The sequence below is a fragment of the Burkholderia sp. Ac-20349 genome, assembly GCF_017104865.1.
Taxonomy (GTDB): domain Bacteria; phylum Pseudomonadota; class Gammaproteobacteria; order Burkholderiales; family Burkholderiaceae; genus Burkholderia; species Burkholderia aenigmatica.
In genome coordinates this window covers 1-54,538 of the sequence record NZ_JAAGPM010000022.1, presented here as the reverse complement: position 1 = coordinate 54,538, position 54,538 = coordinate 1, and the positions used below count along the sequence as shown (strand labels likewise).

The 54,538-nt window shown below is 62.4% G+C and carries 69 protein-coding genes and 1 tRNA gene; 9 read left to right on the top strand and 61 right to left on the bottom strand.

The genetic code is table 11. The features are described 5' to 3' along the window. Positions 1–361 precede the first annotated feature (361 nt). The 3 genes from tssJ to icmH all read left to right on the top strand — a co-directional run bounded on the left by tssJ (position 362) and on the right by icmH (position 3,202). The gene (gene tssJ / locus G3N61_RS11090; protein WP_043191653.1) at positions 362–973 is read left to right on the top strand and encodes a type VI secretion system lipoprotein TssJ; all 612 of its coding nucleotides are present in this window, start codon (positions 362–364) and stop codon (positions 971–973) included. A 103-nt stretch (positions 974–1,076) separates the two neighbouring features. Then, complete coding sequence (gene tssK / locus G3N61_RS11085) at positions 1,077–2,423, top strand: type VI secretion system baseplate subunit TssK (protein WP_089449804.1); 1,347 nt, start codon at positions 1,077–1,079, stop codon at positions 2,421–2,423. Next, positions 2,420–3,202 carry a type IVB secretion system protein IcmH/DotU gene (gene icmH / locus G3N61_RS11080; RefSeq protein WP_043191659.1) on the top strand — a complete coding sequence of 261 codons (783 nt, stop codon included), beginning with the start codon at positions 2,420–2,422 and terminating at the stop codon, positions 3,200–3,202. Before tssK ends, icmH begins: the two co-directional genes overlap by 4 nt. 78 nt (positions 3,203–3,280) lie before the next feature. Here the strand turns inward: icmH and G3N61_RS39530 are convergent, their stop codons facing one another. The 22 genes from G3N61_RS39530 to G3N61_RS10970 all read right to left on the bottom strand — a co-directional run bounded on the left by G3N61_RS39530 (position 3,281) and on the right by G3N61_RS10970 (position 16,390). Further along, positions 3,281–3,988: a hypothetical protein gene (locus G3N61_RS39530; protein WP_241017689.1), complete on the bottom strand. Its 708-nt coding sequence runs from the start codon at positions 3,986–3,988 to the stop codon at positions 3,281–3,283. Beyond that, positions 3,985–4,344, bottom strand: a complete 360-nt coding sequence (locus G3N61_RS11070) for a hypothetical protein (RefSeq protein ID WP_205822395.1) — start codon at positions 4,342–4,344, stop codon at positions 3,985–3,987. The genes G3N61_RS39530 and G3N61_RS11070 overlap by 4 nt, the downstream gene beginning before the upstream one ends. Then, positions 4,341–4,754 (bottom strand): SMI1/KNR4 family protein, encoded by a 414-nt coding sequence (locus tag G3N61_RS11065; protein ID WP_205822394.1) that lies wholly within the window; start codon positions 4,752–4,754, stop codon positions 4,341–4,343. Before G3N61_RS11065 ends, G3N61_RS11070 begins: the two co-directional genes overlap by 4 nt. Before the next feature lie 75 nt (positions 4,755–4,829). Continuing rightward, positions 4,830–5,234, bottom strand: a complete 405-nt coding sequence (locus G3N61_RS11060) for an Imm1 family immunity protein (RefSeq protein ID WP_205822393.1) — start codon at positions 5,232–5,234, stop codon at positions 4,830–4,832. Positions 5,235–5,315: 81 nt separating this feature from the next. Beyond that, a complete protein-coding gene (locus tag G3N61_RS11055) occupies positions 5,316–5,630 on the bottom strand; it encodes a hypothetical protein (RefSeq protein WP_205822392.1) in 315 nt (104 codons plus the stop codon). Positions 5,631–5,896: 266 nt separating this feature from the next. Then, positions 5,897–6,565 (bottom strand): hypothetical protein, encoded by a 669-nt coding sequence (locus tag G3N61_RS11050; protein ID WP_205822391.1) that lies wholly within the window; start codon positions 6,563–6,565, stop codon positions 5,897–5,899. A gap of 37 nt (positions 6,566–6,602) precedes the next feature. Then, positions 6,603–7,211 (bottom strand): ankyrin repeat domain-containing protein, encoded by a 609-nt coding sequence (locus G3N61_RS11045; RefSeq protein ID WP_205822390.1) that lies wholly within the window; start codon positions 7,209–7,211, stop codon positions 6,603–6,605. Between the two features lie 124 nt (positions 7,212–7,335). Next, entirely contained in the window at positions 7,336–7,836 is a 501-nt protein-coding gene (locus tag G3N61_RS11040) for a hypothetical protein (protein ID WP_205822389.1), read from the bottom strand. Between the two features lie 29 nt (positions 7,837–7,865). Then, the gene (locus G3N61_RS11035; RefSeq protein WP_205822403.1) at positions 7,866–8,183 is read right to left on the bottom strand and encodes a hypothetical protein; all 318 of its coding nucleotides are present in this window, start codon (positions 8,181–8,183) and stop codon (positions 7,866–7,868) included. 270 nt (positions 8,184–8,453) lie between these two features. Next, complete coding sequence (locus tag G3N61_RS11030) at positions 8,454–8,798, bottom strand: hypothetical protein (protein WP_205822388.1); 345 nt, start codon at positions 8,796–8,798, stop codon at positions 8,454–8,456. 6 nt (positions 8,799–8,804) lie between these two features. Then, entirely contained in the window at positions 8,805–9,389 is a 585-nt protein-coding gene (locus G3N61_RS11025; protein WP_205822387.1) for a hypothetical protein, read from the bottom strand. 74 nt (positions 9,390–9,463) lie between these two features. Next, positions 9,464–10,006, bottom strand: a complete 543-nt coding sequence (locus tag G3N61_RS11020) for an SMI1/KNR4 family protein (RefSeq protein WP_089449794.1) — start codon at positions 10,004–10,006, stop codon at positions 9,464–9,466. 217 nt (positions 10,007–10,223) lie between these two features. Further along, a complete protein-coding gene (locus tag G3N61_RS11015; RefSeq protein ID WP_089449793.1) occupies positions 10,224–10,694 on the bottom strand; it encodes a DUF4304 domain-containing protein in 471 nt (156 codons plus the stop codon). Beyond that, positions 10,681–10,971 carry a hypothetical protein gene (locus G3N61_RS11010; RefSeq protein WP_143330956.1) on the bottom strand — a complete coding sequence of 97 codons (291 nt, stop codon included), beginning with the start codon at positions 10,969–10,971 and terminating at the stop codon, positions 10,681–10,683. Before G3N61_RS11010 ends, G3N61_RS11015 begins: the two co-directional genes overlap by 14 nt. 51 nt (positions 10,972–11,022) lie before the next feature. Beyond that, positions 11,023–11,313 carry a hypothetical protein gene (locus G3N61_RS11005; protein WP_205822386.1) on the bottom strand — a complete coding sequence of 97 codons (291 nt, stop codon included), beginning with the start codon at positions 11,311–11,313 and terminating at the stop codon, positions 11,023–11,025. 62 nt (positions 11,314–11,375) lie between these two features. Next, positions 11,376–11,705: a hypothetical protein gene (locus G3N61_RS11000; protein ID WP_205822385.1), complete on the bottom strand. Its 330-nt coding sequence runs from the start codon at positions 11,703–11,705 to the stop codon at positions 11,376–11,378. Between the two features lie 193 nt (positions 11,706–11,898). After that, on the bottom strand, positions 11,899–12,285 hold the full coding sequence (locus G3N61_RS10995; protein WP_205822384.1) for a hypothetical protein: 387 nt from the start codon (positions 12,283–12,285) through the stop codon (positions 11,899–11,901). A 258-nt stretch (positions 12,286–12,543) separates the two neighbouring features. Then, complete coding sequence (locus G3N61_RS10990; RefSeq protein WP_205822383.1) at positions 12,544–13,047, bottom strand: hypothetical protein; 504 nt, start codon at positions 13,045–13,047, stop codon at positions 12,544–12,546. A gap of 487 nt (positions 13,048–13,534) precedes the next feature. Beyond that, a complete protein-coding gene (locus tag G3N61_RS10985; protein ID WP_205822382.1) occupies positions 13,535–13,879 on the bottom strand; it encodes a hypothetical protein in 345 nt (114 codons plus the stop codon). A 340-nt stretch (positions 13,880–14,219) separates the two neighbouring features. Further along, positions 14,220–14,555 (bottom strand): hypothetical protein, encoded by a 336-nt coding sequence (locus G3N61_RS10980; RefSeq protein ID WP_155292087.1) that lies wholly within the window; start codon positions 14,553–14,555, stop codon positions 14,220–14,222. A gap of 327 nt (positions 14,556–14,882) precedes the next feature. Then, positions 14,883–15,464, bottom strand: coding sequence for a hypothetical protein (locus G3N61_RS10975; protein WP_205822381.1), 582 nt, complete (start codon positions 15,462–15,464; stop codon positions 14,883–14,885). Between the two features lie 563 nt (positions 15,465–16,027). After that, complete coding sequence (locus G3N61_RS10970) at positions 16,028–16,390, bottom strand: hypothetical protein (RefSeq protein WP_205822380.1); 363 nt, start codon at positions 16,388–16,390, stop codon at positions 16,028–16,030. 260 nt (positions 16,391–16,650) lie between these two features. On the opposite strand from G3N61_RS10970, the gene G3N61_RS10965 reads away from it, so the two are divergent. After that, complete coding sequence (locus G3N61_RS10965) at positions 16,651–17,451, top strand: transporter substrate-binding domain-containing protein (protein WP_089449787.1); 801 nt, start codon at positions 16,651–16,653, stop codon at positions 17,449–17,451. Positions 17,452–17,510: 59 nt separating this feature from the next. On the opposite strand, the gene G3N61_RS10960 is transcribed toward G3N61_RS10965, so the two are convergent. Further along, a complete protein-coding gene (locus G3N61_RS10960) occupies positions 17,511–17,714 on the bottom strand; it encodes a hypothetical protein (protein ID WP_011350748.1) in 204 nt (67 codons plus the stop codon). Positions 17,715–18,070: 356 nt separating this feature from the next. Next, the gene (locus G3N61_RS10955) at positions 18,071–18,613 is read right to left on the bottom strand and encodes a hypothetical protein (RefSeq protein WP_089449786.1); all 543 of its coding nucleotides are present in this window, start codon (positions 18,611–18,613) and stop codon (positions 18,071–18,073) included. A 419-nt stretch (positions 18,614–19,032) separates the two neighbouring features. On the opposite strand from G3N61_RS10955, the gene G3N61_RS10950 reads away from it, so the two are divergent. The 4 genes from G3N61_RS10950 (at position 19,033) to G3N61_RS10935 (ending at position 22,327) form a co-directional block, all read left to right on the top strand. Beyond that, positions 19,033–20,118, top strand: coding sequence for a histidine kinase (locus G3N61_RS10950; RefSeq protein WP_089449785.1), 1,086 nt, complete (start codon positions 19,033–19,035; stop codon positions 20,116–20,118). Position 20,119: 1 nt separating this feature from the next. Next, a complete protein-coding gene (locus tag G3N61_RS10945) occupies positions 20,120–20,854 on the top strand; it encodes a LytTR family DNA-binding domain-containing protein (protein ID WP_089449784.1) in 735 nt (244 codons plus the stop codon). A 187-nt stretch (positions 20,855–21,041) separates the two neighbouring features. Continuing rightward, positions 21,042–21,608: a hypothetical protein gene (locus G3N61_RS10940; protein WP_205822379.1), complete on the top strand. Its 567-nt coding sequence runs from the start codon at positions 21,042–21,044 to the stop codon at positions 21,606–21,608. Positions 21,609–21,892: 284 nt separating this feature from the next. Continuing rightward, positions 21,893–22,327 (top strand): hypothetical protein, encoded by a 435-nt coding sequence (locus G3N61_RS10935; RefSeq protein ID WP_143330950.1) that lies wholly within the window; start codon positions 21,893–21,895, stop codon positions 22,325–22,327. A 155-nt stretch (positions 22,328–22,482) separates the two neighbouring features. On the opposite strand, the gene G3N61_RS10930 is transcribed toward G3N61_RS10935, so the two are convergent. From G3N61_RS10930 to G3N61_RS10880, 11 genes are all read right to left on the bottom strand, one after another. Further along, on the bottom strand, positions 22,483–23,940 hold the full coding sequence (locus tag G3N61_RS10930; RefSeq protein WP_241017687.1) for a virulence factor: 1,458 nt from the start codon (positions 23,938–23,940) through the stop codon (positions 22,483–22,485). A gap of 146 nt (positions 23,941–24,086) precedes the next feature. Further along, a complete protein-coding gene (locus tag G3N61_RS10925) occupies positions 24,087–25,442 on the bottom strand; it encodes a virulence factor (protein WP_241017694.1) in 1,356 nt (451 codons plus the stop codon). A gap of 233 nt (positions 25,443–25,675) precedes the next feature. After that, positions 25,676–27,052: a virulence factor gene (locus G3N61_RS10920; RefSeq protein ID WP_241017693.1), complete on the bottom strand. Its 1,377-nt coding sequence runs from the start codon at positions 27,050–27,052 to the stop codon at positions 25,676–25,678. Positions 27,053–27,660: 608 nt separating this feature from the next. Next, entirely contained in the window at positions 27,661–28,788 is a 1,128-nt protein-coding gene (locus G3N61_RS10915; RefSeq protein WP_301768793.1) for an acyltransferase, read from the bottom strand. 208 nt (positions 28,789–28,996) lie between these two features. After that, positions 28,997–29,072 (bottom strand) — tRNA-Thr (locus G3N61_RS10910). 18 nt (positions 29,073–29,090) lie between these two features. Beyond that, positions 29,091–29,612 (bottom strand): ClpXP protease specificity-enhancing factor, encoded by a 522-nt coding sequence (locus tag G3N61_RS10905; protein ID WP_043191742.1) that lies wholly within the window; start codon positions 29,610–29,612, stop codon positions 29,091–29,093. A 66-nt stretch (positions 29,613–29,678) separates the two neighbouring features. Beyond that, a complete protein-coding gene (locus tag G3N61_RS10900; protein ID WP_006400565.1) occupies positions 29,679–30,290 on the bottom strand; it encodes a glutathione S-transferase N-terminal domain-containing protein in 612 nt (203 codons plus the stop codon). Between the two features lie 92 nt (positions 30,291–30,382). Further along, entirely contained in the window at positions 30,383–31,141 is a 759-nt protein-coding gene (locus tag G3N61_RS10895) for a cytochrome c1 (protein ID WP_043191744.1), read from the bottom strand. A gap of 21 nt (positions 31,142–31,162) precedes the next feature. Beyond that, a complete protein-coding gene (locus tag G3N61_RS10890) occupies positions 31,163–32,545 on the bottom strand; it encodes a cytochrome bc complex cytochrome b subunit (RefSeq protein WP_205822377.1) in 1,383 nt (460 codons plus the stop codon). Next, complete coding sequence (gene petA, locus G3N61_RS10885) at positions 32,542–33,162, bottom strand: ubiquinol-cytochrome c reductase iron-sulfur subunit (protein WP_011350741.1); 621 nt, start codon at positions 33,160–33,162, stop codon at positions 32,542–32,544. Before petA ends, G3N61_RS10890 begins: the two co-directional genes overlap by 4 nt. Positions 33,163–33,380: 218 nt before the next feature. Beyond that, positions 33,381–34,127: a Nif3-like dinuclear metal center hexameric protein gene (locus G3N61_RS10880; protein ID WP_089449776.1), complete on the bottom strand. Its 747-nt coding sequence runs from the start codon at positions 34,125–34,127 to the stop codon at positions 33,381–33,383. Positions 34,128–34,148: 21 nt separating this feature from the next. On the opposite strand from G3N61_RS10880, the gene G3N61_RS10875 reads away from it, so the two are divergent. Next, positions 34,149–35,354, top strand: a complete 1,206-nt coding sequence (locus tag G3N61_RS10875; protein WP_043191754.1) for a Do family serine endopeptidase — start codon at positions 34,149–34,151, stop codon at positions 35,352–35,354. A 208-nt stretch (positions 35,355–35,562) separates the two neighbouring features. Here the strand turns inward: G3N61_RS10875 and tatC are convergent, their stop codons facing one another. From tatC to thiE, 26 genes are all read right to left on the bottom strand, one after another. Further along, positions 35,563–36,351: a twin-arginine translocase subunit TatC gene (gene tatC, locus G3N61_RS10870; protein WP_043191757.1), complete on the bottom strand. Its 789-nt coding sequence runs from the start codon at positions 36,349–36,351 to the stop codon at positions 35,563–35,565. 41 nt (positions 36,352–36,392) lie between these two features. Beyond that, positions 36,393–36,923, bottom strand: coding sequence for a Sec-independent protein translocase protein TatB (tatB, locus tag G3N61_RS10865; protein ID WP_089449774.1), 531 nt, complete (start codon positions 36,921–36,923; stop codon positions 36,393–36,395). 26 nt (positions 36,924–36,949) lie between these two features. Continuing rightward, positions 36,950–37,180 carry a Sec-independent protein translocase subunit TatA gene (tatA, locus tag G3N61_RS10860; protein WP_011350736.1) on the bottom strand — a complete coding sequence of 77 codons (231 nt, stop codon included), beginning with the start codon at positions 37,178–37,180 and terminating at the stop codon, positions 36,950–36,952. Positions 37,181–37,273: 93 nt separating this feature from the next. Then, complete coding sequence (locus G3N61_RS10855) at positions 37,274–37,639, bottom strand: histidine triad nucleotide-binding protein (RefSeq protein ID WP_043191762.1); 366 nt, start codon at positions 37,637–37,639, stop codon at positions 37,274–37,276. A 31-nt stretch (positions 37,640–37,670) separates the two neighbouring features. Continuing rightward, positions 37,671–38,063 (bottom strand): membrane protein, encoded by a 393-nt coding sequence (locus G3N61_RS10850; RefSeq protein ID WP_043191763.1) that lies wholly within the window; start codon positions 38,061–38,063, stop codon positions 37,671–37,673. A gap of 71 nt (positions 38,064–38,134) precedes the next feature. Continuing rightward, entirely contained in the window at positions 38,135–38,500 is a 366-nt protein-coding gene (locus G3N61_RS10845) for a phosphoribosyl-ATP diphosphatase (protein WP_006485344.1), read from the bottom strand. Beyond that, positions 38,497–38,913 (bottom strand): phosphoribosyl-AMP cyclohydrolase, encoded by a 417-nt coding sequence (gene hisI / locus G3N61_RS10840; RefSeq protein ID WP_039366640.1) that lies wholly within the window; start codon positions 38,911–38,913, stop codon positions 38,497–38,499. The genes G3N61_RS10845 and hisI overlap by 4 nt, the downstream gene beginning before the upstream one ends. Continuing rightward, complete coding sequence (gene hisF, locus G3N61_RS10835; protein ID WP_011350732.1) at positions 38,913–39,686, bottom strand: imidazole glycerol phosphate synthase subunit HisF; 774 nt, start codon at positions 39,684–39,686, stop codon at positions 38,913–38,915. The genes hisI and hisF overlap by 1 nt, the downstream gene beginning before the upstream one ends. Before the next feature lie 107 nt (positions 39,687–39,793). Further along, entirely contained in the window at positions 39,794–40,549 is a 756-nt protein-coding gene (gene hisA, locus G3N61_RS10830) for a 1-(5-phosphoribosyl)-5-[(5-phosphoribosylamino)methylideneamino]imidazole-4-carboxamide isomerase (RefSeq protein WP_043191766.1), read from the bottom strand. A 163-nt stretch (positions 40,550–40,712) separates the two neighbouring features. Further along, positions 40,713–41,354 (bottom strand): imidazole glycerol phosphate synthase subunit HisH, encoded by a 642-nt coding sequence (gene hisH / locus G3N61_RS10825; RefSeq protein ID WP_011350730.1) that lies wholly within the window; start codon positions 41,352–41,354, stop codon positions 40,713–40,715. Beyond that, on the bottom strand, positions 41,351–41,971 hold the full coding sequence (locus G3N61_RS10820; protein WP_011350729.1) for a YchE family NAAT transporter: 621 nt from the start codon (positions 41,969–41,971) through the stop codon (positions 41,351–41,353). The genes hisH and G3N61_RS10820 overlap by 4 nt, the downstream gene beginning before the upstream one ends. Before the next feature lie 62 nt (positions 41,972–42,033). After that, positions 42,034–42,621: an imidazoleglycerol-phosphate dehydratase HisB gene (gene hisB, locus G3N61_RS10815; RefSeq protein WP_011350728.1), complete on the bottom strand. Its 588-nt coding sequence runs from the start codon at positions 42,619–42,621 to the stop codon at positions 42,034–42,036. Between the two features lie 65 nt (positions 42,622–42,686). After that, positions 42,687–43,760: a histidinol-phosphate transaminase gene (gene hisC, locus G3N61_RS10810; RefSeq protein ID WP_205822376.1), complete on the bottom strand. Its 1,074-nt coding sequence runs from the start codon at positions 43,758–43,760 to the stop codon at positions 42,687–42,689. 144 nt (positions 43,761–43,904) lie between these two features. Then, the gene (hisD, locus tag G3N61_RS10805; RefSeq protein ID WP_205822375.1) at positions 43,905–45,221 is read right to left on the bottom strand and encodes a histidinol dehydrogenase; all 1,317 of its coding nucleotides are present in this window, start codon (positions 45,219–45,221) and stop codon (positions 43,905–43,907) included. Positions 45,222–45,245: 24 nt separating this feature from the next. Continuing rightward, complete coding sequence (gene hisG, locus G3N61_RS10800) at positions 45,246–45,899, bottom strand: ATP phosphoribosyltransferase (RefSeq protein WP_011350725.1); 654 nt, start codon at positions 45,897–45,899, stop codon at positions 45,246–45,248. Continuing rightward, positions 45,896–47,245, bottom strand: a complete 1,350-nt coding sequence (murA, locus tag G3N61_RS10795) for a UDP-N-acetylglucosamine 1-carboxyvinyltransferase (protein WP_174918451.1) — start codon at positions 47,243–47,245, stop codon at positions 45,896–45,898. Before murA ends, hisG begins: the two co-directional genes overlap by 4 nt. Positions 47,246–47,259: 14 nt before the next feature. Beyond that, positions 47,260–47,499: a BolA family protein gene (locus G3N61_RS10790; protein ID WP_006477131.1), complete on the bottom strand. Its 240-nt coding sequence runs from the start codon at positions 47,497–47,499 to the stop codon at positions 47,260–47,262. Between the two features lie 56 nt (positions 47,500–47,555). Next, a complete protein-coding gene (locus G3N61_RS10785) occupies positions 47,556–48,311 on the bottom strand; it encodes an ABC transporter permease (RefSeq protein WP_011350723.1) in 756 nt (251 codons plus the stop codon). Continuing rightward, positions 48,308–49,234, bottom strand: a complete 927-nt coding sequence (locus tag G3N61_RS10780; RefSeq protein WP_011350722.1) for an ABC transporter ATP-binding protein — start codon at positions 49,232–49,234, stop codon at positions 48,308–48,310. Before G3N61_RS10780 ends, G3N61_RS10785 begins: the two co-directional genes overlap by 4 nt. Positions 49,235–49,426: 192 nt before the next feature. Further along, the gene (locus G3N61_RS10775; RefSeq protein WP_043191779.1) at positions 49,427–49,702 is read right to left on the bottom strand and encodes an STAS domain-containing protein; all 276 of its coding nucleotides are present in this window, start codon (positions 49,700–49,702) and stop codon (positions 49,427–49,429) included. After that, the gene (locus G3N61_RS10770) at positions 49,699–50,328 is read right to left on the bottom strand and encodes an ABC transporter substrate-binding protein (RefSeq protein ID WP_043191921.1); all 630 of its coding nucleotides are present in this window, start codon (positions 50,326–50,328) and stop codon (positions 49,699–49,701) included. The genes G3N61_RS10775 and G3N61_RS10770 overlap by 4 nt, the downstream gene beginning before the upstream one ends. A 109-nt stretch (positions 50,329–50,437) precedes the next feature. Next, positions 50,438–51,382, bottom strand: coding sequence for a VacJ family lipoprotein (locus G3N61_RS10765; protein ID WP_089449840.1), 945 nt, complete (start codon positions 51,380–51,382; stop codon positions 50,438–50,440). A gap of 30 nt (positions 51,383–51,412) precedes the next feature. Then, the gene (mlaD, locus tag G3N61_RS10760) at positions 51,413–51,973 is read right to left on the bottom strand and encodes an outer membrane lipid asymmetry maintenance protein MlaD (protein WP_043191782.1); all 561 of its coding nucleotides are present in this window, start codon (positions 51,971–51,973) and stop codon (positions 51,413–51,415) included. 24 nt (positions 51,974–51,997) lie between these two features. Then, positions 51,998–52,765 carry a lipid asymmetry maintenance ABC transporter permease subunit MlaE gene (gene mlaE, locus G3N61_RS10755; protein ID WP_006477137.1) on the bottom strand — a complete coding sequence of 256 codons (768 nt, stop codon included), beginning with the start codon at positions 52,763–52,765 and terminating at the stop codon, positions 51,998–52,000. Beyond that, positions 52,762–53,583 carry an ABC transporter ATP-binding protein gene (locus G3N61_RS10750; protein WP_006477138.1) on the bottom strand — a complete coding sequence of 274 codons (822 nt, stop codon included), beginning with the start codon at positions 53,581–53,583 and terminating at the stop codon, positions 52,762–52,764. The genes mlaE and G3N61_RS10750 overlap by 4 nt, the downstream gene beginning before the upstream one ends. 84 nt (positions 53,584–53,667) lie before the next feature. Then, positions 53,668–54,538: thiamine phosphate synthase (thiE, locus tag G3N61_RS10745; RefSeq protein ID WP_241017684.1), on the bottom strand; the 871-nt coding region annotated here is incomplete at its 5' end.

Here is a 54,538-nt window from a genome sequence, read left to right as displayed (position 1 = left end):
GGCGCGTGAGTTTTAAATCGTTGAGAATCTGGTTCTTTTGCTTTGCAAGAAGCGCGCGGGTATAGTACCGATCAATTTTTCATAATTCAATCGTCGTGTGAAGAGTAATTCCTTTTAAAACCGGGCGCTACCCCCTCCAATGGCCTCCCGCTGCGGGCTCGCAGCGATTTTGCTATCGGTCGGAATGGGCAAGTTTTACTGATTGCGCGACGCACCGCCCGAATGGCGGAAAAATTTTCCGGACGCTTGCCACGACGCGGGCGTGCTTAATAGTTGAATGGTGCAATGTCGGGGATACGCAGCGAACGCGGCAATACCCGGCAGATTTGACAGGGATAAAAGGCGGCACGCCGGAAATACGATGAGATCGCTGATGATTCGCTATGCGCTGCCACTGCTTGCCTGCGCGCTTCTGGCCGGATGCGCGGCCGCCCCGCTGCTCGGCTCGGCCGCGAGCGCCGTGATGTCCGCAGCCGGCATCGGCAAGCCCGAGGTACCCGACGCGCAGAAGCCGCCGCGCAACCTCGGCATCACGCTCGCCGCAGCGCCGAACCTGAATGCCGCGACCGACAACAAGCCGCTCGCACTCGTCGTGCGGCTCTATACGCTGAAGGATCCGACCTCGTTCCAGCAGGCGCCGTTCGACGCATTTACCGACCCGACCAAGGAAAAGGCCGCGCTGGGCGCCGACCTGCTGAACGTGCGTGAAATCACGCTGATTCCGGGCCAGCGCTACACGGCGACCGAGAAGGTTTCGCGCGAAGCGCAGGCATTCGGCATCGTCGCGCTGTTCCGCGATCCCGCACTACAACGATGGAAACTGACGTTCGATCCGGTGAAGTCGGAGAAATCCGGCATAATCATCGGCCTGCATAATTGCGCGATGACGGTCACCGACGGCACTGTCATCGCACCGCAACAGGGTGCGCCTTCGCAACCGCTGAATTTGCTTTCTTCGGTCTCCTGCGGTTAAACAATGACGCACGAATGTCAATTAACAAGAGTTAACAATTGGCGATTTAATTCGGGCACGAACAAATCGATTACATCGCAACGCGACATTAACCGGATTTGACATGAGTTATTCGGCCAAGGTGCTGTGGGGGGAAGGGCTGTTCCTCCGGCCTCAACACTTTCAGCGACAGGACGCGTACCACGAAGCGCGCCTGTTCGAATCGATCCAGGCGATCCAGCCGTACAACTGGGGCGTGCGCTCGGTGCGCATCGACCGCGATGCGCTCGGCAGCAACGTGCTGCGGGTGGCCGAGCTCGCGCTCGTGTTCCCGGACGGCGCACTGTATGCCGCGCCGCAGGCCGACGACCTGCCGCCGCCGATCGCGCTGGACACGCTGCCTGACGGCATCAACGAATTCGTGTTCTATCTCGCGCTGCACCCGCTGCGCGAGAACGCCACCAACTACAGCGACGATCCGGCCGCCGGCTTCATGACGCGTTTCGTCAGCGAGCAGACGAGCGTCGCCGACAACTTCACCGACGCGGCCGAAGCCGACATCACGTTCCTGAAGACGCAGGTCAAGCTGATCGCGCACAGCGAACCGCGTGACCAGCTGCTGTCGGTACCGCTCGTGCGCGTGCGCCGCACCGCGACGTCCGGTTTCGAGATCGACGACAGCTTCGTGCCGCCGTGCCTCGCGATCGACGCGTCGCCGATCCTGCACCAGCGGCTGCGCCAGCTCGTCGACGCGCTGCAGGCGAAGGTGAACGCGCTGTACGGCTTCCACCGCGAGCCGTCGAAGAACATCATCGAGTTCCGCTCGGGCGACATCGCGTCGTTCTGGCTGCTGCACACCGCCAACGCCGCGTTCGCGACGCTCGCGCACCTGCACCAGCATGCGGCGCTGCATCCGGAGCGGCTGTTCCAGGAGCTGCTGCGCCTCGCGGGCCAGCTGATGACGTTCTCGAAGGGCTATACGCTCGCCGACCTGCCGGTGTACCGCCACGACGATCCGGGCCCGAGCTTTGCGCGTCTCGACCTGATGCTGCGCGAACTGCTCGACACCGTGATCTCGACGCGCTACTTCGCGATCACGCTCGACGAAGTGCGCCCGTCGTTCCACCTCGGCCGCCTCGATTCGGGCAAGATCGACGACAAGACCGAGTTCTACCTCGCGGTGTCCGCGGACATGCCGAGCGTCGAGCTCGTCGATGCGGTGCCGGCCCGCTTCAAGGTCGGCGCACCCGACGACGTCGACAAGCTCGTGCTGTCGGCCATGCCCGGCGTGCGGCTCTCGTACACGCCGCAGGTGCCGCCCGCGATTCCGGTGCGCCCCGGCGCCTGCTACTTCGCGCTCGATTCGCGCGGCGCGCTGTACGAGCGGATGTTGCAGGCCCAGTCCGCGATGATCTACGCGCCGACTGGCATCAATGACCTGAAATTCGAACTGATCGCGGTCACATCATGAGCTACGCGCCTTCCCTGTTCGGCGACAACGCGCCGGCCCCCCTGCATAGCCCGGCGTCGACGGACGCGTCGTTCCAGGCCCGTTCGCTGCTCGACCTGCTGTACGACGGCTTCTTCATGCTGTTCCTGCTCAAGAACGGGCGGGAGCCGGAGAGCGCGGGCGAGTTCAGCACGCGGATCCAGGAATTCCTGTCGGACTTCGAGCGCGGGGCGAAGAAGCTGAATATCGCGGCTGAAGATGTGTACAGCTCGAAGTTCGCGTTCTGCGCGGCCATCGACGAGATGGTGCTGTCGTCGCAGTTCAAGATCCGCACGGACTGGGAACGCCGGCCGCTGCAGCTCGTGCTGTTCGGCGAGCAGCTCGCGGGCGAGAAGTTCTTCCAGTATCTCGAGGAATGCCGCGCACAGGGCGCGGCGCGGCTGCAATCGCTCGAGGTGTTTCACATGTGCCTGCTGCTCGGGTTCCAGGGCAAGTATCTGCTCGAAGGGCCGGAGAAGCTGGCCTACCTCACGGCGCGGCTGGGGGACGAGATCGCGCATATGAAGGGCAAGCGGGCGCCGTTCGCACCGCATTGGCCGCTGCCGGACCAGATCGCGCACCGGTTGAAGCGCGAGGTGCCGGTTTGGGCGATCGGCGCGGTGTTCGCGCTGGTTGCGCTGCTCGGCTATCTCGGGCTCAACACGTATCTGAAGGACAAGACGCTGCAAGCGCTGGCGCCTTATTCGCAAGTGATCAAGGTCGGGCCGGAATCGGCGAATCTGACGATTTCGCTGCCTTGAGGGCGCGTTCTCTGCGCGTCGCTTCACGATAAAAAAGGACCGCCGAGCGGTCCTTTTTTATTGCGGCGCTCCGTTCCGTCATGCTCGCGACTGCATGCCGTTCGGGCCCAGATCGAGGAAATCGTCGTGGCGATCGAAATGGTTGAGGCAACGGACGACGTCCTCGATCGATGCGTCCGGTTTCTGGCGATAGGCGAGATCGACGACGTCCTGAAAGTGCTCGCACGAGTACTGGAATACGTAACCCAGTTCGGCGACCCTTTCAGGGTAGATCTCGCGATCCTCGTCGTCGACCTGGACCGTATCGCCGATGTAAATCGTCTGTTGCGGATGCAGCGCTGCGTCGCCGTCCTTTCCGTAAACGTCGTATAGCCAAGCGGGATCGTAGCGCTCCCGCCGTTCGGCCTTCGCGCGAACGACGGCGATGAACTCGGCAAGCGTGAAGGTTCGGTGCTTGAAATCTTCCGGGCCGCGAATCTGCAATCCGATGCGCTCGCATTCGATACGCGCCAGCCATTGTTCGGCCTTGCCACGCTCGACCGCCAGCAGGCCGGCATCCGTGTCGCTTGCCGCCGCAAGCGCCCGCTCCAGGAACGGCCGTGCCGATACGCCGCGTGAGGTTTCACACAACAGTTCCCCGAGTGCAACGAGCGACTGCACGAGCGCCACGCGATCGCCCTCCTGCTCGGCCTCGGTCAGCGCGAGACACAGTGCGGCTTCGCCACGATCCGTCATGCCACGATCGAGCAGCATCAATGCCTTGCGGAAGGTTTGCCGCGCACTCACGCTGACGCCTCGTTGTCAGGCAGATCCATCCAGATGTCCTCGTAACCGGTGTCGTCGATGATGAAACGCGTGCCGGCCGGCAGCATCAGATAAGGCAGGACCAGCGGCAGGAACGTGGACAGATGCGCGACGTGCAACGGCTGATAAAAATCGTCCGCATCCGAGTATTCGCCGCAATGAAAAAACCAGCTTACGTTGCGACCTTCGGACAGCATCACGCGCGTGCCGTAGACAGGCGCCTTCCCGAGCGTCGACATCGCGACGGCAACCATGTCCTCGGGTTCGGCTGCTCGCAGACCGTATCGCGCACACACCGCCTTCTGGCGTTCACGCATCGCAACAGGATCATCGGTCACGTTCGATTCGCTCCTTCGCCCGCCTGGCCCCGCATCGACAGAAAGGTGGCGAAATCGTCGGCCACGTGTGCCGTCTCGCCCGTCTCGTGCGACCAGAGGACGATCGCCGGCTCCAACGACGCACCGACCCGGTCGTAATCGAAGCAATAGTAGTCACCCGTCCCGAACTCGGCAAACGGCAACAGGTTCGAGAAATCGGCATCCGTGTGGTCGAAGTTGTCTCGCCACTCGCGCCAACCCTCGTTGTAGTGCCGAACGATCGAATTCCACGTCTTGCGCGGATTGCGCGCATCGAAGACGGGGAACACCGGCATTCCGCCGAGCGACCGGCCATTGTTGAGCAGCAGCCATGCCGCGAACGCGTGCGGCAACGCGCGGCCGAGCGCTGCTTCGGCCGCTTCGATTTCCACCGTGGTCGTACCGATGGGTGCTGTCCGGATCATCGATCGGTCTCCGTCAATGCGCGCCGCGTTTGTATCGGCGTATCAGCCGGGTTGCCAACATAGCGCGGGATCGGCGCCGCCGCGCGAGACGAAATAAATCGCTGCCTGCACGGCCGTCGCGCGATCCACGCAGTCTCGCGCCCGATAGCTGCCGCGCTGGCCACCCGCGACCAGTTCGATCGTTTCGCCAGCCGGCGCAGTGGGTGCCGTCAGATTCAGCAACGCGGCGTCGACGTGCGAGGCAATGAACAGGACATACCGATCGTCACTACCGCCGCCTATCGTCATCACCATCCCGTCGCTCGTCTCGAATGCGACAGTCGAGCGATCGCGCCCGTTCAGCCGTTCGACTGCCGCGCTGGCTTGCGCAACGCTGTCGCATTGCGCTTCCGTCACGTGCGAGCGGTTGCCGGTATACGTTTCTTCGATCACCTTCGTGGTTCGCATTCGATGTCCTTCGACGCTGAATCAAACGGACGGGTTACGTTGTCCGAGCGAAGTTCGGCGCTTCACGCTCGACCGGATCCGTTACTCAATACTCGTCACCCAATAGAAATCGGAAGCGGCCAAACCGAACCGCGTCGTCACAACCTCTACCGCCTGCGCCGTTTTCACCTTCGAATCGACGCTGACGACCACGCCTTTTATCGGGGCGTTGATGTAATACATGAACCGCATCGGCCCGACCGTGTCGTCGAGCAGCATGCCTGCATAGTATTCGTCCAGATCGTCGACACCCTTCTCGAATGGAATCCCGGTCAGCGCCGAGCATTCAGAATGGTCGAATCCGAGCATGCAGACAGGCCTGTCATTGCCACTGGGCCAAACACGGGTCTCGTTCATTGTCGGCAGACCTTCGTTACTGTGGTTCGCTACACCCCGGCTCTTGAATCCTGCGCAAGCGTCGGCACGGTATCGATAGCTTGTGGTCACTTCCGGCGGGCAGTACGCGCGGTATGGCTTCACGACCGGTCGAGCCACCCGGAGAGCAGGTCGTCGTCGTGCACGTCATGCTCGTCGCGTGTGGGACCGGGTTCCGGTCAACAGCGGGTGTCTGCCAGGCCATCCGTGTCGTGACCGTCCAGCCTCATGACACGACTCGCCCGCACTCACCCATCGACCATCTCCATGAACACCGCCGCTTCCGCATCCGGCAGCGCGTCGCTTATCCGCGACCGGACCTCCGCCACGAATGCCGGCCGGATTTCATCCGTGTCGTCGAAGATATCGCGCGCATGCTTTCCGACGTACAGATCGCACCAGATCCACAACGCGTGCGCGAAATGCGTGAGGGATGGCGCGACGCGCAATGGTGTCCAGGCGCCCGCGCCGTGGCGATCGAACAGCACGTCTCCTTCCGGCACGACGATAACAGGATCGCCGCCCATCTGACCCAACACGATCCAGTCGTCGTGCCATCCGGACAGCCGCCGGCCCGATGCGTCGACGCGATAGCCGGTCTGGCCGATCACGAGGCTCGCCGGGTTGCCGTATAACTCGAGGTTGTCAGCGGTCCAGGGGATCGACAGATCGACGTTGTCGAGCGCGTTGAACCACGCGGCAATGTCCGCGCTGACCGAGACGGATCTCGCGTGTGCGGGATGAGCGGGAGCACGCGCGCCGATGCTTGCGCGTGTGTCCACCGTGCAGCGAATCCGGACGATGAACGGATTCAGATCCCGATTGGGCATATCGTGCCTCCCGTCGACATTGCGCGTTGCCGAATCGCTTGTGAACGATGCCGGCGGTGCGTCCTTCTGTGTGCCGCCTGCCAACACCTGAGTAAATCGTCGATCCCGGAGATCGACAATGCCATCAGTCGAATTTCAGGTGTCCATCGAGCCACTTCCCGACCGCGTTCCTGCCGAGATCGGACGCGAATTGCTTCAAACGAAGCGCCTCGTCGCGGCTCACCTCAACCCCTCTTCGCAACAACACATTCAGCCCCGCTATCGCGGCGTCTTCCCCGTCAAGGCAATAGAGCGCCTGCCGGATCGGCGTGAGACCGTTTGCCGCCACCGTCGACATGTTGGCACCGGCATCGATCAGTTTCTCCGCTCGCGCGATCAATCCGAATTTCAACGCCGCCGATAGCGCCGTGATACCGCTGCGGTTCGGCTCGTCAAGCAGGCGCCGTGTCGCATACCATGCCACCGCTTGCTCGAAGAGCGCCGCATCGCGATCCAGCGTCGCGCAATGCAGAAACGTATCTCCGGTGCGTTCGTTCCTCTGCAGGAAATTCACGTGGTTGCCGTCCAGAAAATCGAAGATCGCTCGACTTCTTGCGACATGGAACAGGATGGGCATGCCCTCAAGCACATCCTGTCTTGCAATGTTGGGCAGCAGCCGCTGAATCGGAGCCAGGTCACCTTCCGAGAACGCACCGGCCGCCTCGAAAATATCAACAAGGAATTCTGCATTCATACTCGGTCCCCCTCTGGTTCTCGACCCGCGTCGCGTCGTGCTCCAACCGATGGCGGGTGTCGGCGGGGTCTCACGCGTACTGCACCGCATGGCTGCATCCGGTCGCTGGCGCCTTCCGCACCAGCTAGACATTCGAAAAGACGACCAACCTGCCCGCGGGATGCCGGCCATCCCAGCCACACGGGAAACCACCGTCGAGATAGGCATGCAGGATACTGTCCCAAATCGGCGGGAAGCAATCGTTGGCGTAGCACTGAAACAGAATGCCGATATCCCGGATCATCAGCTCGATCAGCGGACACGACACCGCATTCGTCCACTTGAGATCCGCGCCGTTGAAGTGCTTGCCTTCGATGCCCCAGTGCTGATTCTTCATCAACCGGGATGCAATCTGGCGGCTCCATTCGAAGCCAGCGGGGAACACCGCCTCAGCGTCACTGACCGACTCCCATTCGTCGAAGTCGTCGAACGAATCATCGGTCGCGAAGCGACGTGCGATCGCCGCGTCCCGGACAACGTGATGTGCCACTGGATCGCCGCGATAGGCGGCACCAAAAAATGCGTCCTGCTCGAGAAATCGTACGAGCGGATCGGCTGCAATCAGCACGTCATGCCAGGATTTCATGGCGACTCGCGGCGGATCATGGCGTCAGGTCAGAACAGGATGAACGCGTCGTTCTCGACGTAAAAAACGAACGCATCGAGCAACTGAAGCACGCTCGGTTCGTCGACCTGATCGTGGGCGTTGGTCACGATGTCCTCGATCGTCGCGCTGTCCAACGTGATCCGCCAGCCGGGTTGATTCGCGGCAGCAGGGACAGCGTCGTCCTCCGCATCCTGGGTGTCTTCAAAGAACACGCCTTCGGTATCGAGCGTCCATGGCATGGGCGGCAAGTAGAGCCATCCTGCGAAGTCGCCCGGGCGCTCGAGGATCTGTTTCAGCGATGCTTCAGTCACGGAAGTGGTCAACATGGGTGGTGCGGTTGTAGCTGGGGCAAATGCGTCGGGGGCTGGATCGAGGTGGCGAATCGCCTCCTTCTCCGCCACCTGTTACGTAACGGCCGAACGCGCGTGGTTACTGTCTGTCGCGCTCGTGCTGCGAGCCGTAATTATGCCAATTTCGTACCCGCGAGATCACGCTGGCCGCTGTTGCCGGTTGAGTTGCTCGCGGTCGAATGCCGTGCTTGACGAAGCCTGCGGCGATGGTCATGCGACGGACCGCATGCCTCGACCCAAGGAGGCTTATATCGGCTCCCCGAAATACACGAAGTCAAAGACCTCAATCCAGTGCGCGAACTCGGCCGGCACCGCGTCACGCCAATGCCGTACGGAATCGATGCGCCTGTCGGACGCAAACAAGACTGCATCTCCCTTCGAGGCAGCGTGAATCGTCAACACGATCAGACCGCCGCCTTCCGCCGCAAAGGCCGCACGTCGACAGGCTCCGGGATCCTCGACGTCGTCGAAAAACACGACGCCGGATCGGGTCAGGTCCGCTTCCCGGCAGCGGATGTACCCCCAATCCGCGATCCTGACCGGGTGTGCCTGAAACGCGGCGTCGAGAGAGGAATAGTGGATCGTCGCCAATGTCGATCAGGGTTCGTAGCGGATCGTTTCGTAGATCCTGGCCATGCCTTGCTTTGCAGCGCTTTCGTTTGCAGCCAATCCGGACGAGAGGATTACGCAGGTCCACCCGTTACCGCAGACCTTGCTTGTCACGAGATCGAGACGATGCGCGTAGAGCTCGTCTTGTTTGAAGATCGTGTGCGTATAGCGTGAAGCGAGCGCCGGATATTTGTTATCCAACATGAATGGCGCCAAGTTCGGCTTCGTGTACTGGGCAGCGTTGTCGTCCACCTGACTCTTGTACAGATACTGCGCAGTACCTTCGAAAGACTGCGCGACCTTGGTTCGCAGCACCTGAACAACAACGTCCAGATTCAGTACTTCGAATGCGGATTTGTCAGCTTCGATACCGACTCCCCGACCTTCGGTGTCCTCGAGCGGATCGTTTGCCGTGATCCGCCAGTCCGCCGGGAGCTGGAAGCTCAAACCGTTGGAATTGAAGCGCTTCGGATGAGCCAGATCAGGGGCTGCTGCCGGTCTCGGCCGGAAATCGTCGGCGTATGACGTCGACACCACCATCAGGAGCACAAAAGGTACGGCAACGATTCGCATGGACGGCCCTATCAGTCGATTTTTTTTGTTTTACACACACAAGCCTCCGCCCGGATCAGAGGTGCAGATCAAACTCAGTCATGAAGCATATCAAAGAAATGACTCAACGAATCAGACACTTGCTCAATATTGCCCCAATACTCGTCCCCATTCGACTCCGACTCAAAACTGTGACTCCAGTAATAAACCCCACCAACCTTATCTCCCTTGATCGACAGCAAGATTAGATCCCCACCTCCCGCAGATCCAATGCAAATCAATTCCTTCGGAAACCGCGCTCCATAAGTCTCCATATTTTTCTCAATAGAGAAAATGGAGCCGCGTGGCACTGTCGATGAAAATAAGTAATTAACCACCCTCTCCCGATCGCCACTCCAAAGCAAGTTCCCGGACGGCTCCCCTCCGTTGACCTTCTCAAGAAACCGCCGGTACTCAAGTGGCAAACTAGCACCAACTTGATGCTCGAGTTGGTCAAGTTCGGCCCCGGATGGAAGCGGCGCGTTATAGACGGAAATCATCTCCATCCTTCGAGACGCCTTGAATTTACGTTTCGAATCGCGTTCCTCCCGATCAATCTCGGCTTCACTCATACCGAGACGCTTAAACTGAACACTCATTTATCCCTCCTTGCCGCATGGACTGCTTCTCCGCATTTTCATTGACGGCTACCAGACTTACCAACTCGAAATTTCGTGCCGCCACAGATTCCCACCTCGGCATCAACGAACTGGCCCGCAGCTAATACAATGAATCCGGTTGTAGTTGACGCGGTAGCGACGAGAAAATGTAGAGAAATCAAAATTACTTCGCGAGAACTCGGGCGCCACCTCGCAACTACACATCCTTCAGCACCATCGCAGCCAGCTTCTTCTCGTTCACGAGCCGCCTTATTGATTTTCGATCACCATTTTTCTCAACAAACTCCGCAAGCCCTGAAAAAGCGTCGAACAAAATCCCCTCCAACCTCGGTGCATCACGCTCTGCAACGCACTTGTCCACCTCAGCCTGGAAATCCCCTCGAACGCCTGGACAACCCTCCAGTCTAAAATCAACGTGCGGCCAAACCGAGGCACCCTTTTTGAATACCATTTTCATTTCAGGCTCGCGAAAACCACCCGCCAACAGCTCCTTATAAAATATCCCGACATTCACATAAAACAATTTACTGTAGGATGACTTTTGGTGATTGATCACGAGCCAGAGATCCGTCAACTCGATAAAACGAGTCACCCCAGTCCCATGAAATCCGGCAGCCACAGCCGCTTGCCCGAACACCTTTCCCGTTGAAAATTCAGCCTCTTTCATTGCATGCTCTTGCAAAGATACTGCGCAGCATCTGAACAACGACCTCCGGGTTCAGTCCTTCGAACGCGGATTTGTCAGTCTTGATACTGACGCCTCGACCATCGGTGCCGTCGAGCGGATCGTCTGCCGTGATCCGCCGCTGGAAGCTCAGGCCGTTGGATTGGAAGCGCTTCGGATGAGCCAAATCGGGGGTGGCTCCGGCTCTCGGTCGGAAATCACCGGCATATGAGGTTGCTGCGAGCGAGAAAAGACGGACGGGCACGAGTACGGTTCGCATAGAGCACACTCCTGAACACCGCGTGAAATCTGCCTCTCACACAGACGCCAACTATCCTTCATATCGCGCAAAAATCCACCCCTTATATGATCGCAGCTTTCCGATCGGCTCACTGCTCTTTGAAATCTCTATCTTCTGCCGATTGAATTGCGGGCAGGATGCCATGATTTCCGCAATCGCCGCATCCACGATCTCACCATCCTCTTCATCAGGCTCTCTAGCCAGATAGACATAGATTTCGATCAGATCCGAATCGAAGTCGTATGCAATCGCTCGCACTCCGTCACGCACCGATCCGACGAAGGAAGAGAAGACGACCCACTTTACGTCAACCTCACTCACCTTACCCTCCAATATGCGATTCTCGCGCTGTGCGTCTCGCACGCAAGCGAGGGGCTTCCTATCTAACTCACCACCCTTGAGACCTGAACGTCAACGGCGACTACGGTCAATAGCGGCTCGTCGGTCCAGGCCGAGACAAAGCTGAACTCTCTGAACCCATCGGCCAGTTCCTCCGCGGCTTCACATATAGCAAAAAGATAAGCCCCCTCCTTGCTCTCGGCCAAATGCGACAAATCTTGCCCCTCCGGGGAAAGAGCCTTCATGCCAAGGACCCTGTGGAAAACAACCTTAAATAGTCCGCCGTCGGCCCGGACAAGTACTGCCAGCCCCCCATCTTGATAAGTGAAGGATTGGATCTGCGCATCCGCGATGAAAATCTCACCCCTTTTCATTTCTCAACTCGCTGAAGTGAATCCCGTACCGCTGCCCGACGTATAGCTGCCCGGCAACAATTACGTACCGGTGCATACGATCCGTGATTGTCGCATTTGCGCTGCCAGCAACAATCTCGGCAGCACGCTCTCGCCAAGAACGACGGACCCAGAAGCGCGAAATTTCCATTTCGATCGCAATATCTCACCCACCCTACAACGTCCGAACACCATAGACGCGAATGCCACTCCCTTCAACCCGCTTATATGCGTATACAACAAGAGTCAGATCACTCTCAACGCCATCTATTATCAAATCAAGCTGAATTCTCTTACTGAAATCCGATGGTGCCTCAGGGTTTATTTCATATAAATTAGCGCGCTCAATGATGTATTCGCGATCAGGAATGCCAACCCTTTTTAGCGCACGTTCATCCAGAACGTCCCCACACAGATACTCCAAAATCCCTCGCTTGATGCCCTCCGATGCCTTGATGTCGAGATTTCCATCGGAAATCAATTTCTCGAAATTATTTTCCGAGAAACATTTACATATTTTGGATATCTCGAGCAGCATGTCTTCCGCAACCCACTTACTCACGCCAGCACCTCCTAGTTGAACACTTGGCTCGACGCTTCGCTGCATATGCGCCACCTACACACCCCTGACGCTGCAACTGTGTTGCAACATGGCGCTCCGTCCCAATTTCGTGACATGGCCCCGTCAATCGCACAGAGAGCGCGGCGCTCGCGGACCATCCAAATAGTCTCCCGCCAGCCCATCGTTCCGTTCAATTCTCAACTCAATTTTTCGAAAATGACCGGCTACCTCAAGTGCTCACGAAAGACGCCACATCTTCTAGCGTTGTATCCAGGATGGCTCATCCCCGTAACAATAAATAATCGAATAGGCGCTCGAATACTGACCACCGAAAGCAAACCTCTTATTCAACACGTCAACAGGGGTGAAGATCATGCCAACCCGCCTCATATGCCGTATCAACGGGCTCATGGAATTGATTACCGGAGAATCAATATTTGGTGACCTTTGACTTCCATCCGGTGACAATGACGACAAGTAATAGTACGGGCCAACAAGCGACACCCGCAATACGAAATCATCGGCATCACCCGTCAACAAATACCCATAACTCACGTCGGAGTTGGGTTCCGTATCTTCCGAGAAATCGTAGTTCCCCTCAAGAAACCGAATCACGTCAGGGTATTTTTCTGCCGAAAAATGCAATTTTACGAAAGAGTAGTCCGGCGACTCGAAACTCCCATACGAATCGATCACGAAGCGTGAAAACCTCTCCCAGTCAAAATGTGAATCATGGGGGCTCCTTGTCTTCGGGGTGTCCATTTATTCTTTCTCCATTTTCGTGATGGACGTGCACTGAGGCCTGGCCTGGAAGCTGCATCTGCAAATCACAGCGGCATGAGATCGGCTTGCCGCACTATCCCATCCCGAAGAGCGAATCGACAACATTCTTGATCCACTTCGCCACATCGCTCCCGGCAACTTTCCTCCGCCCCGCAATTCTTCTCAGAAGAATGATCGACCACACGACAGCAAAGCCAATGGCGACACATATGCTTAAGAACGAAAATGCACTCATGACAATGAAGGAGTTCCAATTTCTTCGCGACGCACGCACGCACGCACGCACGCACGCACGCACGCACGCACGCACGCACGCACGCACGCACGCGAAACGAGTGTGCACGAGACTTGTGGGTTTGTGGCCTGGCACCTTGGCACGGACGTATCGCACGACCTCGTGAGACCGATCATCTCGCCCCCTTCATTTCGCATAACGCCGATCGGCCGCGCATTCGTGACCCGTAGTTCAATCAGCGCGAAACAGATGTCGCAGGCAGTTTTTCAGTTCTCGTCCGCCGACACTCGCCCCATCCAAGGCAATTTCGACCCTGTGCTCGGCTTGCGCTCGCACGAATGCTTCCGGTGGAGTCACCTCAAGAACAAGCAGGTTTTCCGAGTAATTGAATCTAATTGACTCAAATTCAGCACCATTAGCTTGATCGAAAAGCTCGCAATAAATCTTGCCTCCACTCTCCTCTCGCGCAAGATCGATATATTGACCGGCAGGTCCCCACTTGATGAACAAGGACGAACGTCCTTCATCATCGCTGAGACTCGTCTCAACAAATTGCGCTTTGACCATGATCGTCATTCGAGCCCCCATCACCTATTAGTTACAGTCGCGGTTCAGCGTCGTAGTCGATGCGTCACCTGATTGCCGGTGCAGTCCTTGACGAAGGCGAGACAAAAACATGGGCATGTCGTTCGTACGCTTCGAGCAGCGTATGTCCGCACATCAAGTCACGGTAGCGCGTGACCCTCGGGCGGGTCATCATGCGTGCTTCCCGCACTCGGCAGCGGATACTCGAGACTTCGCCCGTTGCATCGTGATAAACGAGCTTCGCTCCGTCGATATCAAAGCGCCCGCCTTACAAGGTTGGCTTATCACTACCGCAGAATGAACCAAGGGCGGCAAATTCAGCCCATTTCCACTAACGCATGTAGACCGTCTTGAGAAGCGCCTCACCTTCGATCGCGTAAATATACGTTACACCACGTCCATTCCGATACATTCCCTGGTCCGCAACCTCAAATGGCACCCCATCGACTTCATATGCCGGAAGAGGGGTAAATGTGACCGAGACCAAACTCTCACCGCCTCCAATATCGACCGAAACTTTGTAGCAGCTTAAAGGCCACTGATCCTTCGACAACTTCTTAAATTCAGCCAAAGCCAGACCAAATATCTTGAAGCAATCACCTCTGAACGAGTAGTCACTTGGATACCTGGTCACCAACTCCAGAATATCATCTTGGCTATAGCTCACACGCACCTCCCATGACTGTATAAACCTTGATCTTGCCGCTTGGTGTACCTGGATATGAACGATAGCACTTGCTTTTGAGCACCGCTCAAGAAGCAAATCTACGCCATCGTGGCGACTCCTGAATCGATTAGCAGTTTGATTCTCAATTTCCCGGCATCACCTTCCTTCGGGCCCCGGAAGGTACGGAGGACTCAGACTGCGAACGAAGCACGGAGCGTGAGCGCTACCGATAGTCAGTGTCGACGTTCTGAAAATCCCATATCGCGAGATTGCGGACTATGCGAATAGCGCTGGCGAAACGAGCCTCCATACTTCACGTCAGCACAATCAGCTGAAGTAGAGATGGACCAATTTCCCGTACTCGGGAGAATATTTCCTGAAACTACCCAACGGCTTCTCATCGAGCCGATCCATTGTGGCCGCTATACCCCGCGTTATCAATTTTTCGTTTCCAACGGACGCATAATCCACCCCCAGGACCGCATACCCCGACCTTACGTTTCTTCGACCGAACCGGATAACTGAATACTTACCCAACACAATTGCGCCATCTTTTCTGTCATCAGAGAAATAGAGATGAGCATCATCCCTCAGCGAACTGAATTTACGCCCACCCGAAATTTTCTTGAGCAAAGCCATCAACCCTACACCCGGGCCAAAATCGACCGAACCTCCAACACAATCCGCCCCGAGGTAATATAACTTATACAGCGAATTAATTTCCCTATTCCCATGATTAACATGTATATGTTTTTCATACGCATGAAAATCAGAACCTTCCCCCACAACATCGAAGCCCCCACCCTCGAGCCGCAGCTTGCTTTCATCCTCACCGCGGATCAACCTACCTGGATCACCACCATTAAACTGCAGCAGCGCATCAATAATTTCAGAAAACTGGATCACCATCGCTGTTTAATTAGAAATATGAGTCGCACCAGATTCACCACGATTGCCGAGAATCTCTGCAACCTTTTAGAGTTCTGATGCTCGATTTGCATTTGGATATGCATCCACACCGGCCAGCGCAGCCTTGGCCACCGTCTACACGTTCAACGTCACCACATCCAGCTACACGGTGGCCATCGCGTGCACCCATAGAGGCGCCGTACCTGATGCAACAGTTTCTGCAGCCTTCAGCAAACCCGTAGCCTTCGGAAAGGCATCCCTCATCTGTTGAACTGCATCAGGAACAACAACCAGGCAGGACGGAAATCCTGGGTGGATTGACCTTTTTGCTGGCTCTTTCAAACGGTGGTTATCAATCGAGTTACCCCCAGCGGCCCCGGGGAAGAAGCTGACCATTCAGCCCAAGCGGATCGATCCACTGCACCGGATTGGGTGCGTACTGGAAGACGTTGCCCCCTCGCGAGTCCGATCGGATCCTTCGACACGTAGCGCCACGACGCCGGATCATCGTACCGGTGTCAGTTATCGCGCAGCCCTGTCTATTTCGCTCTCCAGAGCCCGCGTCACGGCACCAGTATGTCGTACAGATACAGCGTCGGCTGTGCCGCGTTGTCCTTCTTCACTCGAAGGATCATGAACGCGTCCGAACGCCCCCCTTCCGAGAAGATGGGTACCTCGATGGATAGCCCGTCCGATTGGTGTCCGCCAATTTCGAATACATACCCATTCATCAGCGCCTCATCCGGGATCGGACGGACCGCCTCCCCACACAAGCAGGATCTCAGCGCAGCTCGGTACTCCGATGCCGTGCCTGGTGCGGCGAGTCCCTGGCGCACCAGTTCCTCAAAGTGGTCATGGATCAATGCGTCGTAGATTTGCCTCACTAACGGGGCATGCATCGGATAGTCCACCAATTTACGTTCCACGCTACCTCCTATCCCCGATTCTTTTCGGTTCGCATTGGCGTCTTTCCATTGAACCCGATGTTTTCGAAATAGGGAACGTAGGGTGGGCAGCAGCCACGCCAGCCGTCCGCCACATCCATGAAATCGATCTCAATCAGGGCCAATTCGACTTCCGGCGCGGCGCGGTTGCGAGTAGTGTCTACGTGCCCGTATTGCGGCCCGCCGCGCCCGACCGGTGCCCGGCGCTTACCCCACTCCCCGCTGACCACTGGAGATCTGCGATGAAACGTTCGAAGTTCCTGCTATCGGGCCTGCTGCTTGCGTCGGCCCTCGGCTTCACGGCGGTCGCCGCGCACGCGGACGACCTGCTCGACTCGGTCAAGAAAGCCGGCGTGCTCCGGGTCGGCCTCGAAGGCACCTATCCGCCGTTCAACTCGCGCGGCACGTCGGGCCAGCTCGAGGGCTTCGACGTCGACGTCGCGAACGCCGTCGCCGGCAAGCTCGGCGTGAAGACGCAGTTCGTCCCGACCGAATGGAGCGGCATCATCGCCGGCCTGCAGGCCGGCAAGTTCGACGTGATCGTCAACCAGGTCACGATCACGCCGCAGCGCAAGGAAGCGCTCGACTTCAGCCAGCCGTACACGTACTCGGCCGCGCAGCTGATCCAGCGCAAGGACGACACGCGCAACTTCAAGTCGCTCGACGACTTCAAGGGCAAGAAGCTCGGTGTGACGCTCGGTACCAACTATGACCAGATGGCACGCACCGTGCCGGGCATCGAGGTGCAGACGTATCCGGGCGCGCCGGAGAAGCTGCGCGACCTCGCCGCGGGCCGGATCGAGGCGACGCTCGACGACCGCCTGATGCTGCCGTACATGATCAAGACGTCGAACCTGCCGCTGCGCGCGGGCGCGGTGCTGAACGGCGGCAAGCAGGAAATGGCGATCCCGTTCCGCAAGGGCAACCCGAAGTTCGAGAAGGCGATCAACGACGCGCTCGATTCGCTGCGCAAGGACGGCACGCTGAAGAAGATCTCGATGCACTGGTTCGGCAGCGATGTGACCGTGCCGGTCGCGCAGTAAGCGGCCCGGCACTGCAACGCGTCACGCCCTTCGTCTCGATGAAGGCGTGACGCGCCGCCTCAGGCCGCTTCGTCGAAGCGCGCCAGCAGCATCTGGCCGATCGGTGTCAGCGCCGGGCGCGCGGCCACGGCATTCATGCGCACCTGCGTATCGTCGACCAGCCGCTTCTCGACCAGCACGGCGAAGGCCGGATTCGACGGATCGACGCTGTCCGGCGCACGCGCGACGCGCAACAGCATCGAGAATTCATGCGGACTCAGCATGGTCCCTGTCTCCTGATCGTCCGCGGTCCGGTTCGAGCCGGCGTCGATCGTATTTTCGAATGAAATGGCGCGATGCATGACCGCTGCGCCGCCGGGAGCGAGATCCCGATCGGCCCCCGACTGCGACGCGGGCACGTCGTCGCGAGCGGGTTGCGCACGTTCCCGGTCCGGCGGTGCCGCCGCGACGGGAACGTGCAACGTTATGGGCGCACCATGACGCGACCGTGACAGGAAAACGGGGCGCAAATCGATGCGCGTCATACGCCGTTCCGGTTCGATGCCCCTACGATTGACGAAGACGAGCCGCATCGCTTGTCAGGCCGTCAGTTGCCCGCTCGCGGGCCGTTTCGCGCCCTTCATCGCGGATCGACCGAATACGGGAAACCCCCACGCCCCGATCCGTTCGCATGGCGCATGCAGCGCACGACCACGTTCACCGCGCGCCCAAGCGTCATCCCGATGAGCACGCCCCATACCGCGAACGACAGCATCACGAAGCCGCTCGTCGCCGCCCACGGTGCATGCACGGCGACCGCGTAATGGATGCCCGTTTCGGCGACGAACGTCAGCATCAGCGTGACGAGCAGGCTCGCGTCGCCGGGCAGGCGCACGCGCAGGCCCGACGACGCCGGACGGTACTCGAGCCGCCACCGGCCCGCGTGCAGCCAGCCCAGCGCCGCTCCCCCCAGGACGGTTGCCAGTGCGATCGCGTTCGCGTCGATGCCGGCATGCGGGAAGAGTCCGTTCAGGCTGACGATCCCGAGCATGCCGAAAGCGACCGGCGAGATCAGCGGTCGTGCAGCCGGCACCTCGCGCGGGAAACAGCGCTTGATGCCGATATAGAGCAGCACGCAGAACATGACGTACACGTAAGGCTTCAGGTGAAGGAGCGTGGACATGGTCGGAGTCGCCTGATAGAAGTGGACACGGCAACACCGTACTGCCCGGCCCCGACAGGCGGTACGGTTTGCGACGGGAGGCAGGAATTCGCAGACGAGTTGCGCGTCGCGGCGACGATCGTTCAGCGGATCGGGACGACCGATGCGCGCACGCATCCGGCAACCGGCGTCGTTCGGACGGACCCAAAGGTCCGCCTTCGCCGGGACAGTCGGCGCGTCGTGCCCGACGCGAAACCGGCAACATCCCGTGTCCTTCCGCAGCCCCTTCCACTACACTCGTGACGGAAACGGGCCAACCGTCGGCGGCCGAAGCACTTCGTCGAAGCCGCGCGCCGTTCGTCGCAATACGCACGCGGTCGGCCCGACCGGCAGTAAGGTCAGGCCATCCGCGCATCGCGCGCCTTCCCTCACCCGACACCATGCGAGCCACATCCGACCCATCGCCGATTCCGCAGCCACCCGCCGGCGCCGCGCCGCGGCTGCTGCGCGATCCCGCCGCGCTGCTCGCGTTTGCGTGCTTCAACTCGGTCGTCGGGCTGGGGTTCTGGGCCATCCATTTCAACGAACCGCTGCTGCCCTACCTCGTCGTCGCCAACGCGATCGGTTTCTGCGCGCTGCTGTTCAGCTATGCCGCCGACCGGCTGCTGCCGCGCAAGCCGGGGCTCGCACTGAAGACCGTCGTGATCGCGCCGGCCAGCGTACTTATCGGTTTCGAGATCTCGGCAACGATCGTCGGCGGGAACGTGCCGCACGTGTTCGGGCGCGCCCGCATCGGAACGTGGGACAACTACGGGCCGTCGTTGCTCATCTCGGCGATCCTGTTCGTGTGCGTGTCGCTGTTCCTGCAGTCCATGCGCATGCGTGCGACGCTCGAGACCGAGCGCCGCGAAGCCGCCGAAGCGCGCCAGGCCGAGACGGCCGCGCGCCTGGCGCTGTTGCAGGCGCAGATCGAGCCGCACTTTCTGTTCAATACGCTCGCGAACGTGCAGAGCCTGATCGAGCGCGATCCGGCTCGCGCATCGACGATGCTCGACAGCCTGAACCGCTACCTCCGTGCGAGCCTGCGACGCACGCGCGATGCGACGTCGACGCTCGGCGAGGAGCTCGAACTCGTCGAGGCGTTGCTGAAGATCGCGTCGATCCGGCTCGGCGAGCGGCTTTCGTATGCGATCGACGTGCCGGCGGATCTGCACGCGCTGCCGTTCTCGCCGCTGCTGCTGCAACCGCTCGTCGAAAATGCGCTGCTGCACGGAATCGAGCCGTCGATCGACGGCGGCGTGATCGTGATTCGCGGCCGGATGCGCGGCGACCGGCTCGAACTGAACGTGATCGATACGGGTGTCGGCCTCGGCAACGGCGACACGCGCCTGCATGGCGGCGTCGGGCTGGCCAACGTGATGGCGCGCATCCGGACGCTGCACGGCGAGCGCGGCCGCGTCTCCGTCGAGACCAACGCCGCCGCCGCGCATGGCGTCACCGCGACCCTGCTGATTCCGATCGACTGACATGCCGACCGCCCTCATCGCCGATGACGAACCGAACCTGTCCGCGTCGCTCGCGCAGCGGCTGGGCACGCTCTGGCCCGAACTGGACATCGTCGCGATGCCGCGCAACGGCATCGAAACGCTGGCCGCGCTGAACGCGTCGCCACGCCCGGACATCGCGTTTCTCGACATCCGCATGCCCGGCATCGACGGGCTGAAGCTCGCTGCGCTCGTACCCGACGTGCATGTCGTGTTCGTCACGGCCTACGACGAATATGCGGTCGATGCGTTCGATCGTGCCGCGGTCGACTACCTGCTGAAGCCGGTGACGGACGAGCGGCTGCTGCGCTGTATCGCGAAGCTGCAGCGCGGCGGGCCGGCGCTCGCGCAAACCGATGCGCTCACGCAGGCGGCGCAAGCGAGAGACGCGGCGCCGATCCGCTGGCTGACCGTGGGCGTGAAGGATGCGACGCGGCTCGTATCGGTCGATGACGTGCTGTATTTCCAGGCATCGGAGAAATACACGGAAGTGGTCACGGCCGGCGAACGGCTCGTGATCCGCACGCCGTTGAAGGAACTGATGCAGCGGCTCGATCCGGAGCGGTTCGCGCAGGTGCATCGCGGCGTGATCGTTGCGTATGCAGCGATCGATCGTGTCGAGCGCGATCTGTTGGGAAGGTTGCGGATTCGCGTGCACGGGCAGCGGGAGATGCTGCCGGTCAGTCGGGCGTATGCGGGGTTGTTCAGGCAGATGTGATGGGAGTCGGCTGGCGGCCGGGGCGACAGGATTACGTTCTGACAGATCGTGGACGACGCGTTGGCAAACCGTGCCGCATCCAACACAATCACGCGAACATCCCGCATTCGGCGGCGTGGCATCGCCCAAGCACGACGCCCCATCCGGCTGACCCGTCATGAAAACACTACGTGGAATGACAACGTGCGTGGTCGCAGCGCTCGTGAGCGGCTGCGTGACCACGCCGAATCTCGTCGACGAGAGCGTGGCCGGCATCACGCCGACGCACGCGAGCGGGATCCTGATCGTCGTGGACGGCAAGATCTTCGATTCGCCGTCATTCGGCAGCGAGGGCCGCGCCTATCTGGCAGGACTCGGCGAAGGCATCCAGGGCACGCTGACGGACATCCCGACGCAGCTCGTCGAGCTCGACGTGATGAAGTTCGTCGATCCGATACCGCATGCGCTGGACGCGATGCATCCGAGTCACGTGGTTCGCCTGTACACGGCGTCCGACTTGCGCCGCAACGACACGCCCGTGAGTGCGACGTGGCAGATGACCGTATCCGACGTCAAGATGACGCCGGTCGCGCCGACCGGCGAAAAGCCGGCGGGGACGCGCTACACGTTCAAGCCGATCTACAAGGCGCGCGCCGATGGCGACACGTGCGTCGATTCCGACAGTCTCGCGAAGCAATGCGGGGCGGCGATGGGAAAGGTACTCGGCGAGGCGCTGCGCGCCGCGCATGTGATGCAGATCGGCGCAGGGACGTAGGCGAAATGGCTTTCGCTGCTGACGATCACCTTGTCAACCCGGAAGACCGGGCTCCGAGCAGCGTCCAACCCTCAAGTTTCTTTAAAAGAATCCGATAGTAAGGCGATTGTTTGGTGAATATCGGGGCCACCGGGCGCGGCAGCTTGCCCAGGTTCGGCGCGGCGTAGGTATTGCCTCGGCCCAACATTCACGACACCCACGATCGAATGCCCGACAACATCCGATAACCAATCGGATTGGGGCCCGTATTTTTTAAAGAAACCTCGGCTATTTTGGGAGACGATATGAGGAAAATTCTGCTGGCGGCCTTGATCTTTACAGCCGCTCAATCGGCGATGGCTCAATGCTCGATTACAAGCAATCGAAGCGATACCGTCGGGAAATTGCTTCAAAGTCGAGGCTGGAATTTCCGAAATTTCGATGTCGTTTGCGAGAAACTGAAGCGCGCCAATGCTGTCATCAATATTAGCGGCGACGCCTCCGTTCTTGCCGGCATGTCGTATGGCTGGGCGCTTTTGACCGTCGCCGACAGGAAAACCGGATTGGGTATCAACGACTATACCGCCGGACATACCATAATGAACACTTATGCCAGCCAAGACAAAGCCTATGATTTGCTATACGAAGCAATCAACGAGGCCGCCAATAATTGGGACGGCCTGGATAACGCGCTGGCTACGTTGAATGAGAAGCGGAAGAAGTTTGGCGCTTCAAATTAGTTTCGACACCATGTAACGGGCACGTACAGCGGTCACCGACACGTGCACGCGCACGGCCCATGGCGTCGCCGTTTGACGCCTCCGTCTCGCCATAGCCACGGTGACTGTGGACGTCGCCCACTCGAATGATTCCTCGCATGGTGGTTATCCGGTCGTCAGTAGGAATAGCCCTGCATGCCGTAGTTGGTGTCGTGGCGACGTCCCCACCACGGCAGATACGCATTGTTCTCGCCCCGCGCGCGGAACCAGTCCTTGTCCGGATCGATCGGCGTGATTCTCGATGGCGGAACCACCACCACCGCCGTCGGGTGCTGCGCATCCGTCGTCCCCGCCACCAGCACCTTCTCGTCCAGGTGATTCGCTCGACCGATTGCAAGCACCACGTCCGTTAATGCCGTACCAGCGCCCATCGGGCCTAGAAGCGCCGGCGTATTGAATGTCTGCTCGCGAAAGTTGTAGTCCGGCAGCACTTCCGTCAGTGTCTGCGACAACGCGCCGATCCGTTCCGACGATGCTTCGCCGCCGCCCGCGTCATGCACCACGAAGTTCAACGATGGCACCGTCACGCCCGCGTTGCGCGCCGCACTGTCGATCGTGGCCTTCCACGCCTGTACCGTACGCGTGGCGCCGGCCTTTGCCTCGTAGTCCTTGACGTTGCTCGTCGCCGCTCGACCGATCCACGCCAGCGGCTCACGCTCCGTCTTGAAGTTCGGCCCGACGAGAAACAGCACCACCATGTTCTCGTTGATCTGCGCGTCTTTCGGCGGGAAGCTCGGCGCGTCCCAGTTCATCACCCAGGCGCTCTTGTCCGGGTTCGCCTGCAGGTACTCCAGTGCGCGGTTCAGCGACGTGAAGCCGGCGTTTGCACCGCCCTGGTTGACGTGGACGTCGGGGGGCGTGTTCTTGCTCCAGAGATCCAGGAAATATTTATTCCCGATGTTGAATTCACTGACGATGCTCTGTTGCAGATAGGCCTGAGCCTCGCCAGCATTCAATCTATCCGGCACGGCAAACTCCACACGGATACCGGCCAACTCGCGCCAGTCATCCTTATTCCTGGACTTGACCGTGTAGAAATACTTGGCGTTCATCACATAGCGATCACCGAACAGTCCGAGCACTTTACCGACGTATTTGTGATAGAAGCCGTTGAATGTTTCCTCTCCGTGGTTGCCGTATACCAGCGCACCAATTGACTGGAGCTTCGAAAATTTCTGCGGCATCGTCCGAACCATATCGTCGTTCTTGTTCGGCTGGACAAGACCCATTGTCCAGAGAACCTGCCATTCCGTCGGATAGTCACGACGCTGCAACGGATTCAACCACTGCAGCCCTACAACCTGCGCTACGAACGGCGTCGCACTATCGCCCGCATTCGCAACCGTTGTGTCTTTTTGCGCCGGAGTAGCCGCCTGTACTGGCGCAGCCATCATGATCGTCGACACCACAAACGTCAGAATCCCAACCATCGATGGCACTATCAACACTCGCTTCATCCAATCTCCCATGCTCAATTCGCCATGAGGCTTATGCCCAGCGAAAGCACCCAAGCTGTCGTTGTGCCATTCCGGGTAACCCTCCGGCACATCGCTCGTGCCGTCTTCGCCCTTCATGTTGCCTCCGTCGCCCACCTACGCCGGGCGACCGTCACGGCGCGCGCGCATTCGCAGGATCGCGTGATCTTCATAACATTGAGACGCGTCGCTAGCGCGATCACCTCTGGCTACATCGTCAGTCGAATCCGACTGGCAGGATCCGATCAGTAGGAATAGCCTTGCATGCCGTAGTTGGTGTCATTGCGACGTCCCCACCACGGCAGATACGCATTGTTCTCGCCCCGCGCGCGGAACCAGTCCTTGTCCGGATCGATCGGCGTGATTTTCGATGGCGGAACCACCACCACCGCCGTCGGATGCTGCTCATCCGTCGTCCCCGCCACCAGCACCTTCTCGTCCAGGTGATTCGCTCGACCGATTGCAAGCACCACGTCCGTCAATGCCGTACCGGCTCCCATCGGACCCAGCAGTGCCGGCGTATTGAACGTCTGCTTGCTGAAGCTGTAGTCCGGCAGCACTTCCGTCAACGTCTGCGACAACGCGCCGATCCGCTCCGACGCCGCCTCGCCTCCGCGGCCTGCATCGTGCACCACGAAGTTCAGCGACGGCACCGTCACGCCCGCGTTGCGCGCCGCACTGTCGATCGTGGCCTTCCACGCCTGTACCGTACGCGTGGCGCCGGCCTTTGCCTCGTAGTCCTTGACGTTGCTCGTCGCCGCTCGACCGATCCACGCCAGCGGCTCACGCTCCGTCTTGAAGTTCGGCCCGACGAGAAACAGCACCACCATGTTCTCGTTGATCTGCGCGTCTTTCGGCGGGAAGCTCGGCGCGTCCCAGTTCATCACCCAGGCGCTCTTGTCCGGGTTCGCCTGCAGGTACTCCAGTGCGCGGTTCAGCGACGTGAAGCCGGCGTTTGCACCGCCCTGGTTGACGTGGACGTCGGGGGGCGTGTTCTTGCTCCAGAGATCCAGGAAATATTTATTCCCGATGTTGAATTCACTGACGATGCTCTGTTGCAGATAGGCCTGAGCCTCGCCAGCATTCAATCTATCCGGCACGGCAAACTCCACACGGATACCGGCCAACTCGCGCCAGTCATCCTTATTCCTGGACTTGACCGTGTAGAAATACTTGGCGTTCATCACATAGCGATCACCGAACAACCCGAGAAGCTTACTAACGTATTTGTGGTAAAAACCTTGGAACGTTTCAGTGCCTTGATTGCCATACGCCACCCCGGCGACCGACTGTAGCGTCGTAAACGACTTCGGATCCGTCCGAACCATGTCGTCGTTTTTATTGGGTTTAGCGAGCCCCATGGTCCACAAAACCTGCCATTCAGTTGGATAGTCACGCCGCTGCAGTGGGTTCAGCCACTCGAGCCCGACGACTTGCGCAATGAACGGCGAAGCGCTTTCGCTCGCAACCAATACTTCGGCATCTTTCTGCGTCACAGTCGCCGCTTGCGCAGGCGTTGCCGTCATGATGGTCGATACCACAAACGTCAGAATCGCCGCCAAGGACGGCACTATCAACATTCGCTTCATCCAATCTCCCATGCTCAATTCGCCATGAGGCTTATGTCCAGCGAAAGCACTCGAGCTGTCGTTGTGCCATTCCGGGTAACCCTCCGGCACATCGCTCGTGCCGTCTTCGCCCTTCATGTTGCCTTCGCGACCGTCACGTCATGCGCGCATTCGCAGGATTTCGCGATCTTCGTAACGTTGCGCCGCTTCGCTAGCTCAATCACCGCTGGCTACATCGTCAGTCGAATCCGACTGGCAGGATCCGGTCAGTAGGAATAGCCCTGCATGCCGTAGTCGGTGTCGTGGCGACGCCCCCACCACGGCAGATACGCATTGTTCTCGCCCCGTGCGCGGAACCAGTCCTTGTCCGGATCGATCGCCGTGATTTTCGACGGCGGCACCACCACCACCGCCGTCGGATGCTGCGCATCCGTCGTCCCTACCACCAGCACCTTCTCACCAAGGTGATTCGCTCGCCCGATCGCCAGCACCACGTCCGTCAATGCCGTACCGGCTCCCATCGGACCCAGCAGTGCCGGCGTATTGAACGTCTGCTTGCTGAAGTTGTAGTCCGGCAGCACTTCCGTCAACGTCTGCGACAACGCGCCGATCCGCTCCGACGCCGCCTCGCCTCCGCGGCCTGCATCGTGCACCACGAAGTTCAGCGACGGCACCGTCACGCCCGCGTTGCGCGCCGCGCTGTCGATCGTGGCCTTCCACGCCTGCACCGCACGCGTAGTGCCGGCCCTCGCCTCGTAGTCCCTGACGTCGCCCGTCGCCGCTCGACCGATCCACGCCAGCGGCTCACGCTCCGTCTTGAAGTTCGGCCCGACGAGAAACAGCACCACCATGTTCTCGTTGATCTGCGCGTCTTTCGGCGGGAAGCTCGGTGCGTCCCAGTTCATCACCCACGCGCTCTTGTCCGGGTTCGCCTGCAGGTAATCCAGTGCACGGTTCAGCGACGTGAAACCCGCGTTTGCACCACCCTGGTTGACGTGGACGTCCGGCGGGGTATCCCGACTCCAGAGATCTTTGGCTGACGGATTTCCAATCTCATAGTTGTCGATGAATTCGCTTTGGAGGAACGTCTTTGCCTCTACCGGATCGAGCCGCTGCGGGATGGCTAACTCGATACGCATTCCCGCCAACTCACGCCAGTCATCTTTATTCCTGGACTTGACCGTGTAGAAATACTTGGCGTTCATCACATAGCGATCACCGAACAACCCAAGCAGCTTACTGACGTATTTGTGATAAAAGCCTTTGAACGTTTCCTCTCCGTGGTTGCCGTATACCAGCGCACCAATTGACTGGAGCTTCGAAAACTTCTGCGGCATCGTCCGAACCATATCGTCGTTCTTGTTCGGCTGGACAAGCCCCATTGTCCAGAGAACCTGCCATTCCGTCGGATAGTCGCGTCGCTGCAATGGATTCAACCACTCGAGTCCGACAACTTGCGCTACAAACCGCGCAACACCTTCGTTCGTATTCGACACTGCGGCATCTTTCTGCATTACGGTATCCGCACGCGCAGGCGTCACCGTCACGATGATCGACACAACAAACGCCAGAACGGCTTCCAGGGTTGGCACTATCAACAGTCGCTTCATCCATTCTCCCGCGCTCAATTCGCCTCGAGGCATATGTGCTGCGAAAACACTCCAGCTGCACATGATACCCATCGTGACAATCCACCTGCAGGACAAGATAAATATCGATCTTGATTCATCCACCCGATTTTTATAAATATCTCAGCAGTACCAAGCAACGATTTTAAAAAATGAGCGCCCGAAAAAACGTCGACACGAATATTCACGCGGGCTACCGAACACGTCCCTAGCAAAGGAAACTTGAATACGGCAAAGGGCCATGCAAACATTGCGTCGCCCTATGTTTCGGAATATTGCGCGTGAATACAGTCGAATCTCGCGGATCCGGCAACATTCGAGCACGAGCGCGCCGCGCCGCCATACGCAATCAGCCGCCCCAAGGTCCGTCGACAGATCCTTCAACCCCGAATCGCAGATCACCGCGGCAATCGTCTCGCCACGCACCTCGTCGGCCAACCGGTGTTGGCTTGCGACCGGGGCAACAGGATCACGTTCCGACAGAACATGGACGGCGCATTTGCAAAGCCGCGCCACATCCAGCACGTTCGCGCGAACACGCTGTATCTACCGCTCCGCAGATCAGCCGCCAGAAGCGCCTGACGACACCCGTCAAGCCACCGACACCCGGGCAAGGCGGTGCGCTAAGTGCGAGGCGCTTGCCCCGGAAGATCGTCACGCCGATCGTCGTTGCTCCGCGGCCGACGTCCTGGCAGCACCGGCAAGCAGCGTTGCAACGCGTCGAACACGTGCAGCAGCCCACGTTTGAGCGGGCCCGCAATGGGCTTCTCGACGACCACGTGCACCAACAGCGCGGCCACGATCGCCGCTGCGACCACGACCCAAAACATCGCGACCTGATCGACAGCCGTGCCCACTCGATTGAACAGCATGTAGCCGACGTGCTGATGAATCAGGTACAGCGGGTAGCTGACCGCGCCGAACCAGACCCACCGCGGGCTCGCGAGCATCGGCGTGCGACGCAACGCGAGCACGAGCATCACGACGAAGAACGCGGTCATCACGATCGCCACGATTGCCGGATTCAGCGGATGCTTGAGGTGCTCGCTGAAATACGGCAGGAGTCGGGATTCGTGGTAAAGCGACAGCACCCAGGCCGCACCGACGAGCAGGATGCGCGAGGGCGACAGGCCACGCTCGCGGATCAGGAAGATGGCGGCACCCGCGATGAAGAAGCCCGCATAATCCGTGACCAGGAACGCCTGGAGCTTGACGATCTGGTGCCACTCGACCCACACCGTCGCAATCAGCCACGCGAACAGCCAGCGCTCGGCGCGACGGATCTGGCCAATGAGGAGCAGGATCCCGACCAGCCGGTAGAACCGCAGCTCCGCCCCCAGGGACCAATACGCGCCGTCGATCGAGTCGGTGCCGAATCCGCCGCCGAGCATCACCATGTTCACGAGGTATTGCGGCCACGTCGCAACGAAACGATCGCCCCCGATCGCGAGCGTCACGAGAAAGGTGATCGTGCAGCAGGCCCAGAAAGCCGGCAGCAGGCGGGAGGCGCGCGACGCGATGAACCGCTTGATGCTTCCGTCACCCGCCGTCATCAGGATCACGAAACCGCTGATCATGAAAAACAGGTGCACGCCGAGGTAGCCGTACTTCGCGACCGGCTCGAGTGCCGGATAGTGCATGGTGGTCATGTCGTCGGCCGCGTATCCCCGGAACGCGTAGTGAAAGAACACGACGGCCACTGCGGCAACGAAGCGAAACAGGTCAAGCTCGGGAATTCGAGAGGACTTCACGGTCGATTCCTGTCGGAATTGTCGTTGCGGATTGCGCCGGCCCGGCGGCGGCTGGTCTTCGCACCGCAGCCCATTCGTACCCGTTCGTGCCCGTTCGTAATCGCGAACGAGCGGGCCTGCGAGCACCGCCGCGCCGTGCTGGACAGGCGAGCGATGTTCCGGAAACGCGAAGGGGCTACGCAAACATCGCGTAACCCCTTGTCAGATATGGTGCCGGCTGCAGGACTCGAACCCGCCACCTGATGATTACAAATCAACTGCTCTACCAGATGAGCTAAGCCGGCGTAGCGCGAGATTCTACCTCATTTCACGATCTTGAGGCGAGGTCTGCTGCCACCTTTCGAGCCGTCGCCGTCGGTTTTCGGCGGTTCGTCTGCACCTTCGGACGGTTCCTCGTTCGCGCCGCGCTCGGCAACCGGCGTCAGCGTCGACGAAGACTCGTCACGCTGCACGTCGTCGGCCTGCGCAGCTTCGTCGTCGAACGCGCCAGAATCCTCGCCTTCGCCCGCGACCGCATCGACCTGGAACGCCATGCCCTGCCCGTTCTCGCGCGCATAGATCGCGAGCACGTTGGCAACCGGAATCTCGATCTTGTGCGCTTTCCCGGAGAACCGGGCCGTGAATTCGATCCACTCGTTGCCCATCTGCAACTGGCTCGTCGCCTCGAAGCTGATGTTGAGCACGATCTCGCCGTCACGCACGAACTGACGCGGCACGCGCGTCGAGTTGTCGACCCTCACCGCGATATGCGGCGTGTAACCGTTATCGGTGCACCACTCGTACAGCGCGCGCAGCAGATAAGGCTTCGTTGAAATCTCTTGCATCACAATCCTCGAACCCGGAGCGGGGGCGCGGCACGCCGCACCGCCCTCTCCGTCATGCCAGCAACATTAACGACGCATGACCTTTTCGGACGGCGTCAGTGCTTCGATATACGCCGGACGGCTGAAGATCCGTTCCGCGTACTTCATCAGCGGCGCGGCGTTCTTCGACAGCTCGATGCCGTAGTGATCCAGGCGCCACAGCAGCGGTGCGATCGCGACGTCGAGCATCGAGAACTCTTCGCCGAGCATGTACTTGTTCTTCACGAAGATCGGCGCGAGCTGCGTCAGGCGATCGCGGATCGCGAGGCGTGCCTTCTCGTGGTTCTTCTCCGCTGCCTTGCCCTTCTCGTTCTCGAGCGTGCTGACGTGGACGAACAGTTCCTTCTCGAAGTTGAGCAGGAACAGGCGTGCACGTGCGCGCTGCACGGGGTCGGCCGGCATCAGTTGCGGATGCGGGAAGCGCTCGTCGATGTACTCGTTGATGATGTTCGATTCGTACAGGATCAGGTCGCGCTCGACCAGGATCGGCACCTGACCGTACGGGTTCATCACCGAAATGTCTTCCGGCTTGTTGAACAGGTCGACGTCACGGATTTCGAAGTCCATGCCCTTCTCGAACAGCACCAGCCGGCAACGCTGGGAGAACGGGCAAGTTGTGCCGGAATACAGAACCATCATGTTTGCGTTTCCTCAAAAAAGCCGAGGGCCGGCACGCGGCGAACCCCTTCCGGGGTTCCACCTTGCGCCGGCCCCACGCCGGTCAGGCGTGATTACTTGATATCTTTCCAGTATGCGGCATTGAGCCGCCAGGCCAGGAAAGTCAGGACACCGAGAAAGATCAGCACCCATACGCCGAGGCGTTTGCGGGTCTGCTGAGCCGGCTCGGACATCCAGGTCATGTACGCCACCAGGTCGGCAACCGCAGCATCATAATCCACCGCGGACAGTGTCCCCGGCGTGACCTGCTGGAAGCCGACGAGCGTATGGACCTTCTCGCCCGTCTCCTCGTCCGTCTTGTCTTCGAATTTGGCGGTGCGCTGCCCCTGCATCTGCCACAGGACATGGGGCATGCCGACGTTCTCGAACACCGCGTTGTTCCAGCCGGTCGGCCGTGTATCGTCGCGATAGAAGCTGCGCAGATACGTATACAGCCAGTCGCGGCCGCGCGCCCGCTCCTCGACCGACAGGTCGGGCGGCGAGGTGCCGAGCCAGTTCTTCGCGTCTTCAGGGCGCATCGCGACGGACATCGTGCTCCCGACCTTGTCGGTCGTGAACAGGAGATTCGTTTCGATCTCCTTCTGGGATATGCCCAGATCCGTCAGACGGTTGTAGCGCATCAGGTTCGCGCTGTGGCAGTTCAGGCAATAGTTTACAAACAATTGCGCGCCGTGCTGAAGCGAAACGAGATTTTCCGTGTTATCGGGCGCCCGGTCGAGCGGAAAATTACCTTCCGCCCGAACCGCCGGCGCCACCAGCAGCGCACACGCGGTCGCCCCGATCAGCGCGAGTGTCGAAAGCAGTTTCTTCATGTCGTTCTCTCCTCGCTCACGTTAATGGGGCTTGAAGCGCACCCGCTCCGGCGGCTGCTTGAACGTACCAAGCGGCGTCCAGACGGGCATGCCGAGGAAGAACGCGAAGTAGATCAGTGCACAGCCCTGCGCGATCAGCGTCGCGACCGGCGATGGCGGCCGTGTGCCGAGGAACGCGAGGGTCAGGAACGCGGCGACGAAGATCCCGAGGAACACCTTGTGGAACAGCGGCCGGTAGCGGATCGACTTCACCGGGCTGCGGTCGAGCCACGGCAGGAAGAACAGCGTGATCACCGCCGAACCCATCACGACGACGCCCCAGAACTTCGACTCCGTCAGGTACATGAACACGACGATCGCCGCGGCCAGCACCGGCAGCCCGGCCTTCCACTTGCCGCGCGCGCGGATCAGCGCGAGCACGCCGAGCAGTGCGATCACGATCATCAGCACGATCTTGAACGGGTCGGTGGTTGCGCGCAGCATCGCGTAGAACGCAGTGAAGTACCAGACCGGCGCGATCTCGGGCGGCGTCTGCAGCGGGTTCGCCGGGACGAAGTTGTTCGCCTCGAGGAAGTAGCCGCCCATCTCCGGCGAGAAGAACACGATCAGCGCGAACACCATCAGGAACACGCACACGCCGAGGAAATCGTGCACCGAGTAGTACGGATGGAACGGAATGCCGTCGAGCGGCACGCCGTTCGCGTCCTTCTTCGCCTTGATCTCGATGCCGTCCGGGTTGTTCGAGCCCACTTCGTGCAGCGCGACCAGGTGCGCGATCACGAGGCCGACCAGCACGAGCGGAATCGCGATCACGTGGAACGCGAAGAAGCGGTTCAGCGTGACGTCCGACACCACGTAGTCGCCGCGAATCCACAGCGACAGGTCGGGGCCGACGAACGGGATCGCCGAGAACAGGTTCACGATCACCTGCGCGCCCCAGAACGACATCTGGCCCCACGGCAGCAGGTAGCCGAAGAACGCCTCGGCCATCAGGCACAGGAAGATCGCGCAGCCGAAGATCCACACGAGTTCGCGCGGCTTGCGGTACGACCCGTAAAGCAGCCCGCGGAACATGTGCAGGTAGACGACCACGAAGAACATCGACGCGCCCGTGGAGTGCATGTAGCGGATCAGCCAGCCCCACGGCACCTCGCGCATGATGTACTCGACCGACGCAAATGCGAGCGTCGAGTCGGGCTTGTAGTTCATCGTCAGGAAGATGCCCGTGACGATCTGGTTGACGAGCACCAGCAGCGCGAGGGAGCCGAAGAAGTACCAGAAGTTGAAGTTCTTCGGCGCGTAGTACTCGGAAACGTGCTTCTTCCAGGTGGACGTGAGCGGGAAGCGCTGATCGATCCAGCCGGTGAGACCTGTCGTGGAGACTTCCTTGTTGTCGACCATCACGCTTCTCCTTTCTCGTCCTTGCCGATCACGAGGGTCGTCGCCGACGTGAACATGTAGGGCGGGATGTCGAGATTCTGAGGCGCCGGCTTGTTCTTGAACACACGGCCGGCGAGGTCGTAGGTCGAACCATGGCACGGGCACAGGAAACCGCCCGGCCAGTCGTCCGGCAGGTTCGGCTGCGGACCCGGCGTGAAGCGTTGGCTTGGCGTGCAGCCGAGGTGCGTACACACGGCCATCACGACGAGAATGTTCTTGCGATCGGCCCGCGAGCGATATTCGTTCGCGCAATACGCGGGCAACGGCATCGTATAGGGCTTTTCGGTGGTCGGATCGGCCACTTCCTTGTCGGCCTTGACCACGTCGGCCAGCATCGCGTCGGTGCGGTTCAGGATCCACACCGGCTTGCCGCGCCACGGCACGGTGACCATTTCACCGGGCTTCAGTCCGCTGATGTCGACTTCGACCGGTGCACCGGCCGCTTTCGCTTTCGCGGACGGCGCAAGCGACGCCGCGAAAGGTATGACGGTGGCTACGCCTCCTACGCCACCTGCTACGGATGTCGCAATCAGCCAGGTACGGCGGCCGCTGTCGACGCGTTTCTCTTCCTTGTCTCGCATCACACGCCCCACTTCTGAGTTGGATTTTCCGTCACGACTTTCCATTCCGCCGCTAGTTTGCTCGAATGGAGTCGCCATTTACAAGGCCCGGAGATGAAAATCCCTTCGAAGTGATTGATAGTTAAGGGTTTTCCCCCACTATCGGAGCGATTAAATCATTTCACTTTTAAGCATTCGCTACATTGCGAAATTTCGATGCGCTGCCGCAAATCCGGCATTCAGACCGGGTTATGGATATCGATAAAAAGGTGTTCGATATCGAATTCTTCGGACAAGTGGGCGCCCAGCGCCTGGATTCCGTAGCGTTCGGTCGCATGGTGCCCTGCCGCAACGAACGCGACGCCGCTCTCGGCGGCCGTATGCGTCACGTATTCGGACACCTCGCCGGTCAGGAACACGTCGGCGCCGGCATCGATCGCCGCATCGAAATAGCTTTGCGCGGCGCCCGTGCACCACGCGATGCGGCGCAGCTGCGTGTCCAAATCGCCGAGCACGAGCGGCGTGCGGCCGAGCGTGCGCTCGACCTTCGCGACGAAGTGCTCGAGCGTGACGGGCATCGGCAGCGTCGCCATCCAGCCGAGGTCGCCTTCGCCGAAACGCTGCTCGCCGATCAGCCCGAGCCGCTCGCCGAGCTGCGCGTTGTTGCCGAATTCGGGATGCGCGTCGAGCGGCAGGTGGAACGCGAACAGGTTCAGGTCGTTCGCGAGCAGCAGCTTCAGCCGCTGGTACTTGCGGCCCGTGATCTGCGGCGGCTCGTTGCGCCAGAAATAGCCGTGATGGACGAGCACGGCATCTGCCCCCCATTCGAGCGCGGCTTCGAGAAACGCGACCGACGCCGTCACGCCGGTGGCGATCTTCTCGATCTTGCGGCGCCCCTCGACCTGGAGGCCATTCGGGCAATAGTCCTTGAAGCGCGCGGTTTCAAGGGTATTGTTCAAGTACAATTCAAGTTCGATCCGATCCATATAAACCTCTAATCCATTCAGATGCTTAGACGCTTCTGGCTGTTCTTCGCGCAGGCGGTTACCGTGCTGCTCGCGCTGATGTTCATCGTCGTGACGCTCAAGCCGCAATGGCTGCAACGGCAAGGACAGCTCGGCAAGCAGCTCGCCACGCCGATCGTTGCGCTGCGGGAAGTCGCGCCGGGCATCGGCGGCGCGCCGGCGACCACGTCGTACGCCGAGGCCGCGCAAAAGGCGATGCCGGCTGTCGTCAACGTCTTCTCCAGCAAGGACGGCTCACTGCCGCCCGACCCGCGCGCGAAAGATCCGCTGTTCCGCTACTTCTTCGGCGACCGCAACGCCCGCAAGCAGCAGGACGAACCGGCTGCCAACCTTGGCTCGGGCGTTATCGTGAGCCCTGAAGGTTACATTCTAACGAACCAGCACGTCGTGGACGGCGCCGACCAGATCGAAGTCGCGCTCGCCGACGGCCGCACGGCCACCGCGAAGGTGATCGGCAGCGATCCCGAGACCGATCTCGCGGTGCTGAAGATCAACATGACGAACCTGCCGACGATCACGCTCGGCCGCTCCGACCAGTCGCGCGTCGGCGACGTCGTGCTCGCGATCGGCAACCCGTTCGGCGTCGGCCAGACGGTCACGATGGGGATCATCAGCGCGCTGGGCCGCAACCACCTCGGCATCAACACGTTCGAGAACTTCATCCAGACCGACGCACCGATCAACCCGGGCAACTCGGGCGGCGCGCTGGTCGACGTGAACGGCAACCTGCTCGGCATCAACACGGCGATCTACTCGCGCTCGGGCGGCTCGCTCGGGATCGGCTTCGCCATCCCCGTGTCGACCGCGCGCACGGTGCTCGAAAGCATCATCACGACGGGCTCGGTCACGCGCGGCTGGATCGGCGTCGAACCGCAGGACGTCACGCCGGAAATCGCCGAGTCGTTCGGGCTGTCGCAGAAATCGGGCGCGATCGTCGCCGGCGTGCTGCAGGGCGGCCCGGCCGACAAGGCCGGCATCAAGCCGGGCGACATCCTGGTCTCGGTCAACGGCGACGAGATCACCGACACGACGAAGCTGCTGAACACCGTCGCGCAGATCAAGCCGGGCACGCCGACCAAGGTGCACGTCGTGCGCAAGGGCAAGGAGTTCGACGTGAACGTCGTGATCGGCAAGCGCCCGCCGCCGCCGAAGCAGACGCTCGACGAGCAGGACAGCGATACCGAATGACGTCGGGCGAGCGGCGCACTGCCGCATGCCGAGCACCGTCGGAAATGAAAAAGGGCAGCCGCTTGGCTGCCCTTTTGTTTTGTATCGAAAGACCTTTGTTGCCGGGAAGGTGGCCTCGCCACGTGCTTTCCGGCTATCAGGCCCACCGGGCCTGTTCAGGCGCGGCCGGAAGGCCGGCCACGGCGCCCACCGCCCGGGTGCGCTGCCGTCAACTCGCGGCTTCGCCGTTCTCCGCCTCGCCCTCTTCGGCCGGCTTCTTCGGCACGAAGAACCGCGCAGCCAGCAGCCCGATCTCGAACAGCACGACCAGCGGCAACGCGAGCATCAGTTGCGAGAACACGTCCGGCGGCGTGACGACCGCCGCGACGATGAATGCGCCGACGATCACGTACGGCCGCATCTCCTTCAGCTTCTTCAGCGACAGCACGCCCATCCGGACGAGCAGCACGACGACGATCGGCACCTCGAACGTGACCCCGAACGCGATGAACATCCCGAGCACGAAGCTCAGGTAGTTGTCGATGTCGGTGGTCATTTCCGCCCCGAGCGGCGCGTTGTAGTGCGCCATCACGCGGAAGATCGTCGGGAACACGAGGAAGTACGCGAACGCCATCCCGCACAGGAACAGCACGTAGCTGCTGCCGACGAGCGGCGCGACGAGCTTCTTCTCGTGCTGGTACAGCCCCGGCGCGACGAACGCCCAGATCTGGTACAGCACGATCGGCAGCGCGATCACGAGCGCGACGAGCATCGTGACCTTCATCGGCACGAAGAACGAGCCGGTGACGTCGGTGACGATCATCTTGCCGTCTTTCGGCAGGTTCTGCATCAGCGGCCGCGCGAGCAGCCGGAAGATGTCGGGCGCCCAGTAGACGAGCCCGAGGAACACGACGATCACGGCCGCGCCCGCGCGAATGATGCGATCGCGAAGCTCGACCAGATGGGAAATGAAGGTTTCTTCCGGGGCGTCGCCCGGGTTCTGCTGGGGGTCGCTCACGCCGGCCCTCGGTAGGATTGACGAGCGAGCATGCGCTCGGCTCAGAAGAAGCGCGTCGGCCGGCGCAGGCTGGCCGGCTGGTGGCGCGCAACGCGCGCGGCGCCCGACTGCACGTGCGTGCGGCGCGTGGTCGCGCGCTTGTACCAGACAGGCGCAGCCGCCTGCTTGACGCGCCAGTTGCGGCGCTTCGGCGCGAGCGCGGCCGAACTGCCGCGCCAGGACGGCGCCGCGGGCGTGCCGGAACCGGTCGAACCGGCGTCGCCTGCCGCTTCATTGAGACCGCCGACCGCGGAATGCCACGTGTCGTTCAGTTCCTTCTCGTGCTCGCGCAGGTTGTCGTGAATCGTCGTCTCGACATTGCGCGCGGCCGCTTCGAAATCGGTCTTCATCGTCCGCAGCGCGTCGAGTTCGATTTCGCGCGAGACCTCGGCCTTCACGTCATTGATGTACCGCTGCGCGCGGCCGAACAGCGCGCCTGCCGTACGCGCGACGCGCGGCAGGCGCTCGGGGCCGAGCACCACGAGCGCGACGACGCCGATCAGCGCCATCTTCGAAAGACCGAGATCCAGCATCGCGAATGCCTGTCAGCGTGCCGGCGTTACGCCTTGTTCGAGTCGGAACGCGTCGTTTCCTTCGCGTTGACGTCGACCGAGCCCGAGCGCGGCAGTTGCTGCGCGTCCGCCGGTGCTTCGCCTTCCTTCATGCCGTCCTTGAAACCCTTCACGGCGCTGCCGAGATCGTTACCGATGTTGCGCAGCTTCTTGGTACCGAAAACCAGCGCGACGATCAGCAGCACGATCAGCCAGTGCCAAATGCTCAATCCACCCATGATGAAACCTCTCCTCAACCACGCCGCGATGCAGCGTAAATCGCCGGCAACGCGCCGGCTTCGACAATCGATGCGGGGATACGCCCCGCGCCGTCAACCCATCCGCTGCCAGGGGCGCGGACCCGCCAGGATATGCGCGTGCAGGTGGTAGACCTCCTGCCCGCCGCCCGGGCCCGTGTTGATCACCGTACGGAAACCGGTTTCGCCGCCCGTATACGCGACGCCGAGCTGGTCGGCGAGACGCGAGACGAGCAGCATCAGCCGGCCGAGCATCGGCGCATCGGTCTCGCTCGCCGCCGACAGCGTCGGCAGATGCTGGCGCGGAATCACGAGCACGTGCGTCTCGGCCGCCGGGCGGATGTCGCGGAACGCGACGAATTCGTCGTCCTCGTGCACCTTCGTGCTCGGGATCTCGCCTGCCGCGATCTTGCAGAACAGGCAATTCGGATCGTGACTCATGTTGCTCCTGCAGACGCCCGTGCGCAGCCGGTCAGAACCAGGCCTGCGGATCGAGCGGCTTGTTGTCGTTCAGGTACAGCCAACCCTTGATGATACGGTACAGCGTCCAGATCCATGTGACAAACATCACTGCGAATCCGACCACCACGAACATCAGCGCGAACCCGATCACGTACGCGATCAGCGCGCGCCAGAACGTGCGGATCTGCCACTCGAAGTGGGCCGCATACGGCGTGCCGGCCACGTCGTCGCGCTTCACGTAGTTGATGATGATCGCGATGATGCCCGTGACGCCGCCCGTCAGCCAATGAAACGCATAGAGGCCGTAGAGCACGTGAGTCAGCGTGCGCAACCCGTTCAGGCGTTCGGCGTCCGCAGCCCCCGGCACCGCAGGCGTCGGAAACTGGTTCGACGTATCGTTCATGATGCTACCCCCGTTAGATGACAATTCTTACAGCTTACCGCACTGTTGCCACCGCGGCGGGACGCTACATGTCAGCCGCCGTTTTCCTCGCGCTCGCGACGCTTGCGCAGGGCCTTCTCTTCGATACCCGACAGCCCTTCGCGGCGCTCGAGCTCGGCGATCACGTCGGCCGGGCTCAGGTCGAAATGCGACAGCATCACGAGGCAGTGGAACCACAGGTCGGCCACCTCGCCGACGAGCGCGGTCGGCGCGCCACCCTGGCGCACGTCCTTCGCGGCCAGCACGACTTCCGTCGCCTCTTCGCCGATCTTCTTGAGCACCGCGTCGTCGCCCTTGTGGAACAGGCGCGATACGTACGATTGATCGGGATCGCCGCCCTTGCGGCTATCGATCACGGCCGCGAGGCGCAGCAGCGTGTCTTCGGTCGATTGCGTCATTTGTAGATGTGTTCGGGATCTTTCAGCACCGGTTCGACCGCGACCCAGTCGCCGCTGTCGACGGTGCCTTCGAATTTCTGGAAGAAGCACGAATGCCGGCCGGTGTGGCACGCGATGCCCGACACCTGCTCGACCTTCAGCAGCACGACGTCCTCGTCGCAGTCGAGCCGCACCTCGTGCACGTGCTGCACGTGGCCCGACTCCTCGCCCTTGAACCACAGGCGCTTGCGCGAGCGCGAATAATAGACCGCGCGCTGCGTCTCGATCGTCTTCGCCAGTGCCTCGCGGTTCATCCACGCGAACATCAGCACGTCGTTCGTCGACGCTTCCTGCGCGATCACCGGCACGAGGCCGTTGTCGTCCCAGCGGACTTTATCCAGCCACGCGGGCAATGCATTCGTTTCGGTATTCATCACAGCCTCACCGGGATGCCCTGGTCGGCCATGAAGCGCTTCGCCTCGCCAACCGTGTGCTCGCCGTAGTGGAAGATGCTCGCAGCCAGCACCGCATCGGCGCGGCCGTCCTTGATGCCGTCGGCCAGGTGCTGCAGCGAGCCGACACCGCCCGATGCGATCACCGGCACCGGCACCGCGTCCGACACGCCGCGCGTGAGCGCGAGGTCGAAGCCCGACTTGGTGCCGTCGCGGTCCATGCTCGTGAGCAGGATCTCGCCCGCGCCGAGCTCGGCCATCTTGCGTGCCCATTCGATCGCGTCGAGGCCCGTGTTCTTGCGGCCGCCATGCGTGAAGACTTCCCAGCGCGGCGTCTCGCCGTCGGCCGACACGCGCTTCGCGTCGATCGCGACGACGATGCACTGCGAGCCGTACTTGTCGGCCGCATCGCGCACGAGCTGCGGGTTCGCGACCGCCGACGAATTCATGCTGACCTTGTCCGCGCCCGCGTTCAGCAGGCGTCGCACGTCCTCGACGGCGCGCACGCCGCCGCCGACGGTCAGCGGAATGAAGACCTGCGACGCAACGGCTTCGATGATCGGCAGGATCAGGTCGCGCTGGTCGGACGTCGCGGTGATGTCGAGGAACGTCAGTTCGTCGGCGCCCTGGTCGTCGTAGCGGCGGGCGATCTCGACGGGGTCGCCGGCGTCGCGCAGCTCGACGAAGTTGACGCCCTTGACGACACGCCCGGCAGTCACGTCCAGGCAGGGGATGATGCGTTTAGCTAGAGCCATGATGTTGCGCCAAATGCCGCGATGGGACGGCCGGTTACGGAAAGCCTCGCGCGAGGCTTCCGGTCGGGGCCGCCTGCAGGCAGCCCCGGCGAGCGGGACAACCGCGCTTACGCGTTGTCGAGTTCGCCGTTCAGTTCGTCCGCGCGCTTTTGCGCGGCCGCGAAATCGAGATCGCCGGAGTAGATCGCACGGCCGCAGATCACGCCTTCGACGCCGTGCTCTTCCACTTCGCACAGATTCTCGATGTCCGTGAGGTTCGACAGGCCGCCGCTGGCGATCACCGGGATGCCGACCGCCTGCGCGAGCTTCACGGTCGCCTCGATGTTGATGCCCTGCAGCATCCCGTCGCGACCGATGTCCGTGTAGACGATCGATTCGACGCCGTAGTCCTCGAACTTCTGCGCGAGATCGATCACTTCGTGGCCGGTCAGCTTGCTCCAGCCGTCGGTCGCGACCTTGCCGTCCTTCGCGTCCAGCCCGACGATGATGCTGCCGGCGAACGCGGTGCACGCGTCCTGCAGGAAGCCCGGGTCCTTCACGGCCGCGGTGCCGATGATCACGTAGGACAGGCCCGCATCGAGATACTTCTCGATCGTCTCGAGGCTGCGGATGCCGCCGCCGAGCTGTACGGGGATTTCATCGCCGACTTCGTCGAGGATCGCTTCGATCGCCTCGAGATTCTTCGGCTTGCCGGCGAACGCGCCGTTCAGGTCGACGAGATGGAGCCGCCGGGCGCCGAGATCGACCCACTTGCGGGCCATCGCCGCCGGGTCCTCGGAAAAAATCGTGGCCTGGTCCATATCGCCTTGTTTGAGGCGCACACACTGACCGTCTTTGAGATCGATGGCCGGAATCAGCAACATAGCAATCGGGTGTCGTCGTGGAAAAAGAAAAGAATCCGGCGCGTACCGGCCAATCCGGTACCGCGCCGTCTCGCTAGTTTAGTACAACTCTTTCGGTGCTTAGGCGGGCGAGCCCCGTAAGACGGGCCTCTCCGGCCCGCCGACTGTGGCACGCACGCGACGTTCACGGCTTCCAGTGTACGAAGTTGCGATACAGACGCAACCCGACCTCCGCGCTTTTCTCGGGGTGGAATTGGGTCGCGAAGAGATTGTCCCGCGCGACCGCGGACGTAAACGGCGCACCGTAGGCCGTTTCGCCAACCGTATGTGCCGGGTTGTCCGGCGTCACGTAATAGCTGTGCACGAAGTAGAAATACGCGTCGTCGGGCACGCCGTCCCACAGCGGGTGCGGCTGCGACTGACGCACGCGGTTCCAGCCCATCTGCGGCACCTTGAAGCGCGAGCCGTCGTCCTGCAGGCGGCCGTCGAGCTCGAAACGCACGACCTTGCCGGGCAGCAGGCCGAGGCCCTTCGTGTCGCCCTCCGCGCTCCAGTCGAACAGCATCTGCTCGCCGACGCACACGCCGAGCAGCGGCTTCGTGCGCGAGGCCTCGATCACGGCCTCCTGCAAGCCCGATTCGCCGAGGGAGCGCATGCAGTCGGGCATCGCACCCTGGCCGGGCAGCACGACACGGTCGGCCGCGCGGATCGCGGCCGGCGTGTCGACGATCGCCACGTCGGCGGCCGGTTCGGCCTTCTTGAGCGCCTGCGCGACCGAGCGCAGGTTGCCCATCCCATAATCCACAATCGCAATCGAAGTTTTCATCTCAGTGCAGGCAGTAGCGCCCTCAGTCCATTGACGATGAATTCCACCGCCAGCGCCGACAGCATCAGACCCATCAGCCGCGTGGCGATGTTGATGCCCGTGCGGCCGATCCAGTTCGCGATCGGCTCGGCGAGCCGCATCGCGACGAAACACAGAAAAGCCAGGACCGCGCCGATCGCGACCAGCCCGGCCCGCTCATACCAGTGATGCGAGTTCGCCGCATAGATGATCACCGTGCTGATCGAGCCGGGGCCCGTGAGCAGCGGAATCGCCAGCGGCACGACCGCGATGTTGTCCTTCAGCTCGGCCTCGTGGCGCTCCTCCGGCGTCGATCGCGTGTTGCCGATCTGCGCGTTCAGCATGTTGATCGCCATCAGCAGCATGATGATCCCGCCGCCCACTTCGAGCGACCCGACCGAAATGCCGAAGAAGTTGATGATCTGCTGCCCGAGCAGCGTCGTCACCGTGATCACGCAGAACACCGACACCGATGCGATCCGGATCGTGCGCCGCCGCTCGGCATCCGTCTGCTGCGCCGTCAGGCTCAGGAAGAACGGCACCGCACCGACCGGGTTGATCAGCGCAAGCAGCGAAATGAACGATTTGAGCAGATCCATCGCAAGCCGGCGCCGCGCGCCGAAGCCGTGAGGTTGTCCTTGACGCTCCGGTCAGTTCAGGTTCAGAGGCTGCCCTTCGTCGACGGGATCTGCCCCGCCGCACGCTCGTCCAACTCCACCGCCGCACGCAGCGCACGGCCGAAGGCCTTGAACACGGTTTCGAGCTGATGGTGCGCGTTGATCCCGCGCAGGTTGTCGATGTGCAGCGTGACGCCCGCGTGGTTCACGAACCCGCGGAAGAACTCGATCGACAGGTCGACGTCGAACGTGCCGATCCGCGCCCGCGTGAACGGCACGTGGAACTCGAGGCCCGGCCGGCCCGAGAAGTCGATCACGACGCGCGACAGCGCTTCGTCGAGCGGCACGTACGAATGGCCATAGCGGCGGATGCCCTTGCGGTCGCCGATCGCCTTCGCGACGGCCTGCCCGAGCGTGATGCCGACATCCTCGACCGTGTGGTGGTCGTCGATATGCGTATCGCCATGCGCTTCAACCTCGAGATCGACCAGACCGTGTCGAGCGATCTGGTCGAGCATATGGTCGAGGAACGGCACGCCGGTGGCCAGCTTCTGCTGGCCCGTGCCGTCGAGATTGAGCTTCACACGGATCTGCGTTTCGCTGGTATTGCGAACGACTTCCGCCACACGCATGGCAATTCCTTGACTGAGTCGATGTAAATGGGGATTGATCGTTTCGCGCTGCGGCGCCCAGAGGCTCAACCGGGCAGCGCGAGTTTCAAAGCGGCCAGCAGGCGCGCGTTTTCGTCGGGAGAACCGACGGTCAGCCGCACGCATTCAGCCAGCAACGGATGCATTTTACTCACGTTTTTGACCAAAACCCGCTCGGTGAGCAGCGCGTCGAACACGGCAGCCGCGTCCGGCACGCGCACCAGCAGGAAATTGCCGGCGCTCGGGAACACCGTCGCGCCCGGCAGCGCGGCCACGGCCTGCGCGAGGCGCGTGCGTTCCGCACGCAAATCGGCCGCCTGCGCGTCGAGCACGTCGAGGTGGTCGAGCAGGAAATCGGCGGTCGCCTGGGTCAGCACGTTGATGTTGTACGGCGGGCGCACCTTGTCGAATTCGGTCAGCCACGCGGGTGAACCGACCAGATAGCCGAGGCGGATGCCCGCGAGGCCGAGCTTCGACACCGTTCGCATCACGACGACGTTGTCGAATTCGGCGGCGCGCGGCAGCCACGAGCGAACGGCGAACGGCTGGTACGCCTCGTCGATCACGATCAGGCCGTGCCGCGCGGCCGCGATGATCCGTTCGATGTCGGCATCGTCGTACAGCGTGCCGGTCGGGTTGTTCGGGTACGCGAGATAGACGAGCGCCGGACGATGCTCGGCGATCGCCGCAAGCATCGCGTCGACGTCGAGCGTCAGGTCGGCCTTCAGCGGCACGCCGACGAATTCGAGCTGCGCGAGCTTCGCGGACAGTTCGTACATCACGAAGCCCGGCACCGGTGCGAGCACCTTCGCGCCCGGCTTCGCGCAGGCCACCGACATCATGCTGATGATTTCGTCCGAGCCGTTGCCGAGCAGCACGTCGCAGGCGGCCGGCACGCCCATCGCGTGGCGCAGCTTGTCGAGCAGCGCGGCCGGGCGCGGCGCCGGGTAGCGGTTCAGCGCGACCTGCGCGAGACGCTCGCCGAGCGCCGCGGCGAGCGGTTCGGGCAGCGGGTACGGGTTCTCCATCGCGTCGAGCTTCACGAACCCGCTCGCGTCCGGCACCGGGTAGCTCGTCATCGCGAGCACGTCGCGGCGGATGATGTCTTGTGGCGTCGTCATGGTCTCAAGCCGGCGTGCGTCGCGCCGGCGTCAAATGATCGGCAGAGCGGCGGCTGCCGCCCTGCGCAGGTGTCTCCAGCCCCGGCCTTCGGGGGCAGGCCGGGCGGCGCATCGGCGCCAGCCGCGGCCCTGCACAGCGTGCGGTCAGTTCTTCATCCGGAACTCGGCGCTCTTCGCGTGCGCCTGCAGCCCCTCGCCGTACGCGAGCTCGGAGGCGATCTCGCCGAGCGTCTGCGCACCTTCGGCGCTGACCTCGATCACGCTCGAGCGCTTGATGAAGTCGTACACGCCGAGCGGCGACGAGAAGCGCGCGGTACGCGACGTCGGCAGCACGTGGTTCGGGCCGGCGCAGTAGTCGCCGAGACTCTCGCTCGTGTAGCGGCCGAGGAAGATCGCGCCCGCATGGCGGATCTGCTGGCCCCATTGCTGCGGCTCCAGCGCGGAAATTTCCAGGTGCTCGGGCGCGATGTCGTTCGCGATCCGACAGGCTTCGGCCATGTCGCGCACCTTGATCAGCGCGCCGCGGCCTTCGAGCGACGCACGGATTACGTCCTGGCGCGGCATCGACGGCAGCAGCTCGGCGATCGCTTTCTCGACGCGCTCGAGGAACGCACCGTCCGGGCACAACAGGATCGATTGCGCGAGTTCGTCGTGCTCAGCCTGCGAGAACAGGTCCATCGCGACCCAGTTCGGATCGGTCGTGCCGTCACACAGCACCAGGATTTCCGACGGCCCGGCGATCATGTCGATGCCGACCGTGCCGAACACGCGGCGCTTCGCCGACGCGACGTACGCATTGCCGGGGCCGCAGATCTTGTCGACGGCGGGCACCGTCGCCGTGCCGTATGCGAGCGCGCCGACCGCCTGCGCGCCGCCGATCGTGAACACACGATCGACGCCGCCGAGCAGCGCCGCGGCGAGCACGAGGTCGTTCTTCACGCCGTCCGGCGTCGGCACGACCATCACGATCTCGCCGACGCCCGCGACGCGCGCGGGAATCGCGTTCATCAGCACCGACGACGGATACGCGGCCTTGCCGCCCGGCACGTACAGGCCGACGCGGTCGAGCGGCGTGACCTTCTGGCCGAGCACCGTGCCGTCGCTTTCCGTGTATTGCCAGCTATGCGTGCCGCACTCGATCTTCTGCTTCTCGTGGTACGCACGCACTCGCGCAGCAGCCGCTTCCAGTGCCGCGCGCGCCTTCGGCGCGAGGCCGTCGAGCGCCGTCTGCAGCGCGTCCTGCGGCAGCTCCAGCGCGGCGACGCTATTTGCGCTCAGCCGGTCGAAGCGGTTCGTGTACTCGAGCACCGCGGCGTCGCCGCGCGACTTCACGTCGGCGAGGATCTGCGCGACCGATTGCTCGATCGCCGCGTCTTCGCTCGCCTCGAATGCGAGCAGCGCGCGCAGTGCGGCGCCGAAGCCTTCGCTCGTCGAATCGAGCTTGCGGATGGTGATGGACATGGGAGTTCCGTTACGGTGATGCGCTCAACCGCCATTCTGCGACGCGCGTTCGAACGCGTCGAGGATCGGCTTGAGTGCCGTGCGCTTCAACTTCAGCGCAGCCTGGTTCACGACGAGGCGCGACGAGATCGCCATGATCTCCTCGACCTCGACCAGATTGTTCGCTTTCAGCGTGCCGCCCGAGCTGACGAGGTCGACGATCGCGTCGGCCAGCCCGACCAGCGGCGCAAGCTCCATCGAGCCGTACAGCTTGATCAGGTCGACGTGCACGCCCTTCGCGGCAAAGTGTTCGCGTGCGGTTTCGACGTACTTCGTCGCGACGCGCAGGCGCGCGCCCTGGCGCACGGCACTCGCATAGTCGAAACCGGCCGACACGGCCACCGACATCCGGCAGCGCGCGATGTTCAGATCGATCGGCTGGTACAGGCCCGAGCCGCCGTGCTCGACCAGCACGTCCTTGCCGGCCACGCCGAAGTCGGCCGCGCCGTATTCGACGTAGGTCGGCACGTCGCTCGCGCGGACGATGATCACGCGCAGGTCGGGGTTCGTCGTCGGCAGGATCAGCTTGCGCGACGTTTCCGGATCCTCGGTGACCTGCACGCCGGCCGCGGCCAGCAGCGGCAGGGTTTCCTCGAAAATCCGGCCCTTCGACAGGGCAAGGGTCAGCGGCGCGGTCATGCTTGGCTCCCGGAAAGGCGGCGCACGTTCGCGCCGACGGCGGTCAGTTTGGCTTCCATGCGGTCGTAGCCACGGTCCAGGTGATAGATGCGGTCGACGAGCGTTTCGCCGTCGGCACGCAGCCCCGCGATCACGAGGCTCGCCGACGCACGCAGGTCGGTCGCCATCACGTTCGCGCCCGACAGCTTATCGACACCCGTCACGAGCGCGGTGTTGCCGTCGATCGTGATGTTCGCGCCGAGCCGGTTCAGCTCCTGCACGTGCATGAAACGGTTCTCGAAAATGGTTTCGACGACCTGCGCGGTGCCCGTCGCGACCGTATTGAGGGCCATGAACTGCGCCTGCATGTCGGTCGGGAACGCCGGGTATTCCGACGTGCGGATCGTGACCGCCGACGGGCGGCGATCCATCTTCACGCGCAGCCAGCTGTCGCCTTCCTCGATCGACACGCCGGCTTCGCGCAGCTTGTCGATCACCGCGTCGAGGATGTGCGGGCGCACGCCCGTCAGCATCACGTCGCCGCCGGCCGCCGCGACCGCGCACAGGAACGTGCCGGCCTCGATGCGGTCGGGGATCACCGAATGGCGCGCGCCGTGCAGCCGCTCGACGCCCTGGATCACGAGGCGGTCGGTGCCGATGCCGTCGATTTTCGCGCCCATCGCGACCAGCAAGTGTGCGAGATCGCTCACTTCCGGCTCGCGCGCGGCGTTTTCGATCACCGTCTCGCCGTCGGCCAGCGTCGCGGCCATCAGCAGGTTCTCGGTGCCCGTCACCGTGATCATGTCGGTCACGATGCGCGCGCCCTTCAGGCGCTTCGCGCGGGCTTCGATGAAGCCGTGCTCGATGCTGATCTCGGCGCCCATCGCCTGCAGACCCTTGATGTGCTGGTCGACCGGACGCGCGCCGATCGCGCAGCCGCCCGGCAGCGACACCTTCGCTTCACCGAAGCGCGCGAGCAGCGGCCCGAGCACGAGGATCGACGCACGCATCGTCTTCACGAGCTCGTACGGCGCGACGAGGTTGTCGACGCGCGACGCGTCGAGCTGCACGCGGCAACCATCCGTCTCGCTCTTCACGCCCATCTGGTTCAGCACCTTCAGCGTGGTACGCACGTCCTTCAGGTTCGGCACGTTGTCGAGATCGACCGGATCGGCAGTGAGCAGCCCCGCGCACAGGATCGGCAGCGCGGCGTTCTTCGCGCCCGACACGACGATCTCGCCCGACAGGCGGTGGCCGCCTTCGATCACGAGCTTGTCCATCCCATGGCCATGCGATTCCCCGTTGGCGGCCGGGTGTGCCGTGGCGACGCTCTGGACGGCGTCGCGCTCGTTGACGGTGACTTGCACTCAGTGATTTCCGGTTATGCGTTCTGCCATTCGGCGGGCGTCAGCGTCTTCATGCTGAGCGCGTGAATTTCCTGTTTCATGCGATCGCCGAGCGCCGCATAGACCAGCTGGTGCCGCTGGATCGGCCGCTTGCCTTCGAAGGCCGCCGACACGATCGTCGCGAAGAAATGCTGGCCGTCGCCTTCGACTTCCAGATGCGTGCAGGCGAGACCGCCGGCGATGTATTGCTTGACCTGTTCGGGAGTCGGCAACATGGTGTAAGGCTCCTGTCGGCGCGCGCCGCCCCGATGGCGGCCGCTGCCTGTCGATATCAATGACGCAGTTTGTAGCCGGTCGCGAGCAGCCGCATCGCGATCAGCGCGAGCAGCACGAAGAAACCGGTGACGATCGCGAGGCTCGCGAACGGGTTGATGTCGGACGCGCCGAAGAACCCGAAACGGAAGCCGTCGATCATGTAGAAAAATGGATTGAGACGCGAGATCTCGCGCCACACGGGCGGCAGCGAGTGCGTCGAATAGAACACGCCGGACAGGAACGTCAGCGGCATGATCAGGAAGTTCTGGAACGCGGCGAGCTGGTCGAACTTCTCGGCCCAGATCCCGGCGATCAGGCCGAGCGTGCCGAGGATCGCCGAGCCGAGCAGCGCGAACGCAATGATGAACAGCGGCGCCGCGAAATGCATCGGGATAAACCAGATCGTCACGACGAACACGCCGGTACCGACCGCGAGGCCGCGCACCACGGACGCGAGCACGTACGCGCCGAAGATGTCGCGGTACGACAGCGGCGGCAGCAGCATGAACACGAGGTTGCCGGTGATCTTCGACTGGATCAGCGACGACGAGCTGTTCGCGAACGCGTTCTGCAGCACGCTCATCATCACGAGGCCCGGCACGAGAAAGCTCACGTACTCGACGCCCGGATAGACCTCGACGCGGCCCGACAGCGCGTGGCCGAAGATCGTCAAATACAGCAGCGCCGTGACGATCGGTGCGCACACCGTCTGGAACGACACCTTCCAGAAACGCAGCAATTCCTTGTAGAACAGCGTTTGAAACCCGCTCATGCCAATCCCTCGATGACGTCTGCCCCGTTCATCACCTGGACGAACACATCCTCGAGGTCGGCCTTGCGGACCTCGATCTCGTCGAACGTGCAGCCCGCCGCGCGGCATTGCGCGAGGATGCGTTCGACATCGTCGTAGCTCGTGAGGCGCAGCAGGTGCTCGCCCGGCGCGCGCGCGGCCGGGTCGGACTCCAGCCCGCGCAGCTCGGACGGCAGCGCGCCGGTCGCGAGGCGCAGGTACAGCTGCAGCCCCGCGAAGCGGCGCAGCAGCGCGTCGGTGCGATCGAGCGCAACCACTTCGCCACGGCGCAGCATCGCGATGCGGTCGCACAGCGACTCGGCTTCCTCGAGGTAATGGGTGGTCAGCACGATCGTGTGGCCCTCGCGATTCAGCCGCGAGATGAATTTCCACAACGTCTGGCGCAATTCGACGTCGACGCCGGCGGTCGGTTCGTCGAGCACGATCACCGGCGGCCGGTGCACGAGCGCCTGCGCGACCAGCACGCGGCGCTTCATCCCGCCCGACAGCGCGCGCATGTTCGCGTCGGCCTTCTCGGTGAGGTCGAGATTGGCCATCACTTCGTCGATCCAGTCGTCGTTGCGGCGCAGCCCGAAATAGCCGGACTGGATCCGCAGCGTCTCGCGGACGGTGAAGAACGGATCGAACACGAGTTCCTGCGGCACGACGCCGAGTGCACGGCGCGCGCCACGGAAGTCCTTGACGACGTCGTGACCGCGCACCGAGATACTGCCTTCGTCGGCCCGGGCGAGCCCGGCGAGGATACTGATGAGCGTGGTCTTGCCTGCGCCGTTGGGGCCGAGCAGACCGAAAAACTCGCCTTCCTCGACCGACAGGCTGACGCCTTTGAGCGCCTGAAGCGATTTGTAGCGCTTCTTGACGTGACGGATTTCTATGGCTGACATGACTGTGCGCGACGCCAGGGCCGCGACGCCTATTCTGTGCTTGCTGCGAAAGAAAATGGGGGCCGGACGCCGATTGGCTGCCCCGCAAAACGCTTGATTATAGGGCAAACCGGCTGGTGGAGCCGGTGCAGGAGGCACGCGGCCTGAAGCTTGCGCGCGCCGGCTGGCGCGGCAGGCTCCGGTCGGACAGGGTCAATGTCGCCCGGTGCCTTCGATGAGCGCGTCGACGCCGTAGGCGCGCGCGAGGCTGGCGAGCTTCGGGGGGAGATTGAGGATGTCGAGGGTCGCACCGCGCGCTTTGGCGGCACGTTGCCATGCGAGCAGCACGGCGAGCGCGGACGAGTCGAACTGCGTCAGCGCCGCGCAATCGACGGCGGTCGCGCCCGCGCCGATGCGCACAAGACCGTCCGCGAGCGCGGACTTCGCGCTCGCGACGGTCAGCGAGGAGCCGGCTTCGAAGCCGCTCACGACGCTTGCTTGCCGGCGGCAAGTTGCTGGTTGCGCTGCGTGAGGAACTGGATCAGGCCGTCCACGCCGCTTTGCTGGATCTTCTCGTTGAACTGCTGCTGGTACGTCTGGATCAACCATGCGCCGAGCACGTTCAGGTCATACACCTTCCAGCCGCTCGCCGACTTGTACAGGCGGTAGTCGATCTGGACCGGCTGGCCGTTGTTCATCGCCACCGTCTTGACCACGACATCGGTGTCGGCCGGATCGGCGCGGAACGGCGGGTACTGGATCTGCTGGTCCGGCTTCAGTTGCGCCAGCGCGCCCGAATACGTGCGGATCAGCAGCAGCTTGAACTGCTCCTGAACCTGCTGCTGCTGCTCGGCCGTCGCCGTGCGCCAGTTGCGGCCCATCGCGAGCTGCGTGGTACGGCGGAAATCGGTGTACGGCAGGATGTCCTTGTTGACGATCGTGATGATGCGGTTGGTGTCGCCCTGCTTGATCGTCTGCGCCTTGACTTCGTCGAGCACCTGCTGCGTCGCGGTCTTGATCAGCGCCTGCGGGTTCGACTGGTCGACTTGCGCCTGGGCCGCGCTGCCGAACGAGAACAGCGCCGCGAAAACGGGGATCAGGAACAGTTTTTTCATCATGGTGACCTGCATATGAGTCGATGCGTAGGTTGGAGCAGGTAGCTTACGCGCAAGTTCGCGCACGCTACCGACTGAATCGTTTCCGGCTGTAACGAATGTAAATCCGTCAGTGCAGCCGGATGCTCGGGAAGCGGAACCCGCCCGGCGACGGCGGCGCCACCTGCATCGGCGGCACGGTCGTAGCGCTGGCCGGGTTCGGCGATTCGGCCGTACCCGACGCCGGGGCGGCCACCGCCGCGCCCGATGCGCCTGCCGGCGCCGTCGCACCGCCCGCTGCTGCCGCGCCTGCCGCCGGTGCCGCGCCGTCTTCCGGCAGGTCGTACTTCGGCAGCGCATCGTTGCTCGACGTCGCGGCGGCCTCGCCACGCGCATTGCTGATCAGCATCTGGCGGCGTTGCAGGTACGCGTTACGTACGAACGAATACTTGTCGAGCGCCGCGGCATCCAGCACGTCGCCCGCGCCGAGCAGGTTCGAACGCGTGTTGACGAGGTTGACGCCGAACAGGCCCCAGCTCAGGCCATCCGGCTTCACGTAGGTCAGCGGGTTGCCGACGTAGTCGACGCCCAGGCCGGCCGTGTCGCGCAGCGTGCTCGGGCCGAGCAGCGGCAGCACGAGATACGGGCCCGACGGCATGCCGTAGCGGCCCATCGTGATCCCGAAGTCGGCCGTGTGCTTCGGCAGCTTCGCGATCGTCGCGACGTCGAACAGGCCGCCGACGCCGAACACCGTGTTGATCACGACGCGCATGATGTCGCCGACACCGTCCGCGATCCGCAGCTGCACGATGTTGTTCGCCGCGATGTAGACGTCGCCGATGTTCGAGAAGAAGTTCGTCACGCTGTCGCGCACCGGCTGCGGCACCACGTACTGGTAGCCCTTCGCGACCGGCTTCAGCGCATACGTATCGACCGTGTCGTTGAACTTGTACATCGACCGGTTGAAACCTTCGAGCGGATCGCCCTTGGTCGGCGTCTGCACGGTCGCGCAGCCGCTCAACGCGGCGACCGCCGCTACCGCCAGTGCGGCGTGCCTGATGCGGATCGTCTGCATGGTCATTACCCTCTGTATTCTCTCGTGTGGTTATTGGGCCGCCGAACCGGACGCGGCGGACACCGCCGACGCCGGCGCCGCCACCGGTGCAGGCGCGGCCGGCGCACCGGCTGCCGGCTTCGCACCGCCCGCGTCGGCGGCCTTGCTGTACAGGAACTGGCCGATCAGGTTCTCGAGCACGATCGCCGATTGCGTCATCGTGATCGTATCGCCCGACTTCAGCATTTCGGTGTCGCCGCCCGGATCGAGGCCGATATATTGCTCGCCGAGCAGGCCCGACGTCAGGATCTTCGCCGACGAATCCTTCGGGAACTGATACTGGCCGTCGACATCGATCGTGACAAGCGCCTGGTACGTATTCGTGTCGAAGCCGATCGACTTCACGCGGCCGACCACGACGCCGGCGCTCTTCACGGCCGCACGCGGCTTCAGCCCGCCGATATTGTCGAACTTCATCCTCACCGAATAGGTCGGCTGAAACGACAGCGAGCTCATGTTGCCGACCTTCAGCGCCAGGAACAGCACCGCAAGGAAGCCCACCACCACGAACAGGCCGACCCAGAAGTCGAGAGCAGTCTTTTTCATCGTCATCCCAAAATTTGGCTTGGCTGAGGCTTAGCTGAACATCAGCGCGGTCAGCAGGAAATCGAGGCCGAGTACGGCGAGCGATGCGAACACGACCGTCTTGGTGGTCGCGCGCGACACGCCTTCGGGCGTGGGCTTCGCTTCATACCCCTGATACAGCGCAATGAAGGTCACGGCGAACCCGAACACGATGCTCTTCAGCACGCCGTTGCCGACGTCGGCCCAGACCTGCACGCCGCCCTGCATCTGCGACCAGAACGCACCCGGGTCGACGCCGATCAGCACGACGCCGACGAAGTAGCCGCCGAGCACGCCGACCGCATTGAAAATCGCCGCCAGGAGCGGCATCGCGATGATGCCCGCCCACATGCGCGGCGCGATCACGTTCTTGATCGGATCCACCGCCATCATTTCGAGCGCGGTGAGCTGCTCGCCGGCTTTCATCAGACCGATCTCGGCCGTGAGCGACGTGCCCGCGCGGCCCGCGAACAGCAGCGCGGTGACGACCGGCCCGAGTTCACGCACGAGCGACAGTGCAACCAGCAGGCCGAGCGCCTGCTCGGAACCGTAGCGGTTCAGCGTGTAATACCCCTGCAGGCCGAGCACGAAGCCGACGAACAGCCCCGACACGGCAATGATCACGAACGAATAGTTGCCGAGGAAGTGGATCTGCTTCGTGACCAGCCGCGGCCGGCGCAGCAGCGGGAAGAATTCCAGCACGAGGCGCACGAACAGCCGCGTGCCGTAGCCCGCGCGCTCGAGGCCGCCGATGACGTAACGTCCGATCGCGCTGATCATGCGCGCCCTCCGCCGAGCCCGAAATCCGCTGCGAGCGGCGGGCTCGTGTAATGAAATTTGAACGGGCCGTCCGGCGCGCCGTCGATGAACTGCCGCACGCTCGGATCGGTCGATGCGCGCAGCTCGTCGGGCGTGCCCTGCGCGAGCACGCCGCCGTTGGCCAGGAAATACACGTAGTCGGCGATCGCGAACGATTCGGGCACGTCGTGCGTGACGAGGATCGACGTGGCGCCCAGCGCCTGGTTCAGCGTGCGGATCAGGTTCGCGGTGATGCCGAGCGAGATCGGATCGAGGCCCGCGAACGGCTCGTCGTACATGATGAGCTGCGGGTCGAGCGCGATCGCGCGTGCCAGCGCGATGCGGCGCGCCATCCCGCCCGACACCTCGGACGGCATCAGGTCGCGCGCGCCGCGCAGCCCGACCGCGTTGAGCTTCATCAGCACGAGGTCGCGGATCAGGTCTTCGGGCAGGTCGGTATGCTCGCGCAGCGCGAACGCGACGTTCTCGAACACCGACATGTCGGTGAACAGCGCGCCGAACTGGAACAGCATGCCCATCTTGCGGCGCAGCGCGTACAGGCCGTCGCGCGTTTGCGCGCCGACATCGGCGCCGTCGAACAGCACCTGGCCGCGGCGCGCACGCACGAGGCCGCCGATCAGGCGCAGCACGGTCGTCTTGCCGCAACCCGACCCGCCCATGACCGCGACCACCTGCCCGCGCCCGAAGCGCAGGTTCAGGTTGGACAGGACGAGGCGGTCGCCGTAGCCAAAGTCGACGTCGCGAAGTTCCAGCAGTGTCTCGGTAGGAGTGGGGCTCACGGAGCTGACAGTCCTTTTACGCAGAACGCCGAATTATAGGGCCTGCCTTGGAATGATGTCGTGACGCCGCTTCAGCCCCTCCGGTCAATGATTGTCAAATTGTCCGGGAAAGCATTGCTGCAACGCAGCAGTGGCGGCCCGATAGTCGGCCGCCCCCGTCACCGCGCTGACCACCGCGACACTGCCGACGCCCGTTGCCAGTACGGCCGGCAGCGCGTCGAGCCCCACCCCGCCGATCGCGACGAGCGGCGCCCGCGCGCCCGCGAAGCGCGCATAACGGGCGATCCGTGCGAGACCCTGTGGCGGCGCAGCAACGGCCTTGGTCGCGGTCGCGTACACGGGGCCGAGCGCGAGGTAGCTCGGGCGCTCGTGCAGCGCTCGCAACATTTCGTAATAACCGTGGCTCGAAAGTCCGAGCCGCAGGCCCGCGCGCGCGATCGCGGCCAGATCGGCCGTTTCGAGGTCTTCCTGGCCCAGATGAACGCCGTACGCCCCTTCTTCTACGGCGATCTGCCAGTGATCGTTGATGAACACGCGCGCATCCGGATAGCGGCGCCCGGCCGCGACCGCGCGCGCGATGTCCCGCCGCAAGGCGTCCGGCGTTGCGCCTTTCACACGCAACTGCACGGTCCGCACGCCGCAATCGAGCACGCGCTCGACCCATTCGGCGTCCGGCACGACCGGATAAAGACCAAGTTGCGCGGGGCACGGCGCGAATGCCGGTTCGGGCGCAGCAGGCAGCCCGGCGACACGCGGGAACCGCGCGGCATCGACCGGCCACGCATCGGCGGCGCGCGTTTCGTCGCCGTCGCGCCAGGCCAGCGCCAGCACCAGCGCGAAGCCGAGCACCAGGCTGAAGATCGCGATCACGAGGCCCGCGCAGGTATTCGACGGCATGTGGATGTCGCGAATCGACGCCGGGTTCGGCCGGCCTTCGCCGCGTGCCTTCATGTCC

Excerpts from the sequence above, each read along its gene's own strand:
- tssJ (WP_043191653.1), top strand. The coding sequence starts at position 362 with ATGAGATCGCTGATGATTCGCTATGCGCTGCCACTGCTTGCCTGCGCG.
- G3N61_RS11035 (WP_205822403.1), bottom strand. The coding sequence starts at position 8,183 with ATGTTGACCACTTCCGTGACTGAAGCATCGCTGAAACAGATCCTCGAG.
- G3N61_RS10905 (WP_043191742.1), bottom strand. The coding sequence starts at position 29,612 with ATGCAAGAGATTTCAACGAAGCCTTATCTGCTGCGCGCGCTGTACGAG.
- G3N61_RS11015 (WP_089449793.1), bottom strand. The coding sequence starts at position 10,694 with ATGAAAGAGGCTGAATTTTCAACGGGAAAGGTGTTCGGGCAAGCGGCT.
- G3N61_RS10975 (WP_205822381.1), bottom strand. The coding sequence starts at position 15,464 with ATGGTGATCCAGTTTTCTGAAATTATTGATGCGCTGCTGCAGTTTAAT.
- G3N61_RS11010 (WP_143330956.1), bottom strand. The coding sequence starts at position 10,971 with ATGCGAACCGTACTCGTGCCCGTCCGTCTTTTCTCGCTCGCAGCAACC.
- G3N61_RS10955 (WP_089449786.1), bottom strand. The coding sequence starts at position 18,613 with ATGTCCACGCTCCTTCACCTGAAGCCTTACGTGTACGTCATGTTCTGC.
- icmH (WP_043191659.1), top strand. The coding sequence starts at position 2,420 with ATGAGCTACGCGCCTTCCCTGTTCGGCGACAACGCGCCGGCCCCCCTG.
- hisB (WP_011350728.1), bottom strand. The coding sequence starts at position 42,621 with ATGCGTGTGGCGGAAGTCGTTCGCAATACCAGCGAAACGCAGATCCGT.
- G3N61_RS10880 (WP_089449776.1), bottom strand. The coding sequence starts at position 34,127 with ATGGATCGGATCGAACTTGAATTGTACTTGAACAATACCCTTGAAACC.
- tssK (WP_089449804.1), top strand. The coding sequence starts at position 1,077 with ATGAGTTATTCGGCCAAGGTGCTGTGGGGGGAAGGGCTGTTCCTCCGG.
- mlaE (WP_006477137.1), bottom strand. The coding sequence starts at position 52,765 with ATGATCAGCGCGATCGGACGTTACGTCATCGGCGGCCTCGAGCGCGCG.
- G3N61_RS10785 (WP_011350723.1), bottom strand. The coding sequence starts at position 48,311 with ATGAGCGGGTTTCAAACGCTGTTCTACAAGGAATTGCTGCGTTTCTGG.
- tatB (WP_089449774.1), bottom strand. The coding sequence starts at position 36,923 with ATGCTGGATCTCGGTCTTTCGAAGATGGCGCTGATCGGCGTCGTCGCG.
- G3N61_RS10900 (WP_006400565.1), bottom strand. The coding sequence starts at position 30,290 with ATGATGGTTCTGTATTCCGGCACAACTTGCCCGTTCTCCCAGCGTTGC.
- petA (WP_011350741.1), bottom strand. The coding sequence starts at position 33,162 with ATGCGAGACAAGGAAGAGAAACGCGTCGACAGCGGCCGCCGTACCTGG.
- G3N61_RS10875 (WP_043191754.1), top strand. The coding sequence starts at position 34,149 with ATGCTTAGACGCTTCTGGCTGTTCTTCGCGCAGGCGGTTACCGTGCTG.
- G3N61_RS10765 (WP_089449840.1), bottom strand. The coding sequence starts at position 51,382 with ATGCAGACGATCCGCATCAGGCACGCCGCACTGGCGGTAGCGGCGGTC.
- G3N61_RS10960 (WP_011350748.1), bottom strand. The coding sequence starts at position 17,714 with ATGCTGAGTCCGCATGAATTCTCGATGCTGTTGCGCGTCGCGCGTGCG.
- hisH (WP_011350730.1), bottom strand. The coding sequence starts at position 41,354 with ATGAAAACTTCGATTGCGATTGTGGATTATGGGATGGGCAACCTGCGC.
- hisI (WP_039366640.1), bottom strand. The coding sequence starts at position 38,913 with ATGAATACCGAAACGAATGCATTGCCCGCGTGGCTGGATAAAGTCCGC.
- G3N61_RS10990 (WP_205822383.1), bottom strand. The coding sequence starts at position 13,047 with ATGGACACCCCGAAGACAAGGAGCCCCCATGATTCACATTTTGACTGG.
- G3N61_RS10895 (WP_043191744.1), bottom strand. The coding sequence starts at position 31,141 with ATGAAGAAACTGCTTTCGACACTCGCGCTGATCGGGGCGACCGCGTGT.
- G3N61_RS10780 (WP_011350722.1), bottom strand. The coding sequence starts at position 49,234 with ATGTCAGCCATAGAAATCCGTCACGTCAAGAAGCGCTACAAATCGCTT.
- hisA (WP_043191766.1), bottom strand. The coding sequence starts at position 40,549 with ATGTTGCTGATTCCGGCCATCGATCTCAAAGACGGTCAGTGTGTGCGC.
- G3N61_RS11040 (WP_205822389.1), bottom strand. The coding sequence starts at position 7,836 with ATGAAATCCTGGCATGACGTGCTGATTGCAGCCGATCCGCTCGTACGA.
- hisD (WP_205822375.1), bottom strand. The coding sequence starts at position 45,221 with ATGTCCATCACCATCCGCAAGCTCGATTCGACGAGCGAAGGCTTCGGC.
- G3N61_RS10770 (WP_043191921.1), bottom strand. The coding sequence starts at position 50,328 with ATGAAAAAACTGTTCCTGATCCCCGTTTTCGCGGCGCTGTTCTCGTTC.
- G3N61_RS10965 (WP_089449787.1), top strand. The coding sequence starts at position 16,651 with ATGAAACGTTCGAAGTTCCTGCTATCGGGCCTGCTGCTTGCGTCGGCC.
- mlaD (WP_043191782.1), bottom strand. The coding sequence starts at position 51,973 with ATGACGATGAAAAAGACTGCTCTCGACTTCTGGGTCGGCCTGTTCGTG.
- G3N61_RS10855 (WP_043191762.1), bottom strand. The coding sequence starts at position 37,639 with ATGAGTCACGATCCGAATTGCCTGTTCTGCAAGATCGCGGCAGGCGAG.
- G3N61_RS11025 (WP_205822387.1), bottom strand. The coding sequence starts at position 9,389 with ATGCGAATCGTTGCCGTACCTTTTGTGCTCCTGATGGTGGTGTCGACG.
- G3N61_RS10820 (WP_011350729.1), bottom strand. The coding sequence starts at position 41,971 with ATGGATCTGCTCAAATCGTTCATTTCGCTGCTTGCGCTGATCAACCCG.
- G3N61_RS11045 (WP_205822390.1), bottom strand. The coding sequence starts at position 7,211 with ATGAATGCAGAATTCCTTGTTGATATTTTCGAGGCGGCCGGTGCGTTC.
- G3N61_RS10950 (WP_089449785.1), top strand. The coding sequence starts at position 19,033 with ATGCGAGCCACATCCGACCCATCGCCGATTCCGCAGCCACCCGCCGGC.
- hisF (WP_011350732.1), bottom strand. The coding sequence starts at position 39,686 with ATGGCTCTAGCTAAACGCATCATCCCCTGCCTGGACGTGACTGCCGGG.
- G3N61_RS10935 (WP_143330950.1), top strand. The coding sequence starts at position 21,893 with ATGAGGAAAATTCTGCTGGCGGCCTTGATCTTTACAGCCGCTCAATCG.
- tatA (WP_011350736.1), bottom strand. The coding sequence starts at position 37,180 with ATGGGTGGATTGAGCATTTGGCACTGGCTGATCGTGCTGCTGATCGTC.
- G3N61_RS10845 (WP_006485344.1), bottom strand. The coding sequence starts at position 38,500 with ATGACGCAATCGACCGAAGACACGCTGCTGCGCCTCGCGGCCGTGATC.
- G3N61_RS10945 (WP_089449784.1), top strand. The coding sequence starts at position 20,120 with ATGCCGACCGCCCTCATCGCCGATGACGAACCGAACCTGTCCGCGTCG.
- G3N61_RS10930 (WP_241017687.1), bottom strand. The coding sequence starts at position 23,940 with ATGAAGGGCGAAGACGGCACGAGCGATGTGCCGGAGGGTTACCCGGAA.
- hisG (WP_011350725.1), bottom strand. The coding sequence starts at position 45,899 with ATGACCGCGCCGCTGACCCTTGCCCTGTCGAAGGGCCGGATTTTCGAG.
- G3N61_RS10985 (WP_205822382.1), bottom strand. The coding sequence starts at position 13,879 with ATGACGATCATGGTCAAAGCGCAATTTGTTGAGACGAGTCTCAGCGAT.
- G3N61_RS10790 (WP_006477131.1), bottom strand. The coding sequence starts at position 47,499 with ATGTTGCCGACTCCCGAACAGGTCAAGCAATACATCGCCGGCGGTCTC.
- G3N61_RS10925 (WP_241017694.1), bottom strand. The coding sequence starts at position 25,442 with ATGGGAGATTGGATGAAGCGAATGTTGATAGTGCCGTCCTTGGCGGCG.
- G3N61_RS10920 (WP_241017693.1), bottom strand. The coding sequence starts at position 27,052 with ATGCCTCGAGGCGAATTGAGCGCGGGAGAATGGATGAAGCGACTGTTG.
- hisC (WP_205822376.1), bottom strand. The coding sequence starts at position 43,760 with ATGACGACGCCACAAGACATCATCCGCCGCGACGTGCTCGCGATGACG.
- G3N61_RS11060 (WP_205822393.1), bottom strand. The coding sequence starts at position 5,234 with ATGCGAACCACGAAGGTGATCGAAGAAACGTATACCGGCAACCGCTCG.
- G3N61_RS11055 (WP_205822392.1), bottom strand. The coding sequence starts at position 5,630 with ATGAACGAGACCCGTGTTTGGCCCAGTGGCAATGACAGGCCTGTCTGC.
- G3N61_RS11020 (WP_089449794.1), bottom strand. The coding sequence starts at position 10,006 with ATGAGTGTTCAGTTTAAGCGTCTCGGTATGAGTGAAGCCGAGATTGAT.
- G3N61_RS10850 (WP_043191763.1), bottom strand. The coding sequence starts at position 38,063 with ATGAACGATACGTCGAACCAGTTTCCGACGCCTGCGGTGCCGGGGGCT.
- G3N61_RS11000 (WP_205822385.1), bottom strand. The coding sequence starts at position 11,705 with ATGAAAAGGGGTGAGATTTTCATCGCGGATGCGCAGATCCAATCCTTC.